This is a genomic window from Magnetospira thiophila (assembly GCF_054657015.1).
In genome coordinates, this window is the sequence record NZ_BAAHXF010000001.1 from 111,287 (window position 1) to 167,685 (window position 56,399).

A 56,399-nucleotide genomic window follows, 5' to 3' on the forward strand; every position below is an offset into this window, starting at 1 on the left:
GCTTGATGTCCTGCTTGAACAAGATGGGGGCGCGGCCGATGTAGACGTTCTTGTTCGGGGCCTTGTAAGGCACCGCCGCGTCCTTGCCGGACGCGATTTCGGGATTGACCTCGGCAAAGGATTTAACCGCCTGTACACGGCCCGTGGCGCGATTGATGTAAACGCAATAAAGATCGTCCACCGTTTCCAACAGGGTTTCCGGTGCGTCTTCGGCGGCGCGAAGATCCGTCGGCAAGACCAACGCACCCGCCCCGGCCATTGCCGCTGCCCCAGCACCCTGCAAAACCTGGCGACGCGTGGTGAATAAATCAAAGATGCTCTTTGGGTTTAGATTGTTATCAGCCATTAATTCCCCCGAAATCACTTAAAAAGCGCTCAACATTGGTACACTTTTTGCGAGGGGGGCGACAAGCGAAAAACGTCATCTCGTGAGCCCCGGAAACCGCTTGGCGGTATAGGTTTCACTTGGAAAGGCCTTGTTGCCAATGTCCAGCATTCGGGGATTACGGTGACAGTGCACTCTTTCCCCAATAAATGCACTGTCACCTTAGCTGGAAGGACGGGTGCTGGACGGCCAGACGGTGCGCGTCTCCGCCGACAGCAAGGGTCTGACCCTGGATGCCGGGGGATAAATTTTTTTGGCTCACAGGCGAAGGACAGGGTAACCCGCAGAGCAAAAATTTAGTGCACTGTCACCGTAACCCCAAGGACAGGGTAACCCGCAGAGCAAAAATTTAGTGCACTGTCACCGTAACCCCCCCTCTGGCATCGGTCACGCCGGGCTTGGTAGCCCCCTCAACCTCGATTGTGGACTTGCCGTTATCAAAGGTCTTGCCTTGGTGCTCCTGGTCAGCCTCAGGCGTCGGCATCCCCGCCTTGGCCCGCGCGCCCAATCCGGCATTGATGCCCGCGTCGATTTGCTTGCGGTCGTCGGGGTGAAAGAATGATGTGCCGCTGGCCGATTGCCCAGAAGCCAAGTCCACCGTGCCCGGGAAAGTGTTCTTGAACCACTGGTCCAGTTTGGGCCGGGCGATGGCGTTGCCGGGGTGGCCGGACTGGAATGAACTGGGCGAGGTCTTGACCTTGAGGGCCTGGGTCGAGGACCAATCCTCCACCGGCACATGGCGCAGGATCTGGTCGGTCCCATGTTGCGGGGTGTCCGGGTGCTTCTGGAAATCGTGCTTGTAGTCTTCTTCGTGCCCCACCGGGGGCGGGCCTTTGGGAGCCGTTTTTTGGGTCAGGGCCTGCCGTTGCTGCTGCTTTTGCTCTTCCAGGCGCTGTTTCTGGCGCATCTCTATGCGCTGATGGGCGGCTTTTTCTTCGGCGGCCTTTTTGTCCTGATGCATCTTCCAGACCGCTTCCGTGTCGGCCTCGGCCTGCTTGAGAAGGTTTTCCTGTTGCGCTCGGTTGCTCGGGGACCCGTCAAGCGGAACGCCCGTGGGACGTGCCGGGGTGTCGAGGACGGGGTCAGAGGCGATGGACGGAATCGGGGCAGAGGACAGGGAGTCCCCGTCGTTGCCGGGGGTGGTGCTGGAGGATGGCAGCACGGTCCAGCAGGGGGAGCGGTCCGTTACGGTATTGGAAAAACAGGGAAACCAGGACCGGGCAAATCCGCTGCACTGTCAGAGCGAAAAGCCCGCTCCGGTGAGGGGGAGCCCGTCCTCGAATACCATTAGGGCCAGCGGTCACCAACCCGGCAAACAGGCCGGATGGATGACTGCAAATTCACTATGCCCAATCCTTTGAAAAATCTTGTAATCAGGTGGGTGTCCAGATGACAGTGCACAAATTAAATTGCGTATTGCGGGTCCGTTTGCCCACTCTTCCGAAATACCTGACCGCAGGGACGCGCGCATTTCGGCAGCGGGGCGGCTTTGGTCACCGTCCGGTTATAGCTTGCGTCCGTCGGTCAAGAGGCCGGTGATGGCGGCGGCGACGGCCATTTCCGACCAACGCCCTCACCCATAAACGCACAGATAGGCCGTATCGACCTCGACTTTGAGCTGGAACTTCTGGTTGGCCTGGACCACGAAAGAGTCGGTCGCGGTGAAGGTCTGCCAGTTTTGCTGTCCGGGCAATTTGACCGTCAAGGCCCCGCTGACGACGGTCATGGTCTCTTTCTCGGAGGTGCCGAATTCGTAGTCGCCGGGGGCCATCACCCCGACGGTGGCAGGCAGGGTGGCGGTCTGAAATCCGATGGATTTGACCGCACCTTCGAAGTATTCGTTGACCTTGAGCATGGGGTTTCGGCTCCTACTTGCGGACATTGCCTTCAACGGTGAAGTGCTCGATCAGCAACTGACGCAGGCCCCAGACTTCGCCGTCCTCGACCACGATGCGGAACAGGTGCTGGCGGTCGAAACGCTGCACCAATTGCATGATCTGTTCGGCCTCGCGCAGCAGCTTGGAGATGGCCTGACGGACCTGGGTGTTGGTCTTGCTGAGGTTTTTCATCTGTTCGAGGGTTTCCGGGTGGGCCTCGAGCTGCGCCTTGAGGGCGCGGAAAAACACGTTCTTGTCGCCGGTGGCGTAGGCATTGACCATCTCGCCGATGAATTCCCGCACCTCGCGCTTGGAATAGCCCGCGTCCTCGCGCAGGATGCGCACCAGATTGGTGGTGGTCACGCTGAGGTCCGACAGGGCGACGTTGAACAGATTGACCAGCATGGCCAGATCGGCCATTTCGTCGCGTTCCTCGTCCACCGCGCCCCCTCCGGCAACGGCGACCGGCGCGGGCATGTTCTTGAGGGTGGTGGTCAGCGCAGTCAAGCCGGAAGACTGGTTTTCCAGTGCCGCCGCCATGTCCTGAGCCAGACTCTTGTGGGCGTTCAGGTCGGCGATCAGGAATTCGCGGCTCTGCCGGGTTTCCTCAGTGATCTGGGTGACCCCGGCCCCGATGGTCTCGACGATGGAAGACTGCTTGGACATCAGGTTGCCGACGGTGGAAATCTGACGCCCGATATCCAGCAGATAGTTCAGCGACAGCACCGCCACCAGGGGCAGCACGGCAATGAAAAAGATGAACCCCAGTTCGCTGGGCAGCATGGAGAACAGGTTGCCCCAGCCGACCCAATAGGAAATATAGAACAGACAGAGCAGGAACCAGACCCCGGCCCCGACCAGCCCAATCCGCCCAAAGACCGAGTTCAGCCGCAGATCGTCGGAGGCGCTCTCCTCGGATAACGCATCATGGACTCTCGATGTTTGATCCACCATTGTCTCTACCCCCTCGGTTCCGCCGGTAATCGAAAACGTGGACGTGGCGAACGTCTATATCCCATACGGCAAGTCATTACGCAGTTTCCGGGTTCTATCTTAATAAACCCTGAAATTCCAGGATGTTCTATCTATAGCAGGTCGATCCAATCATCATCGTCTTGCGGCTTGTCCTTGGCCTTTGACGCGCGGCGCGGCTTGGCCGGGCGCTTGGGTTTCGGATAGGACCCCCAAAACAGATCGGCCAACTTGGCCAAGGGGTGTCGGCCGTCGTCGCTCATGCCCCAGCGCCAGCGGTTGTGAATGGGTTTGTCCTCGGTAAACGGGCGATGACTGCGACTGGTCTTGCTCTTTGCTGCGGGTGCAGATGTGTCGTCTTCGTCGTCACGCAGGAAATCCCAGTCGTCGTCGTCAACTGTCTTGGGGCGGGAAACGACCACATCCGGTTCCGGCTCCGATTTGGGCTCTGATTTGGGCTCTGATTTGGGTTCCGGTTGAGAGGGGGCGTCATCTCCCAGCAGGACGTCCAGAATGTCGTCGTCAGCCGGGGCCTTGGGCGGAGCAATCACCACCTCGGGTTCCGGTTGCGGCTCCGATTGCGGTTCGGCCTCGATCACAGACTCCGGTTCCGGCGCGGGTTCCGGTTCGGGTTCCGGTTCGGTCTTGGCCTCCGGCTCCGGCTCCGGCTCCAGCAGGGGCTCGGGAACAGGTTCCGGCGCCACATGGGCCTTGTCCACCGCATCGACTTTGTGCAGCAGTTCGGCATTGCCCGGGGCGAGCACCCGGCGCGCCGATTGGGCCCAGGCCTCGAACAGTTCCCGGTCAACGGCCGTCTGATCGTCCTCGGCGGGCGGCGGAGGGTTCTGTTTCGCCGCCGCCTGTTCGAGAATCCGGCCCCAGGCCTGTTCCCTTGGTGGCTTCGTCGGATCGGGCTGTGGAGTCTCTGGAGTTGGCGGATCAGAGGGGGCCAAGTCGTCAGCCGGATGGTCGAACGGGGCCAGACCCTCCGGCGGCCCGGATACATCCTCGCGCGCTTGTTCGAGGGCGGCGGTGGACTGGGCCGGATCGGGGGCGAAATCCGGGTTCATCGGCACATTCCAGCCGAAGGCCGGCAGGTTGTCATCGGGATGCAGGGGGGCGTCCGCTTTTTTGGCCAACGCATCGCGGGTCGCCGTTTCGGCGCGTTCGATCAAGTCGCTCAGTTTCTGCACCGATTCTTGCAGCAGATCGAGCACAGGCGGTGCACTGCCCAGTTTCCCAGATTTAAGTGTCAGGACAAGATATTGGGCACTTTCCGCCATCTTGGCGATGTCCTCGTAGCCGAAGGCCTTGGCTCCACCCTTGAGCACATGCAAAGAGCGCTCGGCCCGGGCCAGGGCAGCTTCCTCCAGGTCGGCGGGGCCGCCAATATGCTCTATGGAGCCGTTCAGGTCGGCCACCGCGCCAGCGGCCTCGGCCAGAAAGGTCTGACGGTATTGTGTGAAGAAAGTCACCGGCGGGTGTTCCTCAAAAAAAGTCCAAAGTCTTCCCAAGTCCGCGATAATAACCGATAATCGCTTCCAGCGCTCAGATTTAGGTGCGCCGCGAAGGACATGAGCATGACCAATTCAAGCAGCTATACCATTGTCGTCGGCAACGAGAAAGGGGGCTCGGGCAAGACCACCACCGCCATGCATCTGGTGGTCGCCCTGTTGCGCATGGGATTTCGGGTGGCGAGCTTCGATCTCGACCGCCGCCAGCGCAGCTTCACCCGCTACATGTCGAACCGCAAACGATTGGTCGACACCCGGGGCGTCGCCCTGCCGATGCCTGACCATTGGGACCCGCGTCACCTCAACACGATGGCCAAGGACGGCCCACGCCCGGAAGAAATGGTCGCCTCCCTCTTGTGGCAGGCCCAGCGCAGCCATGATTTCGTGGTCATTGACTGTCCGGGCAACGATACCCTGCTGGCCCGCCAGGCTCATACGGCGGCCGATATCTTAATCACGCCGGTCAACGACAGCCTGCTTGATCTGGACCTGTTGGCCGAAATCGACGGCGAAGACCTCAAGGTGGCGCGCCCCGGAGTCTATGCCCGCATGGTGTGGCATCAACGGAAAATGCGCCTGGAACGCGACCGCAAGGGGCTGGACTGGATCGTCCTGCGCAACCGCTTGGGCAATTTCGCCGATCATAACAAGCAACTGATGGCCACGGCGCTGGCCGACCTGTCGGTCAATCTGGGATTTCGGCTCGGCGACGGCTTCAAGGAGCGGGTGGTTTATCGCCAATTGTTCCTGGTCGGGCTGACGGTGCTGGACCTGGGCGATCCGGCGTTCTCGGTCAAACAGACGGCCTCCTACGCGGCGGCGCGCGAGGAATTGCGGACGCTGATGCGATTCTTGTGGCTGCCGATTCTGAGTGACCGCTTCGACAAAATCTGATTTCCTCCCCAAAAAATGGTAAAATAGAGCCGTCCAATGGGAGGGCTCGATTGTGGATAATGGGGTCCAGCAACCTCTGCCGCCCTGGCATGGGATGACCGTGGGGCAGGTCCAGCAGGCTCTCGACTGTGGCTCCGAGGGTCTGAGCAAAGGGCAGGCCCGGGAGCGTCTGGATCGTTATGGACCCAATCGGCTGCCGGAGGCCCGGTCGGTCGGACCGCTGGTGCGGTTTCTGCGTCAGTTCCACAATCTGTTGATCTATGTACTGCTGGTCGCCGCCGTTCTGACGGCGTTGCTGGAACACTGGATCGACAGCGGCGTCATTGTTGCCGTGGTGCTGATCAACGTGATCATCGGTTTTTTGCAGGAGGGCAAAGCCGAGGACGCGCTGAACGCCATCCGCAAGATGCTCTCGCTCCATGCCATGGTGCTGCGCGACGGGCGTCGAACGACGATCAATGCTGAGGATCTTGTGCCCGGCGATCTGGTGCTGTTGCAGTCCGGCGACAAGGTTCCCGCCGACCTGCGCCTGATCCGGGTGCGCGAGTTGCGCATTCAGGAGGCCGTGCTAACCGGGGAATCGGTGGCGGTGGCCAAGACCGCCGCGCCGCGCCCGGTGGAAACGGTGCTCGCCGACCGTGGATGCATGGCCTATTCCGGCACCCTGGTGAGCAGCGGCCAGGGGGCGGGACTGGTCATCGCCACCGGCAGTACCACGGAAATCGGACGCATCAGCGCCCTGGTCGCCCTGGTGGAGCAGTTGACCACCCCCTTGCTGCGTCAGATGGCGCAATTCGGGCGTTGGCTGACCACCGGCATTCTGGTGCTCACGGCGCTGACTTGCGCTTTTGGAGTCTGGGTGCGCGGCTATTCGGTGGTGCAGATGTTCCTGGCCGGGGTGGGCTTGGCGGTGGCCGCCATCCCCGAGGGTTTGCCCGCCATCATGACCATCACGCTGGCCATCGGGGTGCAGCGCATGGCACGGCGCAACGCCATCATCCGACGTCTGCCCGCCGTCGAGACCCTGGGCGCGGTGACGACGATTTGTTCCGATAAAACAGGGACATTGACCTGCAACGAGATGACCGTGCGCAGCATCGTCACCGCCGCTGCCCGCTTCGAGACCTCCGGGGTCGGCTACGATCCGCATGGGGGTTTCCTGCGCGACGGCAAGGAGGTCCTGGCGCCGGTGGATTTCATCCTGCTCCAGGCCGCCGAGGCTGCCAGTCTGTGCAATGACGCCGCCCTGGAATCCCGGGACGGAGAATGGGGGGTCAATGGCGATCCCATGGAGGGGGCGCTGCTGGTGGCCGGGATCAAGGCCGGTCTGGACCCCGGGGAACTGGAACGGCGCTATCCGCGAACCGACCTGATCCCGTTCGAGTCCGAGCACCGTTTCATGGCCACCCTGCATCACAGCCATGCGGGGGAGGCCTTCATTTTCGTCAAAGGCGCGCCGGAGCGCGTGCTCGGGATGTGCATCGCCCAACGGACCCCGGACGGAGATCAACCTTTGGATTCCGACTACTGGCACCACATGACGGAAACCCTGGCCGACGGGGGCCAGCGGGTGCTGGCGGTGGCGGTCAAGGGCACGCAACACCATCGCATGGAACTGGATTTTGCCGATGTGGACGGGGACTTGGTGATGCTGGCCCTGTTTGGGATGATTGATCCGCCACGCGAGGAGGCGGTGCGGGCCGTCGCCACCTGCCGGGCGGCGGGAATCGGTGTCAAGATGATCACCGGCGACCATGCCACCACCGCCCGCGCCATCGCCCGCCAGCTCCATTTGCAGCATGCGGATGACGCCCTGACGGGGTTGGATATTGAGGCCCTCGACGACGCGGCGCTGACCGACCGGCTGGCGACCATTGATGTCTTCGCCCGGGTCAGCCCGGAACACAAGCTGCGGCTGGTCAGTCTGTTGCAGGCCGAGGGGCATGTGGTGGCGATGACCGGCGACGGGGTCAACGACGCCCCGGCCCTGAAGCGGGCCGATGTGGGGGTCGCCATGGGACAGGACGGCACCGAGGCGGCCAAGGATGCGGCCGAGATGGTCTTGGCGGACGACAATTTCGCCTCCATTTCCCATGCGGTGGAAGAAGGCCGCACGGTGGACGACAACATCAAGAAATCCATCCTGTTCATTCTGCCGACCAACGGCGGCGAGGCGCTGACCATCATCGCCGCCGTGTTGTTCGGCTTTTCCGATCTGCCGTTGACGCCGGTGCAGATTCTGTGGGTCAACATGATCACCGCCGTCACCCTGGCCCTGGCCCTGGCCTTCGAGCCGACGGAAAAGCATGTCATGCGCCGTCCGCCCCGGAAACCGGACGCCCCCATTCTGACGCCCGGATTCCTGTGGCGCATCGCCTATGTGTCGCTGATCCTGGTGAGCGGCGTGTTCGGGCTGTACCTTTGGGAAACGGCGCAGGGGGCCAGTCTGGCCGAAGCCCGCACGGTGGCGGTCAATTGCCTGATTTTGTTTGAAATTTTCTACCTGTTCAACGCCCGATATATTTACGCGCCGGTGCTGAATCGCGCGGGACTGTTGGGCAACCGCGTTGCCCTGGTGGCGGTGGCCCTGTTGCTGCTGGTCCAGATGGGCTTCACTTATCTGGAATTCATGCAGACCCTGTTCGGGGTCACCGGGATCGGACTGGAATCCTGGGGGCGCATTGTCGTGGTTTCGTCGTCGGTGTTGTTCCTGGTGGAACTGGAAAAGGCCTGGATTCGCCACAGACAGGCGCGAAAATCCTCCCACGGCATGCCATGATTTTCGTTCTGATTTGAAATTACCTGAAAAAATTTATGGGTTTTCAGGGAGTTGTTCTCGCCGTTGGCGAAAACAGGCGACAAATGTCAAATTCGATAAAATAAAGCCTTGGCTATCCCACTTGAAATCCATAGGATGTGCCCGCAAATGCGAATGATACTTAATTGGGGGCAATATGGTCGAGGACTGCAAGGACTGTGCTGACGCGAAAAGTCAGAAAACGCTGGCCGATCTCAAGGTCGGCGAAAAGGCGACCATCATCTGCGTAGCTGGCGACGATTCCCTGAAACGGCGCCTGTCGTCCATGGGGGTGGTCAAGGGCACGGCCATCGCGCTCGACCGCAAGGCCCCGATGGGAGATCCCCGGGCCTATGAACTGATGGGCTATCGGTTGAGCCTGCGGCAGACGGAAGCCCGGCAGATCGTCATCGAGGGCTAGGCAGACGGCAGGATGTCGGCTGGTAAAATTTATTCATTTTAGAGGTTATGATGAATCTTCAAGAACGTAGGGTCACGGTTGCCCTGGTCGGCAATCCCAATTGCGGCAAGACGTCGCTGTCCAACAAGCTGACGGGGGCGCGGGATTCGGTGGGCAACTATCCGCGCGTGACGGTGGCCAAGAAAATGCGGGCCATTGAGCATCGGGGATGGACGCTGGAGTTCGTCGATCTGCCGGGGGTTTATTCCCTGACCTCCCAGTCGCCCGAGGAACGTATCGCCCGCGACTATATCCAGGACGCCCGTCCAGACATCGTGGTCAACGTGCTCGACGCCGGCAACCTGCAACGCAGCCTGTTCCTGACCACCCAGTTGATCGAGATGGGCGCGCCTCGGGTCTATTGCCTGAACATGGCCGACGAGATGCGGGCCAAGGGTCTCACCCTCAAGCTGGATGATTTCGGGGCCATGCTCGGCGGTCCGGTGGTGGAGACGGTGGCCAAGACCGGCGAAGGCCGCGAGGCGCTGCTCGACGCGGTGGTGAAGGTGGCCGAGGGTCTGCCCTCCGAACATCCGCTGCGGGTGCCCTATGACAGTCATTTGGAAGAAGCCATCACCCGGGCCGAGGCGCAAATCCTCGAATTGCATCCGGGGGCGCTGGAGCATGTGCAGAGCCGCTGGCTGGCCATCAAGTTGCTGGAAGGCGATGACGAAGTGCTGCGCCGCGAGGGCGAGCATCAGGATCTGATTGATCTGGTGACCTCCGACCGCGAGGTGCTGGTGAAAACCCATGGCGAAAGCGTCGAGGCGATGTTCGCCACCGCCCGTTATGGATTCATCCACGGTCTGTTGATGGAAGTGGGCGGCGAGTCCGACAGCATCGCTCGTCGCATGGATATGACCCGCTTCATTGATTCCCTGACCCTGCACCCGGTGCTTGGCCTGCCCATTTTCCTGGGGTTCCTGTGGCTGATGTTTGAGACCACCTTCACCCTCGGGGCCTATCCCATGGACTGGATCGATTCCGGGGTCGGGGTAATTTCCGAGTTCGTGGACGGACTCATCCCGCCGGGCATGGTGCATGATCTGATGGTCGATGGCGTCATCGCCGGGATGGGCGGCACCATCATCTTCCTGCCCAACATCGTCATCTTGTTCTTCTTCATGGCCATTTTCAGCGAGACCGGCTACCTGTCCCGCTCGGCCTTCCTGTTGGACCGGGTGATGCACAGCTTCGGTCTGCACGGCAAGGCGTTCATCCCGCTGGTCATGGGCTTTGGCTGCAACGTGCCGGCGATCATGGCCACCCGGACCATCGAGAGCGACCGTTCGCGGATGATCGCCATTCTGGTCAATCCCTATATCACCTGTTCGGCCCGCCTGCCGGTGTTCGTGCTGTTCGCCGGGGCCTTTTTCGCTGAAAGCGCCGGGACGGTGGTGTTCGGGATGTACATGCTGTCCATCGCCATGGCGGTGCTGGCGGCAGTGCTGCTGGACAAGTTCGTGTTCAAGGGCGAGTCCGAACCCTTCGTCATGGAATTGCCGCCCTACCGCATGCCGACCGCCGCCGCCGTGATGCATCACATGGGCGAGAAGGCCATCGGCTTTCTCAAGAAGGTGACCGGGGTGATCCTGGTCGGTTCCACCATCATCTGGTTCCTTCAGGCCTACCCGCAGAATGTCCAGTATTCCGAGGACTATGAATCGCAGATCGCGGCCCTCGAAGCGCAGCCGGAAAGCGAGGCCCGCGATGCACAACTGTCCATCCTGTCGAGCAAGCAGTCCGGTGAGAAATTGCAGAAGAGCTACCTGGGGATCATCGCCGGTGGCGTCGCCCCCGCCGTGTCGCCCATCGGCTTCACCTGGATGGATACGGTGGCCATCCTGACCGGCTTCGTGGCCAAGGAAGTGGTGGTTGCGTCCTATGCGGTCATGTACGCCCAGGGCGAGGACGCCAATGAGGAATCGACCGGTCTGCGACAGGCCATTGCAGGCTCCATGTCACCGCTCGTGGCTTTTGCTTTCATGGTCTTCATTCTGCTCTACGCGCCCTGTCTGGCCACCATCGCGGTGATCAAGCGCGAGGCCGGGGGCTGGAAATGGGCTGGATTTTCGGTGGCCTTTTCCCTGGTGTTGGCCTATACGATGGCTTTTGGCATCGTGACCGTCGGCGGTATGGTCATATGACGAAGGGAATCCGATGATTGAAGCCCTGATCCTGATCATGGCCGTTTCCATAGGGCTCTTGGTCTATTATGTGATCTACAAAGGAGCGGCCCGGCTGTTCGGGTCGGGCTGTTCTGGATGTGCCAAGGCCGATGCCTGTAGCAAGATCAAGGTGGTCGAGCAGCTGAATCGAAAATGCTGACACAGACCATGCCGTGAGCTGCCGGAGCAGGGAAAGTCGTGCCCAGAAATCGAGACGAGTATCAGCGCCGTCGATTGTTTGATCTGTTCGGCAGTAAGAAGCAGCAGGCCTTCGAGGAATTCGAACTGTTGGCGGAGGATTTGCCGCCGCCCCCCCGTCGTCGTCCCTCGATGGGGCGTGACGAGCGGGAAAGGCTTGATCCCGGCGAACCCCGGGATTTGCCGCCGCCGCAGACGCATCCCGATCCGCTGGAGCGCCCGCGCCGGGAACGGGAACCGCGTCGCGAGGAGTCTCCCGAGGCGCGCGCCAAGTCGAAAGGTCGTCCGGCCAACGAGGAAAGCTCGGGGCGACGGTCGGAAATGCTCCGCTGGCTGCGCCACGAGGAGGAAAGCACCCATATCCTCAATCAGGTGGAACGGGTCATGCGGGCCCTGGAGCGGCACGACAGCCGCCGCCGCAAAGTATTCCTGAAGATGATTGCCGCCTGGGTCGTGGCCTATGCCCTGACCATCGGGGAGGTACCCTGGTTCCTGCGCGAGGGATGGACAATGGCTTCCCACTTGGTGGTGCAATGGAATGAGTTCTTCACCATGCCGTCTCCCGCTTCGCCGCCGCTGGTCGAGCCCATGCAATCTGCGCCGCTGTCCGTCGCCCCACCGCCGGAGACCCCGCCATTGCCCCCGCAGGCCCCGTCTCCATCGGGACAGTGAGGTCTACCCGGTCGGGTCCCAGCGGGGATTTTTTTCCAGCAGTTCGGTGGCCTGTTCGGCGGTGGTCGGACGGGAGAAGAAATAGCCCTGCCCGAAGTCCACGTCGAGTTGACGCAGCAGATTCAGATGCTCCGCTGTTTCGACACCTTCGGCCACGGTCTGGAGCTTGAGGTTGCGGGCCAGAACGACGATGGTGCGCACGATTTCCATGTTTTCTTCGGTATCGCTCATGGTCATGACGAAGGACTGATCGACCTTCAACACGTCGATGGGGAACCGGTGCAGGTGGCCAAGGCTGGAATAGCCGGTGCCGAAGTCATCCACATGCAGCCGCACGCCGAGAGTCTTGATCTCGACCAGCTTGTGGGTAACCTCCAACGGATTCTCCATCATCACCCCTTCGGTGATTTCCAGATTCAGGTACTGACCTTCCAATCCGCTGCGGGAGAGGATGTCGGCCACGTCCCCGAGCAGGCTTTCGTCGTTGAACTGCTTGGGCGAGACGTTGACGCTGATGGTCAGGTCCAGGTCTGGAAAACGGTCGCGCCAGGCCTTCATCTGGTGGCAGGCCACATCCAGAACCTCGCGCCCGATGGGGACGATGAGTCCGGTGTCCTCGGCGATGGGCACGAAGTCGGCCGGGGAGATGAATCCGCGCTCCGGATGGTTCCAGCGCAGCAGCGCCTCGAACTTGGTGATCCGCCCGCTGGTCAGGGAAATCACCGGCTGATAGTTGAGAGTGAATTCATGGCGTTCCAGGGCTCGGCGCAGGTCGCTCTCCAACTCCAACTGGGTGACGGCCCGCACGTGCATGCCCTTTTCGAACACCACGTAACGTCCACGGCCCTGGGTCTTGGCCTGATACATGGCAATATCGGCATCGCGCACCACCTCGCCCGGGCGTTCATAGCCGATGCCGCTGGGGGCGATGCCGATGCTGGCGCTGGAGACGATCTCCCGACCGGCCAGCTTGAACGGAACCGCCAGGGCATCGTTGATCCGCTGTGCTACATGCTCGCCGTAATAGGGATCGTCCAGTTCCTCCAGCAGGATGGCGAACTCGTCGCCGCCCAGACGGGCGATGGTGTCGACGGTGCGGGTGCTCTCCTTCAGCCGGTGGGCAATCTCGATCAGCAACTGATCGCCGTAGGAATGTCCCAGGCTGTCGTTGACCACCTTGAAGCGGTCGAAGTCCAGATACAGGACGGCGAAAATATTATCCTCGTGGCGCTTGGCCCGGGCGATGGCCTGTTCCAGGCGATCGACGAACAAGGTGCGGTTGGGCAGGCCGGTCAGGGCGTCATGCAGGGCATCCTTGATCAGTCGTTTCTCGACCAGCTTGCGCTCGGTGATATCGGTCAGACTGCCGACAATGCGGGTGGCGCGTCCCTCGTTGTTGCGCACGGCGATGCCCCGGGCCAACATCCAGCGAAAGCTGCCGTCATGGTGTCTCAGTCGGTGTTCAGAGATGAAAAGCGGCGTTTTATCGTGCAAGTGGGTGTCCAGGGCCTGATGGAACAGAGGCAGGTCGTCATGATGCAGGCGATCCAGCCATTCCTCGGGGCGTGAACTGATTTCTGTGTCCTGAAAACCGAGCATGTTTTTCCAGCGTGGGGAATAGAACAGCTCATCCTCGAACAGGTCCCAGTCCCACAGGCCGTCGTTGGAGCCGCGCATGGCGAGATCGAAGCGTTCCCGCTCGTGGGCCATTTTCAGGTCGGCATTCAGATGGGCACGGGCCTGGCCGAGAATGGCGGCGCAGGAGTCTATGAATGCAGCCTCGTCGGATGTGCAGGCATGGGGTGACGAGAAATGGGCGCTCAGGAGTCCGAAGACTCCGTCGTCCAGCGGAATCGGGGCGACGATGCAGGCGCGAATTCCAATCTCTTCGAACAGGCGCGGCAGGCCATGGCTGGGATCGGTCCTGAAGTCCTCCACCGCCACGGTGCGGCCGCCGAGCAGCGCCTCCCGGGCCAGGGAGTCGTCCTGGGCCAGCATGGCGGCGTGGCCCAGATCCGCTTCCGGCCAGCCCGCCCCATGTTGCAACAATAACGTCCGCCCGTCCTTCAGCAGTTCGAAAACAGCCGTCCGCTCAGCCCCCAGGAACTCCCGGAGCAGCCGGGTGGTTTCCTTCTCGATGGTCTGGATTCCCGACCCGGCGAGGGCCAGGCGGGAGAGACGATTCAGAATCTGAAGCCGTTTCAGATCCAGCCCCTCTTCCTGCCGCCCGGGTGGGTGCGGCAGGGACTTGGATATGGTTTTCGATTGCTCTGACATGAGCGGCTCTGGGACTCCTGGAAATCACAAATCACGAGGGGTGACGAAACGTATCAGCGTTCCGGTAGCCGCCGCAATGTCCGACCATGTGGCCCCCGGGGTCTCGAATTTGATCATGGCCAGGGCCGCGGTGGGGTATTTGGCCTGCATCGCGGCCCTATCGGCGGGTGGTCCGTCGGCAACCAGCGCGCGGGCCGTGGTCTCCATGGTGGGATTGTGGCCAATGACCATGACTGAATCGAAGTCGTCCGACAGCCGACGCAGACGGGTCACGAGCGCCGGAGAATCGTAGCCATACAGATCCTGCTCGACCCAAACCGGAATCGTCCAATTCCAGGTCGATTGCAACTGTTCGAGGGTTTCCCGGGCCCGGCAGGCGGCGGAGCACAGCACCAGATCCGGCTGCAACTCCTCGCGAGCCAGGAAACCGGCCATGGCCAGGGCTGCCCGACGCCCACGGGAGGACAGAGGACGGTCGAAATCCCGGGCCATCGGATTGTCCCAGGACGATTTGGCGTGGCGCAGAAGATAAAGAGTTTTCATTTGGGCAAAGTGAAGGTTGGTGGATGGCGCGCGAGGGGATATCTTACCCGCTACGTGCCCCTTCGTCTTGTAAGAAAAAAGGCTGCGCTCATGAACAACTCGACTCAAGCCGCCCCCGCAAATGTTCCCGCCGTTGCGCCGTCCATGCACAACTCTCCGGAGCGCTTCATCAATCGGGAATTGTCGTGGCTGGCTTTCAACGCACGGGTGATGGAGGAAGCGCATAACCGGCGACACCCCTTGCTGGAGCGGGTGCGCTTCCTGTCCATTTCCGCCTCCAACCTGGATGAGTTCTACATGGTGCGCGTGGCCGGCCTGCGCGGTCAGGTGCATGCCGGCATCAAGACTCCGTCCGACGATGGCATGATGCCCACCGAACAGCTTGCGGCAATCCATCAAAATGTGGCGCGGTTGCAGGCCGATCAGCAGGAATGCTGGCTGCAATTGAAAAAGGATCTGGCCGAGGAAAAAATCTTTGTCCTTGGGCAAAAGGATATCAAGGCAGCCGACATGAAATGGCTGGATCAGCATTTCATGGATCATATCTTTCCGGTGCTGACGCCGCTGGCCATTGATCCGGCCCATCCGTTTCCGTTCATCCCCAATCTGGGATTTTCCCTGGTGCTGATGCTCAAGCGTCGCCATTCCGAGGAAGCCCTGCGCGCCCTGATTCCGGTGCCGCATCTGGTGGAGCGTTTTGTCCGCTTGCCCGGTGCCGAGATCCGCTTCATCGCCTTGGAGGATGTCATCGGGCTGTTTCTCGACCGGCTGTTCCCGGATTGCACTGTGCTCAAGGGCGCGGCGTTCCGGATCATCCGGGACAGCGAAATGGAAATCGACGAAGAGGCCGAGGATCTGGTCCGAACCTTCGAAACGGCGCTCAAGCGTCGCCGTCGCGGGTCGGTCATCCGTCTTGGGCTGAACGCCGATATTCCCGACGACCTGCGGGATCTGGTGGTGCGCGAACTGGGCTCGGACGACAAGGAGATCTTTTATCTGGATGGCATTCTGGGGCTGGTGGACATCAAGCAGTTGATTGTGGATGAGCGCCCGGACCTGCAATTCAAGCCCTATGTGGCCCGCTTCCCGGAGCGAGTGCGGGAGATGGGAGGCGACATTTTCGCCGCCATCTGCAAGAAGGACATCGTTGTCCATCATCCCTACGAGAGCTTCGACGTGGTGGTGCAGTTCGTGCTTCAGGCGGCCCGCGATCCCAAGGTGGTGGCGATCAAGCAGACCCTGTATCGGACCAGCAACAATTCACCGATCATCGCGGCCCTCATCGAGGCCGCCGAGGCGGGCAAGTCGGTCACCGCCATGGTCGAATTGAAGGCCCGGTTCGACGAAGAGGCTAACATCCGCTGGGCCCGCGACCTGGAACGGGCCGGGGCGCAGGTGGTCTATGGCTTCATGGACAAGAAAACCCACGCCAAGGTGAATCTGGTGGTGCGCCGGGAAGACGGCGGCTTGCGCTCCTATGTGCATTTCGGTACCGGCAATTACCACCCGATTACCGCCAAAATCTATACGGACCTGTCCTTTTTCACCTGCGATCCGGTGCTGTGCCAGGACGCCGCCAAGATCTTCAATTTCATGACCGGCTACACCATCCCCGATCATATGGGCAAACTCTGTTATGCTCCTGTGAACCTGCGCGATACCCTGATGGAGCACATTGATCGGGAAATCGTGGCGGCCAAGGCGGGCCAGCCTTCGGGGATCTGGTTGAAGGTCAATTCGGTGGTCGATGCGGCGCTCATCGACAAGCTCTACGAAGCCTCCCAGGCTGGGGTGCATATTGATATGGTCGTGCGCGGTATCTGCTGTCTGCGCCCGGGCGTGCCGGGCCTGTCGGATAATATTCGCGTCAAGAGCATCGTCGGGCGGTTCCTGGAGCACTCGCGGATTATCTGTTTCGCCAATGGTCAGGCTTTGCCATCGCGACAGGCCAAGATCTTCATTTCGTCGGCCGACTGGATGCCGCGCAATCTCAATCGTCGGGTCGAAACCCTGGTGCCAATCGAGAATGCGACGGTGCACCAACAGATCCTCGATCAGATCATGATCGCCAATCTGAAGGATGACGAGCAGAGCTGGGTCTTGAGCAGCGACGGCAGCTTCACCCGCCTGACTCCGCGTAAGAAGGGCTTCAACACCCACAAGTATTTCATGACCAACCCCAGCCTGTCCGGACGGGGCCGTACCTTGAAAAAGGAACGGGCACGCATTCCCGTGTTAAGCCTGACAGAGGATGAGAGCGAATCGTGACTGAAACGACCACCCCGTCGGCGCTGGCCGTCGCCGAAACACCGGCCCGCAAGGAATCTTTGCGCGCCACGACCAAACCACTGGGCCAGATTCCTAAGGACCTGCCACAGGGTCGGGTGGCTGTGGTCGATATTGGTTCCAACTCCGTGCGTCTGGTGGTTTTTCATGGTCGTACCCGCACACCGATCCAGATTTTCAACGAGCGGGCCTTGTGCGGCCTCGGGCGGGGGTTGCGGACCACCGGACGGCTCGACCCGGAAGGGGTGGAACTGGCCTTTGATACCCTCAACCGCTTCACCCTGTTGACCCAGGCCATGGAAGTGGAGGAAGTCGACCTGCTGGCCACGGCGGCAGTGCGCGATTCGGCGGACGGCGGGGATTTTGTCAACGAGATCAAGCGCCGCTTCAATTTCGACGTGGAGGTACTGTCCGGCGAGGAAGAAGCCAAACTGGCGGCGCTGGGGGTGATTTCCGACTGGCCCGATGCCAGCGGCCTGATGGGCGACGTGGGCGGCGGCAGTCTCGATCTGGTGGCCCTGGACGGCGGCAATTACGGGGCGCATGGCACCCTGCCGCTGGGGTCCATCTATCTCTCGGAAGCCTGTGGCGGCGACCTGTCGGCGGCCAAGGGGATCATCGACAGCCAACTGGACAGCCTGCCTTGGCTGACCGATGCCAGGGACAAGACCTTTTATCCGGTCGGCGGGTCCTGGCGCGCCCTGGCGCGGGCAATGATCATGCATATGGATTATCCGCTGCATATCGTCGACAACTTTACCCTGCCGCTCAAGGGAGCCCTGCGTCTGTGTAAGAAGATCGGCCGCATGACTCCTCTGCAATTGGAGGCCTTCAGTTCCGTGTCGAGCCGTCGCCGCACGGCCCTCCCCCTGTCGGCCCTGCTGCTGCGCCGGGTGCTAAAAAGAGTGCAGCCTGCCAAGGTGGTGTTCTCCGCCCATGGCATGCGGGAAGGCTATTATTTCAGCCGCCTGCCCGATGATATCCGTAAACTTGACCCGCTGATTCGCGCCTGTGTCTCGGTGGTGCAGCGGGACGCCCGCTATGGCGGCGACGGCTGCGAACTGATCACCTGGACGGCCCCCCTGTTTTCCGACGAAACGTTCGAGCAGCAGCGGCTGCGGGTGGCGGCCAGCCATCTGGCCGATATTGCTTGGCGCGAACATCCAGATTATCGGGCCGAACAGGCCTTTCACCGGGTCCTCAAACTGCCGGTCGCCGGGCTCTCCCACTGTGACCGGGTGCGTCTGGCGATGATCATTTTCCACCGTTACAACGGCGATGAGAAAATGCCCTTTTCCTCAAGCGTTCAATCGCTGATGGGAGAAGAGGACGGTCGCCATGCCAAACAGGTCGGGCTGGCCCTGCGCCTGGGCATGACGCTCACCGGCAGCGTGCCGGGACTGTTGCTGCGCACCAGTCTGGAGTTCACCGGCCAGACACTGATTCTGCGGGTGCCGCAGGACGACCATGTGTTCCTCAGCGAGGCCATCGGTCAGCGGCTGCAAAGTCTGGCCAAGGTCATGAAGGTGACTGGGTGGCTGGTGACCGGGGATGCCGCACCGCCCAGTTAAGGCGGGATCGTTCAGACCTCAACCACGCGGGCCTTGCCGTCCTTGACGGCCAGCGCCAGTTCGCCGCGCCGCAAGCGCAGGGCATCGGCGCCGAACATATCCAGACGCCAGCCTTCCAGGGTCTTGACCTTGGCCTTTTCACCGAACGCGGCGATCTGTTCCACGTCATCGGCGGAGGCGAGCAGTTTCTGCGCCACGTCATGTTCCTGACAGCGCAATTTCAACAGCACCTTGAGCAGTTCAGAGACTGGGGCGGCGCTTTTGGGCAGGGCTTCCCGGGACGGTTCATCCGGCCAGTCTTCTTTCGGCAGCGCCAGACCGGTCTGGACCGCCTCCAGCACCGCCTTGCCGACGGTGCCCTTGGCCATCCCCTCGCTCAAGCCGCGCACGCGGGCCAGGCTCTCGATGGTATCGGGGAGATTATGGGCGATTTCGAGCATGGCTTCGTCGCGCAACATGCGGCTGCGCGGGATGTCCCGGGCCTGGGCCGCCTCTTCCCGCCAAGCCGCCAGTTCGCGCAACACCGCCAGGGTGCGCGGCTTGGCCCCGCGCCCCTTGATGCGCCGATACATGGTGCGCGGGTCGGGGTCGTAGGTGGCGGGGCTGCTCAGGACTTCCATTTCCTCTTCGAGCCACGGGGCGCGGCCATTCTGGCGCAGCTTGTCGCGCAGTTTCTCGAATACCGGGCGCAGATGAATCACGTCATCCAAGGCATAGACGATTTGTTTTTCGGTCAGCGGCCGCCGTGACCAGTCGGTGAAGCGCGACGATTTGTCGATCTTCGCCTTGGCCAGTTTGGTCACCAGATTTTCATAGGACACCGAATCCCCGAAGCCGCAGACCATGGCCGCCACCTGGGTATCGAAAATGGGATGCGGCACCCGTCCGGTGAGATTGTAGAAAATCTCCAGATCCTGGCGCGCCGCATGGAAAACCTTGATTACCGCTTCGTTGGCCATCAAATCGAACAGCGGCGTCAGGTCAATGCCCTCGGCCAACGGATCGACGGCCTTGCATTCGTCCTTGCCCCCCAACTGGACCAGACAAAGTTGCGGCCAGTAGGTCTTTTCGCGCAGGAACTCGGTATCCACCGTGACATAGGGCTCCCGCGCCAGTTTGGCGCAGAAATCGGCGAGGGTCTGACTGTCGCAAATCACGGGCATGGGGAGGTCATACACCAATTTCCCGGCAGAGCCCACCAAATTCCAATGAAATTGATAAAAATATTCGCTTAAATGAAAGTATATAAAAATATATTCAATTTTACTTAAACATAAATGATTTAGATATAAATGAAATATGCATCAATATTCATGTAGTGCAAATGTCAGACAAATGCAAAACCATTGCCGAGGATACACCGATGCAGCAAACAACATTTTGGCCCGCGCCGAGTTGCATGCGTCAATGGCCCGGCGGCTGGTGGGTCAGAGCCTGCGCCCAACGGGGTGTTCCCTGCTCCCCCGGTTGCTCCTGCGCCCTGTGGTGCCGGGGCCGATCTTAGAGCGGGATGAAGCCGGAGTGAATCGAAAGGGGATTCCCAAAGTCTCGCAATTCTGATTCAACATACTGGCTGGAAAAGGAGGCCAGTATGGATGACGAAACCCTATTCGAACGATCTCCGCGAGCGTGTGGTCGCCGCCGTTGAGGAAGGCGGCCTCTCTCGGCACCAAGCTGCGGCGCGGTTTGCCGTTGGTGTCAGTTCGGTCATCCGCTGGGTGACCCGTTTCCGCGAGACGGGCAGTGTTGCGCCCGACAAGATGGGAGGGAACCGGCCGAAGACAATCCGAGGAGAACACCGTGATTGGCTTATCCAGCGGTGCAAGGAGAAGGACTTCACGTTGCGTGGGTTGGTGGCGGAACTGGCCGAGCGCAAGGTGATGGTCGACTACCGCAGCGTCTGGGAATTCGTGCATGCCGAAAAACTGAGTTTCAAAAAAAAGCGTCCTTCCCAGGGAACAGGATCGGCCCGACGTGGCGCGTAAGCGTGAACAGTGGAAGGCGTATCAGGACCGGGTGGCCATTGATCGCCTAGTCTTCATCGACGAAACCTGGACCAAGACCAACATGGCGCCGCTCCGGGGATGGGCGCCGGTCGGCCAAAGGCTCGACGCCAAGGTGCCGTATGGCCACTGGAAAACCATGACCTTCCTCGCCGCGCTCCGCCACGACCGCATTGAGGCGCCCTGGGTTCTCGACGGGCCGATCAATGGCGAACGCTTCCGGGTCTATGTCGAGAAGGTGCTCATCCCCACCCTCAAGCCCGGCGATATCGTGGTCATGGACAATCTCGGCAGCCACAAGGGCGAAGCTATCCGCCGCCTCATCCGAGGCGCGGGTGCCAAGCTGTTCTTCCTGCCGAAATACTCCCCCGACCTGAACCCCATCGAGCAGGTCTTTGCCAAACTCAAGCATCTGCTGCGCAAGGAGGCCGCGCGCACCGTCGATGCGCTCTGCGAGGCCATCGGAAGGCTACTCGATGCCTTCCCGCCGCAGGAATGCGCCAACCTCGTCAGAAACGCCGGATATGGACCAACCTAAATTCATCCCGCTCTAATGTATCCGCGATGCCTTACTTCTGCATCACGATCCAAGCCGCCATTGAGGTGGCGGCCAAGCGCGCAGCGCGCCCGGCGAGGGGCTCAAGTGATGCAGGTTTTCTGCATCACGATCCAAGCCGCTCTTGCGGTGGCGGGGACATATGGACCACCCGCTGCGGGAAGGGGATTTCGATTCCGGCATCGGTAAGCTTGGCGAGAATGGCAAAGCGGATATCCGAAGCGGTGGTAACCCGCAATTCCACATTGCGCAGAAAGGCGCGCAATTCGAACATCAGGGCGCTGTCGCCGAAATCCTTGAAAACCACCATGGGCAGGGGATAGGTCAGGACGTTGGCTTGTTCCTTGGCGCTTTCCAGGAGGATTTCCTTGACCTTCTGGACGTCGCTGCCATAGGCGACACCGATCAGGATGTCCACCCGTCCGAGCAGGTTCTTGTGCGTCCAGTTGAGCACCGAAGAGGAAATCAGGTCGGCGTTGGGGATGATCACGCTGGCCCGCTGGAACGTGGTGATCTCGGTGGAGCGGACATTGACTTTCTTGACCGTGCCCTCGTGCTCCCCAATGACCACCCAGTCGCCGGGCTTGATGGGCCGTTCGGCGAGCAGAATCAGGCCGGAGACGAAATTATTGACGATGGTTTGCAGTCCGAAGCCGATGCCGACCGATAGCGCACCGGCGATCAGCGCCAGATTGGTCAGGTCGATGCCCATGGCCGAAATGGCGGCCAGCGCGGCAATCAGGACCCCCAGATAACCGATGCCGCTTTTCAGGGCGTCGGAAATGCCCTTGTCCTGGGTCAGGCTGGGCAGCAGATGCTGGGTCACCGATTTCTGAATGACTCGGGTGATCAGAATGATGGTGGTGAACAACATGATGCCGAGCAGCAGATCGGCCAGCGAAAAGGTATAGGAGCCGACGCGGAAGCCGTTGAACAGGCTGCTCGCCAAATCCATCATCTGTGCCGGGCGCAGGCCCCAGACCGGCAACAGTAAGGTCAGCCCGAACACGATCAACCCCATGTCAGAGGCCAGGAACAGCAGCGCCTTGAGCCGCTTCGCGCCGAGTTGGGTGATGGCCAGGGCATCGCGCAGGCCTTTCCCCAGGCGGCCCTCCCCTTCCAGCAACAGGGTCACCGCTTCGCGCAACATGGTACGCAGGAACCACAGCAGGCTGATGATGATGGTGCTGAGAACCAGCAATCGCATCATGTAGTTGGCCAACTGTCCATAACCAACCAAAGCCAGGATCGGAGTCAGCAGCAGGGCGAGCGACAGCAGGGAGCGCAGACGGGTGCGTAGCGGACCGGCGCTGGCTTCGGCGTCCGGGTCGGCGTCCGTCGGACTCTCGATGGCTTTCCCCCAGATCCGTCGGGACAGGGTGGCGATCAGGGCCGGGGCCAGAATGAGGGTGGTCAGGGTGGCGAAGACCGCCTGAAACGACTCCGAGGGCGTGGTCCAGGAGAGGGCGCGATATAGGGCATCCGGGAACAGGAACAGCACCAGCGACAGCTTGGCCCGGTTCACCAGGAGGCGGGCCGCCGCATCTGGCAAGGCCATCAGGCGCCATTGCAGGGCTTCCGGAGCCAGCGCCGCATCGAGCAGCGAGGCGGAGAGCAAAAAGATGATGATTCCGCGGACCACACTGCCCACGGCACTGGCTAGGGCATCCTCCACCAGCCCGCCCTCGACCACCAGAACCCCGATGGCGGCGAGAAAAACCACGGGAATGAGGCCGCCGGTCAGACCTTCGCTCAGGGCGGCCAACAGGCGGCGCGAGGCACTGGGTTCGGCCAGCGACGGGTCGCGCCCGAAGCGACGAGTCAGCCAACGCCGCAGCGGCCACCCCACCAGGGTCGCCAAAAAGGCATAGAGCAGAACTTGCAGCGCCCGGCTGCGCTTTTTGTTGTCCCGTTGCAGTTCGGCCCACCAGTCCCGCGGGGCGTCGAGGAAGGTCGCCACGAACAGTCCGGCGAATTCCTGGCCCGCCGTGACCCAAACCTCCCAGTGAACGGGGGTCGGACCGCGTTGGAGCAGCGTATCGCGCAGTTCCGCGCGTTCGGTCCGTGAGAGATCGAGCAGAATCTGTTCGCCCTGAGCGATGATCAGTGCGGACTGCTTGCTTTCCGTTTCATAACGGCTGAGTTCGGCGGTCAGGTCGGCCCGACGCTTGGCGATCACGGGCTCTTCCGGTGCCGCATCGGCCTCCGGTTTGGGGCCCAGCTGGTCGAGCAATTGCTGGACCTGTTTGGCCCGCTCCAGGGAGACCTCGCGCCGGGCGACGGCCAGAGTGATCAGGGTCCGAATGCGCTTGCGTTCCAGGCTGGTCCCCTCGTCGCGTGGGACTTTCCGCTCGATCTGGTCAGCCAGAGTCTCCAGTTCCTTGGCCCAGGCCCGCACTTCGGTGCCGTTCGTCTGGGAGTCCTGCGCCCGGGCCAGGGAGCCGAAGGACAGGCAAAGCAGCAACAGGATCAACACAAAACGGGGCATGGTCTCGACTATTCCAGAGAAAGGCCTCTTGAACCGGCAGTCTAGTACGATCTAGGGCACGGGAACATAGGCTTTCAAACGGCTCAGGATCGACGGATTTTCCCGCGCGTAGGCGGTCATTTCCCGCGCCCGTTCGGCAAGGTGGGCGTCGATGTTGGAGGGTGTCAGGGATCTGCCGAATGATTCCGTGGCCACAGGCGCGGGGCATTGATCCCGCAACAGGCTGTCGAGCATCTTGTCACCCAGTTCCTTGCGGTAATGGGCCGGTTCCCAGAACCACTTGAGGCTCTCGCCCCGTGCCGCGATCCCGGCCACGGGCTCGCTGGAATAGGCGTCGATGGCGCTGAAATCCCACAGGGGAAGCCCGCCTTCGTCAGCGGCGAGGGCGACCAGACGGCGCTTCCATTGTTCGAACAGCGGCCACAGGTCGAAAGCGGAAATGGCGGCCAGATATTCGGCGTGATAGGGATTGATGAACAGGGTGACCTGGATTTGCTGCTCCCGCGCCTGTCGCAGCAGGCGGCGCAACGCCTCGAAGTCCGAGGACCAGGTGCGGCCCCGGGGATAAAGCGACCAGGAACGGGCGGTCAGCCGCTCGGCGACTTCACGGTTCTTTTGCGCGAACAGAACGCTCACCCCCTCGCTGTCAACGATGGGACGGTAGATCTGTTCGGCCGGGTTGAAGCCCAGCTCGGTGCGGGTCTCCACAAAGGGTTGCCTCTGTTGCGCCAGAGTGGCGATGGCATGGCCCAGAGCGTCGAGGGACAGGGCGGCCATGGCATAATCCTTCAGCCGCCGCCACTTAAATTCCGGTACGGTCCGACCCAGGGCATCGACCGCCAGCGGATCGGGTTCCCGTGACGGAATCGGCCACTGTTCGGGGTCCGACGGCGTTTGTGGATCGACCAGAAAATCAATGAAATCCAGGCCGACCAGCATCTGCCGGACCGGGCCGGAGGCCAGGCCATGCTGCCCATAGCGGACCTGGGCATAAACCGAAGTGCCGGGCAGAGCCATGTTGTAGACCGGGCGCGCCGCCTGCGACCAGCAGCGATGAGTCGGATCAAGCCCCATTTCAGGCCGGGAATTGCCGACGATCAGGCTGGCCGGTCGGACACGTTCCACCTGATAGACCTTCGACAGCCGTCCCCGGTTTCCGGCGAAGGGCTTGGCCAGATTGATCCCCTCGATGCGCGGGGTACCGAAGATACCGTACGGATCAATGAGTAATATGAAGCTCACGGCCAGAACCATGAAAGCCAGGCCGCCGAGCGAGAGGGTTCTGATATAGCGTTTGAAGGTCATGGCGTCAGAACTGGAAATACAGGAATTCGGAAACACTGGACAGGGCCAGAATGCCGCACCCGGCCAGCAGGGCGATCCCCAACGCCCAGCGCCACGAAGGCCGCCAAGCCAGGGACAGCATCCAGTGGCCCAGAGGCTGGATGGCGTCCTCCTGGGGTCTCGGATAGAAATTCACCGTCGGACGATAGCGGCGCATCAACTGGCTGGTATTGGGGGCGACCAGGGCCAGGGCCAACAGACTGACCACCCAGAGATAGGTGAAACCGAAATCGCGCCCCTGGCCGAGGAAGGTGCCGACCCCCAGGTCGCGCAGCGCCTGTTGCAGTGGCGCACTCAATTGAACGAACAAAGCGTTGGGCAGAGCCACGCCGTTGAGCCCGACCATGGCCCGCAGCATGGCGATGGCGGCATCGAAACTCTCGGCCCGGAAGAACACCCAGCCCACCACCACGGCCAGGAAGGTCAGCCCCCAGGCAAACACCCGCCAAGCGGCAAAACGGCGCAGGTCGCCCAGCTTCAACTGACGGCACAACAGGTGCCAGCCGTGATTGATCATCAAATAGATGCCATGCAAGCCCCCCCAGATGACAAAGGTCCATCCCGCCCCATGCCACAGTCCACCCAGCACCATGGTCGCCAGCAGGTTGCCGTAGCGGCGGGCGGGGCCGTGGCGGTTGCCGCCGAGGCGGATATACAGATAATCGCGCAGAAACCGCGACAGGGTCATATGCCAGCGCCGCCAGAAGGCGACGATGCTCCCGGCCTTGTAGGGCGAGAAGAAATTGAGCGGCAGACGGATGCCGAACAAACGAGCCGAGCCGATAGCCATGTCCGTATATCCAGAAAAATCGAAATACAGTTGCAGGGTATAGGCCAGCGCCCCGCCCCAGGCGGTGAACAGGGAAAGCTCGCCGCCGGTCTGGGCCACATTAAAGACCGGCGTCGCATAGGCGGCGACCCCGTCAGCCAAGACCGCTTTCTTGAACAATCCGATAAAAAAGATGGTGGCCCCGATGGCGATGTTCTTGGCCCGTGGCGTCAATACCTCATCACGCATGAATTGCGGCATCATCTCCGAATGATGGACGATCGGCCCGGCGATGAGTTGCGGGAAAAAGGTCACGAACAGGGCGTAGTGAAAAAAGCTGTATTCCTCGACCAGCCCTTCGTGCACATCGACCAGATAGGCGATCTGTTGAAAGGTGAAAAAGGAAATGGCCAGCGGCAGGACAATCGGGGCCAGATTCAAGGAGCTATCGAACAGGGCGTTGACATTATCGACGAAGAAATTGGCGTATTTGTAATAGCCCAGGAGCCCCAGATTGCAAGCGATGCCGCCCATCAGCAACAGGCGGCGCGACAGGGAACGGGGGTCGGGCAGCTGGCCGATGGCGCGCCCGACCGCGAAATTGAAGCCCATGGAAAACAGCATCAGCCCCAGATACAGGGGATTCCACCAGCCATAATAAAACAGCGACGCCAGGACCAGCCAGACAATGGCCCATTCGCGCCCGAACCGGCGGCTGATGGCAAAAAACCCGATCAGCACCAGGGGCAGGAAAAACACCAGATATTCGTAGGAATTGAAAAGCATGTTATGAGGGTCATAATAATTTAAAATAAATTCAATGATTGTGTTGGCATACACAGTCTAGAAGCCCCGCCGATAAAAGGCCAGGATCGACAGGTGACGCTTTGTATAAATAAAAAGGGCCACCCCTGGGCGGCCCTCGTTCAGCATGGCGGCGGATGGGATCAGGCCGAGGCGACGCCCTTGTCGGCCATCATGGCCTTCAGTTCGCCGTTGGCATGCATCTCGCGCACGATATCGCAGCCGCCGACGAATTCACCCTTGATGTAAAGCTGCGGAATGGTCGGCCAGCTGGCGAATTCCTTGATGCCCTCGCGCAGTCGCGGGTCTTCGAGCACATTGATGCCCTTGAACTTGACGCCGGTCTCGCTGAGAACCTGGACTACGGCGGCGGAAAAGCCGCATTGGGGAAACATGGGGGTGCCCTTCATGTAGAGCACCACATCGTTTTCTTCCAGGTCCTGGCGGATCTGCTTGAATACGGGCTTGTCGTCGGTCATGGCAAAAAAATCCTTCATGCAAAAAAAAATAACAAGGCAACCCGCCGCAACGGGCGGCAACTGGATGTCATATGGTCCCGGGGGTCGGCCCTGTCAACGGCCCACGGAACAGGATCAGTCCGGGGCCGAGGTGGACAGTTGCAGAGCGTGCAACTCGCCGTCCGCGCCGTCCATCTTGCCTTTCAGCGCCCCATAGACCATCTGGTGTTGTTGCACCCGTGACTTGCCGCGAAAGGCCTCCGAGACCACCGTCGCCGACAAATGGTTTTTATCCCCGACCAGATCGGAAACCGTGACCTGGGACCCCGGCAGGCCCTCCTCGATCAATTGCTTGAGTTGGCTCAGTTCCATGGCCATATTGGTAACTCCTTGACTTAAATAATAAAACTAATCACACCGCCATATAGCTGGGCATCCAGTCCTCGTGCAGGCGACGCAGTTCTTCCAGCGATATGGTGCCGCTTCCGGCAATCTCAAGGCTGTCGCCGCCGGTCTTGCCGACGGTGCGGGCCGGAACGTTGGCCTGAAAGGCGCGGGTCATGACCTCGTCCTTGTCGTCGGTGGCGATGAGGTAGCGGCCCTGGTCCTCGCCGAAGAACCAGCCATGCAACGGCTTGGCCCCGGGCGGGCTTTCAAGCAGGCAGCCGACGTTGCCAGCCAGGGCCATTTCCGCCGCCGCGACGGCCAGCCCGCCGTCGGACAGGTCATGGCAGCCACTGACCAGACCGCATTCGATGAGTCCGCGCACCAGATCCCCGTGCATCCGCTCGCGTTTGAGATCCACCGGCGGCGGGGCCCCTTCCTCGCGGCCCTCGATCTCGCGCAGATACAAGGACGCGCCCAGATGGCCCCTGGTCTCACCGATCAGGATCAGGGTCAGATCGTCATCGGGGAACGTGGCCTCGACGCGCAGGCCGATTTTCGGCAGCAGGCCGACCGCGCCGATGGTCGGTGTCGGCAGGATGGGTGCCCCCTGAGTCTCGTTGTACAAAGAGACATTGCCCGACACGACCGGAAAATCGAGCGCCGAACAGGCCTCGCCCATGCCGCGGATGCAGCCCACCAGTTGACCCATGATTTCCGGCTTTTCCGGGTTGCCGAAATTGAGGTTGTCGGTGACCGCCAGCGGCTTGGCCCCGACGGCGGTCAGATTGCGCCAGGCCTCGGCCACCGCCTGTTTGCCGCCTTCGTAGGGATGGGCGACGCAATAGCGCGGGGTCACATCGCTGGTCAGGGCCAGGCCCTTGCGGGTGCCGTGGATGCGCACCACCGCCGCGTCCCCGCCGGGGCGGCCCACCGTGTCACCCATCACCATGTGATCGTACTGCTCCCAGATCCAGCGCTTGGAGGCCTGATCGGGACAGCTCATGAGGGTCTTCAGGGCCTCGATGGGATCGACCACGGCCACGTCGGCGGGATCAATCTGGGACCGCGAGGGATTCTCCACCCAGGGCCGGTCATATTCCGGCGAGGCCAGGGCCAGCGGGTCGATGGGCAAATCGGCGACGATTTCGCCGTGATGGCGGATCACCATGCGCCCCGTATCGGTGATGGTGCCGACGATGGCGAAATCCAGTTCCCATTTCTCGAAGATTTTGCGCGCGATGTCTTCCTTGCCCGGTTGCAGCACCATCAGCATCCGTTCCTGGCTTTCCGACAGCAGCATCTCATAGGGGGTCATGCCCTCTTCGCGCTGCGGCACCCTGTCCAGATTCATGTCGATGCCGACGCCGCCCTTGGAGGCCATCTCGAAGGACGACGAGGTCAGCCCCGCCGCGCCCATGTCCTGAATGGCGACGATGGCGTCGGTCTGCATCAATTCCAGACAGGCTTCCACCAGCAGCTTCTCGGTAAACGGATCGCCGACCTGTACCGTCGGCCGCTTTTCCTCGGAATCCGCATTGAATTCGGTGGAGGCCATGGTCGCGCCGTGGATGCCGTCGCGTCCGGTCTTGGAGCCTACATAGACCACCGGATTGCCGATCCCGGCAGCGGCGGAATAGAAGATCTTGTCCGTATCCACCAGCCCGGCAGTGAAGGCGTTGACCAGGATGTTACCGTTGTAGCTGGGATGGAATTCGCATTCGCCGCCCACCGTCGGCACGCCGATGCAGTTGCCGTAGCCGCCGATCCCGGCCACCACGCCGGACAGCAGGTGCCGGGTCTTGGGATGGTCCGGCGATCCGAAGCGCAGGGCGTTGAGATTGGCGATGGGCCGCGCCCCCATGGTAAACACGTCGCGCAGGATGCCGCCGACCCCGGTCGCCGCCCCCTGATAGGGCTCGATATAAGAGGGGTGGTTGTGGCTCTCCATTTTGAAGATCACCGCCTGCCCGTCGCCGATATCGACGATGCCCGCATTCTCACCGGGACCGCAGATCACCCGCTCGGGGTCCTCGGTGGATTCTGTGGGCAGAGTCTTCAGCCACAGCTTGGAGGACTTGTAGGAGCAATGCTCCGACCACATGACGGAAAACACCCCCAGTTCCGTATGGTTCGGTTCCCGCCCCAGAATCTCCAGGATCTTTTCGTATTCCTCAGGCGTGATGCCATGTTCGGCGATCAGTTCAGGGGTCATCTCGGTCACGGCGGGGCTCCTGGAAAAGGGGGCGCGGCAGGGCAGGGAAAACAGTGCGCCCTTGATAGCAAGGTTCATCGGTTTGCGAAAGAGACCATGGCGCCGGTGACCAGAACGAAATGCCGAATTGTTATCGCAGGGGGCGGGGTGTGGGTGTCGGCGTGGGGGGGTGTTTGGGTGTGGCGGTGCATGCCGCGTAGTTAATGGCGTGTTATCGTAACCGTAACCTGCAGTAGTTCAGACCTGATCTGACACTCACCAGTATGGCTCATCACGAAGCCGCTGGGGGCGTCTATGCGATTATCGTAATCTCATTTTGGTTTACGCGCCATTTTGCCCGCCTCTCTCATCAGTCTTCTTGTCTGTTTCTTCCGCATGGTCGAACAAACTCGGCATGTCCGGCTCCCGAAGGGAGACTTCCTCCAGAATTTCTTGGAGTTCCTGCTCGATCAGCGGTTTAGCGATTTCGCGGCCGTTGAACGTCAATACTTTCAACACGCGAACGTTCGAGGGCTTGGACGGACTGGTCGGAAAAGCCCATTGAACGCGCATGTTGTCGCCGATGTCCGCTTCTATGTCCTTTACCTTGACGTGGTGCCAAAAGGCCTCGTCCTCAATCGAAAAGGCAATGTCTTTATACTTGTCGGTTTTTCCCTGCCATTTTCGTCCGTCTCTCAGCCAGTTCGGTGAATTGGCGAGGACGTCCACGATCTCAACGGTCCACGAATGCGGAGGTTCCGGGTCAGTGATTTCCTCGTCAGGGAGTTGTTCGATAAACTTTGGGAAATCTGCTCGTTTAAGGCCAAAATGTTCGGATCGATCAAAACCAAGCGCCTTTACCTCTCGGTTATCCACGCAGGCCTGATAGACCCGGTTCTTGGCGGAGTATGCCTTTCTGAATTTCCGCTTGGTGAAGCCGATCTTTTCGAGCTGATCAGCGTGCGTCTCCAAAAAGCGAATAATGAGCTCGGCCAGAATAGCCGCCTCAAGTTCCATACTCTTCGTCTGCGCCGCAACGTCGTCTTTCGGTAAGGCCGTGAGGAACCCCATCACATCCGGCGGCGGCCCATCATCGCGGGAACCGATTTTCCGCGTCAACCGACCAAGCTGGTCCGCCCAATGGGCCGGTTCATGACCGGTAAGCCCTTTGATGTACGCTTTCCCAATGTCAGTCGAAAGAAAGACCCATACAGGACCTCCCACGACGACGACAAGCTCCAATAACTCGATCAGACCGCCGGGTTCTGGCGTAATAACCCGAAGCTCAAACTTTCCCTTTCCGTCGAACAGTTCCTCATTGAAATTTTCGACAATGGATAGGGTCGCATTCGCCGTATCGACAAACTGCTTCAGCGGAAGGCTGTGCTGATCTACATCGAAATGATAAACAATCGAGCGATCATGTGGGTTACGATAAGAGTGCATTTTTTGAACCATGCTTTGACACCCTCATACTTCGTCAAGCTCAGCATGAGGGTGGGTTACGGTGACTGTGCATTAATTAAATTAGGGGTTACGTTGACAGCGCATTAATTAAATTAGGTGATTCCCGCCTCGATAAATATCTCGTCCAGGCCCTCGTGCTTGGCGGTTTCCTTATCCAAAACATACTGTCACCCTAACCCAGGATATATCATCATCCGGTGGTTGCTGCAATAAATTTACTTCAACCATATCGCCACATCCATGCTACAGTGGAGCACACGGACGAGAATGATCCCTGCCTCCTCAGTCCGATAGACGATCAGGTGATTTTCGTAGGGAAAAAGTCAGTTCGTTCAACCGCCAGGTACGGTTGGGCGGCGAGGACGTTGAATCGCTGCTCTATGCCTGACAGATCGGCGCGCCGCTGGGCCGCCCCCCATCCCTTACAGCTTGCGCACGTCGGTCAGGTGGCCGGTGACAGCCGCCGCGACGGCCATTTCGGGGCTCACCAGATGGGTCCGTCCGCCGCGGCCTTGGCGGCCTTCGAAATTGCGGTTCGAGGTGGAGGCGCAGCGTTCGCCGGGCTCCAACTGGTCGCCGTTCATGGCCAGGCACATGGAGCAACCGGGTTCGCGCCACTCGAAGCCCGCTTCGATAAAGATATCGTCCAGGCCCTCGTGCTCGGCGGTTTCCTTGACGATGCCGGAACCGGGTACCACAAAGGCCTGCACCCCCGCCGCCACATGGCGGCCCTTGGCGATGCTTGCCGCGGCGCGCAGATCCTCGATCCGCCCATTGGTGCAGGAACCGATGAACACCTTGTCGATGGGAATATCGGTCAGCGCCATGCCGGGCTTGAGGTCCATATAGGCCAACGAGCGGGCGATGCCCTTGGCCTTCCCCGCGTCACGGGCCGAGGCCGGATCGGGCACCCGGCCCGAAATGGGCAGCGCATCCTCGGGGCTGGTGCCCCAGGTCACAAAGGGCTCCAGGGTCGCGGCGTCCATATGCACTTCCGCGTCATAGGTCGCGCCCGGGTCGCTGGGCAGGGTCTTCCAGTAGGAGACCGCCTGTTCCCAGGCCCCGGCCTTGGGGGCCATGGGGCGGCCCATGAGGTAGTTGTAGGTGGTCTCGTCGGGGGCGATCAGACCGGCCCGCGCGCCGCCCTCGATGGTCATGTTGCAGACCGTCATGCGGCCTTCCATGGACATCTCGCGGATCGCCTGCCCTGCATATTCGATCACATAGCCGGTGCCGCCCGCGGTGCCGATCTTGCCAATGACGGCCAGCACCAGATCCTTCGGGGTGACCCCGGGGGGCAACGCACCGTCAATCTGCACCAACATGTTCTTGGCCGGTTTCTGCAACAGGGTCTGGGTGGCCAGCACATGCTCCACCTCGGAGGTGCCGATGCCGAAGGCCAAGGCCCCGAACGCGCCATGGGTGGCGGTGTGGGAATCGCCACAGACGATGGTCGTCCCGGGCAGGGTAAAGCCCTGTTCCGGCCCGACGATATGAACGATGCCCTGGCGGATATCGTCCATCGCGTAATAGGGCACGCCGAAATCGCGGGTGTTGGATTCCAGGGCTTCCACCTGGATGCGCGATTCGTCGTTGGCGATGCCCCGGGAACGGTCGGTGGTCGGCACGTTGTGATCGGCCACGGCCAGGGTCAGATCCGGTCGCCGCACCTTGCGCCCTGCCGTGCGCAGCCCCTCGAACGCCTGCGGGCTGGTCACTTCATGGACCAGATGGCGGTCGATATAGAGCAGGCAGGTGCCGTCGTCCTGGACATCCACCAGATGGTTGTCCCAGATCTTGTCAAACAGCGTGCGCGGCTGTGCGGCCATGGCTTGGCTCCCGTGGCTGGACTCTCCTGAAAGGCCGAAGAGACTTACGCTTCGGTGGCGGTTTCAGCAGCAGCCGAGCCCTTGCGTTGCCAGTCCTTGCGCTCGGTGATGCGGGCCGCCTTGCCGGTCCGGCCCCGCAGGTAATAGAGCTTGGCCCGGCGCACGGCACCGCGGCGCACCACCTCGATCCCCTCGACGGTTGGCGAGTAGATCGGGAACACCCGCTCCACACCCTCGCCGTAGGACAGCTTACGCACCGTGAAACTGGAGCTCAGGCCCTTGTTTGCGCGGCCGATACACACGCCTTCGAAGGCCTGGATTCGGGAGCGTTCGCCCTCGACCACCCGCACGTTGACCCGCAGGGTGTCGCCCGGCTGGAATTCCGGAATCGGCTTGTCCGACAGCTTGGCTATTTGCTCTTGTTCGAGCTTGCTAATGATATCCATCGTTCTGTTCCTCGTTCATCTGTCCCGCGTCGCGACGTACCGTTCCCACAGATCGGGCCGCCGCTCCTTGGTCGTTTGTTCCGCCTGAGCGAGACGCCAGGCCCTTACCTTTTCATGGTGCCCGGAAAGCAGGACTTCCGGCACCTCCCGCCCCTGCCACTGCCGGGGTCGGGTATAGTGGGGATATTCGAGCAATCCCCGTTCGAAACTTTCCTCGTCGCCCGACTGGGCGCTGCCCATGACCCCCGGCAACAGCCGGACACAGGCATCCATCAGGGCCAGGGCCGCCGGTTCGCCACCGGACAGCACATAGTCCCCGAGGCTGATCTCCTCCACGTCGCGGGCCTGAAGCACCCGCTCATCGACGCCCTCGTAGCGTCCGCAGAGCAAAATCACGCCGGGGCCACCGGCCAATTCCACCACCCGCGCCTGGGTCAACGGTGCCCCGCGCGGGCTTAAATAAATCACCGGCCAATCCGCCGCGCCAGCCTGGGCCGCCTCGATTGCCGCATCGACCACATCGGGCCGCATCACCATCCCCGGGCCGCCGCCACAGGGCGTGTCGTCCACGGAGGCGTGTTTATCGCGCGCAAAGGCCCGAATGTCCAGCGTTTCCAAAGCCCAGGAACGCATTTCCAGGGCCTTTCCCGCCAACGAGACCCCCAACGGGCCGGGAAACATCTCCGGGAACAGGGTCAAGACCCTGCTGGTCCAGATTCGTTCCGCTCCCTCAGTCATCCGAGGCCTCGTCCTCTTCGTCCCGTTGCGGCGTCTCCAGCAACCCCGGCGGCGGGTCGATCACCAACCGTCCGGCCGCCACATCCACCGTCGGCACCACCGCCTTGGTGAACGGCACCATGATCGGCTTACCATCGGTCCCGGTGATTTCAAGAATCTCACCGGCCCCGAAATCGTAGACCCCCTGCACTTTACCCAACAGGCTTCCGTCCAGCAGATCGGCCTGTAGTCCCACCAAGTCCGAGTAATAGAACTCGTCCTCGCCGGGCGGCGGCAGGGCGTCCCGAGACAGATAGAGCCGCGTTCCCTTCAGGGCGTCGGACTGATTGCGGTCCGTTACCCCGTCAATCCGCGCCAGTACCTGCCCCTTGTGCAGCCCGGTCAGCGTCAGGACAAACGTCCGCGACCCGTCAGCACTGAACAGCGGCCCGTGGGCGACCAGGGTTTCAGGATCATCGGCCAGACACTTGATCCGCACCTCGCCCTTGAGCCCCCGCGCCCCGGTCACCACGCCCAGGCACAACATGCCGGGCACTTCTTCGTTGCGGGGCGCGACCATGGACAGCTGACCGACCGATTACTCGGCGGCGCTTTCCTCGGCCGGCGCTTCTTCAACCGGTGCCGGAGCGGCGGCGGCCTCGGCGGCGGCGGCAGCGGCAGCGGCGGCCTTTTCTTCCTTCTCGCGCTGACGTTCCTGGGCCTTGGTCTTCGGCAGATGCTTTATGGACTGCTCACGGAAGCCCGGCTTCTCGCCCAGACCCATCTTGGCCATCAGATGCAAGACCCGCTCGGTCGGCTGCGCCCCGTTGCTGACCCAATACTGGATGCGCTCGCCGTTGAGCAGAATGCGGTCCGGGTGGTCCTTGGCGACCATCGGGTTATAGGTGCCGACCTTCTCGATGAAGCGGCCATCCCGCGGGCTGCGGGCATCGGCAACGACCACACGATAGAACGGGCGCTTCTTCGCCCCGCCCCGGGACAAACGGATTTTCAAAGCCATGGTTGGATTTTCCTTTTGTTGTTCAATTCATTACAAATTCATCGTCCGGGCTGGAACGGCAGCTTTCCGCCCATGCCCGGCATGCCGCCACGCAGCAGCCCTTTTTTGCCGAGCTTGCCCATTTTCTTCATCATACCGCTCATCTGCTGGAACTGCTTGAGCAGCCGGTTGACGTCCTGTACCGACAAGCCGCAACCGGCGGCGATGCGACGGCGGCGCGAGGCATTGAGCAGTTTCGGATTCTGTCGTTCCTGGGGCGTCATGGAGAGAATGATCGCCTGCTGACGGGCGACCATTTTGTCATCCACATTGGCATCGGCGATTTGCTGTTTCATCTTGCCGATGCCCGGTAACATGCCCAGCAGTCCCTCAATGTTGCCCATTTTGCGGATCTGGCCCAGTTGCTGCGCCATGTCCTCCAGGGTGAACTGGCCCTTGAGCGCCTTCTTCGCGGCTTTTTCCGCCTCTTGCTGGTCGATGGTCTCGGCGGCCCTTTCGACCAACCCGACAATATCGCCCATGCCGAGAATGCGCCCGGCCACCCGGTCAGCCTGGAAGGTCTCCAGGTCTTCGAGCTTTTCACCGACACCCATCAGTTTGATCGGACAGCCGGTCACCTGACGCATGGACAGCGCCGCGCCGCCGCGGGCATCGCCATCGACGCGGGTCAGCACAATACCGGTGACGCCGATTTTTTCATTGAATTCCTTGGCCACATGAACGGCGTCCTGGCCGGTCATGGCGTCGGTGACCAACAGGGTCTCCGTCGGATGAGTGGCGTCGCGGACCTTGGCGACTTCGTCCATCAGCAATTCGTCGATATGCAACCGACCGGCGGTATCCAGCACCACCACGTCATAACCTTCTTTACGGCCCACGTTCATGGCCCGTTTGGCGATGGCTACCGGCTGCTCGCCGAACACCACCGGCAGGCAGGCCACGCCGGTCTGCTCACCCAGAATGGCCAATTGCTGCTGCGCCGCCGGGCGGTAGATATCCAAGGAGGCCATCAGGACCTTCTTGCGCTCGCGACGGGTCAATTGCAGGGCCAGCTTGGCGCTGGTGGTGGTCTTGCCCGACCCCTGAAGGCCGACCATCAGGATCGCCACCGGCGGAGACGCCTGGAGATTGATCCCCTGATCCATCTGCCCCGGTCCGCCGCCCAGCATTTCCGCCAGACAGTCGTTGACGATCTTGATGACCATCTGACCCGGGGTCACCGAACGCAGAACTTCCTGGCCGATGGCCCGCTGCTGCACCGAGGCCACGAAATCCTTGACCACCGGCAACGCCACGTCGGCTTCGAGCAGCGCCACGCGCACTTCGCGCATGGCCTCGGAAACGTCGGCCTCGTTAAGGGCTCCGCGTTTCTTCAAACGCTCAAAGACATCGCCCAGACGGTCGGACAGGCTTTCGAACATGGGTTCGGATCACTTCCACAAAACATTCATCGCAAACACCAACGGCGCCAGTGCGCGAAACTCGCGGATTGGCGGCGCCCCGTGAGGCGAAGGGTCACAGATTCCCTCGGATGTGGGGGCGGACTTTATGGATTGCGCGCCGCCCTGTCAAGACATCCTCTGCAACACGCTCCGACACCAACTAATGGTTTATTCAAATCATAATTGAGCTTATCATATGGTTTCAAGACAAGGGGGATACCCACGATGACGTCCGAATTTGGCGACACCACCCACGCGGGCCCGCATCCCATTGATCGGTCGGTGGGACAGCGCCTCAAGGAACGCCGCATGGAACTGCGCATCAGCCGCAAGGCCTTGGCCCGTGACGTGGGAGTCTCGCCGCAACAGATCGCCAAGTACGAACAGGGATTCACCCGCGTTTCCGCCAGTGTTCTGTACAGCCTGAGCAAGGCCCTATCCCTGCCGGTGGCCGACTTCTTCAGCGACGTGACTCCGGAGCTTATCGACCTTCCGCCAAGAACGACGGCGGAAATGGATCGCGAACTGAAGGCGTTTTTGCTGGTTTACATGCAAATCGCGGACCCCCGGGTCCGGCGCAGCCTTTTGGATGTGATCCGCTCCATGGGCATCATGAATAGTTGACCATTAAGGCTGAGGAACCCCACAGAAAGAAAATAATGGGTAGCATTTTTGGATCTTGAGTGTGATAGTATGCGAAATGGGATGAGCGAGGAGCGGTGCCCCATTGAGCATCCGGAATCTTAGAATTAAGGGAAATAGGAAGTAGCATGGAAAAGAGGCGTACCAAGGGTTCCGCAGACCCGATCGACAAGTATGTCGGCACGCGCGTGCGGGCGCGCAGGATGGGTTTGCGTCTCAGTCAGACCAAGTTGGGCGAAGCCATCGGCGTGACGTTCCAGCAGGTTCAGAAATACGAAAACGGTACCAATCGGATCGGGTCGAGCAATCTGTTCAAGATTGCCCGTGTCCTGGATGTGGGCGTCAGCCACTTTTTCGAGGGCATTCCGGATGCCACCCTGGTCAACAGCGGCGTTCCCGTGCCGGGCATGTCGGACCAGCCCCAGGCGACCTTTGATCATGACCCGATGAATTCACGCGAGGCCATCGAATTGATGCACAACTACTACCGCATCACCGATGAGGAAGTCCGCAAGCGCCTCTATCAGTTCATGAAATCCCTGGCCAACAGTTATTCCCACGACGCGGACTGAGCCCTTTCAATGACGTTTCCAAACGGGCCGCACGCCAACCGGGTGCGGCCCGTTTGCATGGCGCTGGACAGCGGCGGGACGCGCACCCTATATAAGGCCCCATGACTGGACGCGCTTTCATCAAAATGCATGGCCTGGGCAACGATTTCGTCATTTTCGATGCCCAACGGGACCCCTTGTCCCTGAGCCCGGAAGCGGTGCGCCTGATCGCGGATCGTCATCTGGGGGTCGGCTGCGATCAAGTGGTGGTCATGGAGCCCCCCACGGATCGGACTTCCGATGTGTTCATGCGCCTCTACAATGCCGATGGCGGTCAGGTGGAAGCCTGTGGCAATGCCGCGCGCTGCGTCGCCGCTTTGGCCATGCGCGAGTTCGGCGGGGATCGGATCATTATCGCCACCATCGCCGGTCAACTGGAAGCCCATGACGCAGGCGACGGCTTGATCACCGTCGACATGGGTCTGGCCCGCCTGGACTGGACGCAGATCCCGCTGGCCGAACAACGCGAGACCCTGCACCTGAATCTCGACATCGGTCCCCTGAACGACCCTGTGGCGGTCAGCATGGGCAATCCCCATGCGGTGTTTTTCGTCGCCGACGCGGAATCCGTCGATTTGCCGACTTTTGGCCCGCAAGTGGAAAACCATCCGCTGTTTCCCCTGCGCACCAATGTGGAAGCGGTCCAGGTCCTGGGCCCGGAACGACTGCGTATGCGGGTCTGGGAACGCGGTGTCGGGATCACCCAGGCTTGCGGCACCGGGGCCTGCGCCAGTCTGGTCGCCGCCCATCGGCGCGGACTAGTCGGACGTCGGGCCGAGGTCGAGCTGGATGGCGGCCTGCTGGACATCGAATGGCGCGACGACGGCCGGGTCTTGATGACCGGCCCGGTGGCGGCCAGCTTTTCCGGCCACCTGCATCCGGACCTGCTGAACGGAACCGCCTGAGCATGGCCGCGCCCCCGCACATCGTCACTCTGGGCTGCCGGCTCAACAGCTTCGAGTCCGAGGTCATGCGCCAGCATGCGGCACAGGCCGCCGACGGGCGCGACTGGGTGATCGTCAATACCTGCGCCGTCACCGGCGAGGCGGAACGGCAGGCCCGGCAGAATATCCGACGTCTGCGCCGCGAACGACCGGACGCCCGGATCATCGTCACCGGTTGCGCCGCCCAATTGCATCCCGAGGCCTTCGCCGCCATGCCCGAGGTGGATCGGGTGCTGGGCAATCGGGAGAAGCTCGACCCGGCGGCCTATGCGGACGCCGCCGACGACCTGCTGGTGGCCGACATCATGACCGACCAGGACTCGCCGTTTCCGGCGCTGACAGGCTTTGCCGACCGGACCCGCGCCTTCGTCCAAATCCAGCAAGGCTGCGACCATCGCTGTACCTTCTGCATCGTCCCCTTCACCCGGGGACCGGGCCGCAGTCTGACTCCGGACGAAGTGGTCACCCGAATCCGCCAGTTGGTCGAGGCCGGTCACCGGGAAGTGGTGCTGACCGGGGTCGATATCGCTTCCTACGAACCGGGGCTGGGAGGGCTTTGCGCGTGGATTCTGCAACAGGTGCCTGATCTGCCCCGTTTGCGACTTTCCACCGTCGATCCGGCGGTGATGGACACCGAGCTGTTCCGTGTCCTGGCCGAGGAGCCGCGCCTGATGCCGCATCTGCACCTCAGCCTGCAATCGGGCGACGATTTGATTCTCAAGCGCATGAAGCGACGCCATGACGTGGCGAGTGCGCTCGAATTCGCCCGCAGCCTGCGCCGGGCGCGCCCGGAGATTGTCCTCGGGGCCGACCTCATCGCCGGGTTCCCGACCGAAGACGAAGCCAGTGCGGCGCGCACCGAAGACACGGTCCGCCAGATGGATCTGGTGGGATTGCATGTGTTTCCCTATTCCCCCCGCCCCGGCACCCCGGCGGCCCGCATGCCGCAGGTCCCCGTGGCCCTGCGCAAGCAACGGGCGGCGCGGTTGCGCGACATCAGCGAGGCGCGCCACCTGCGCCATCTGGCCGACAAGGCGGGACGCCGGGAAAGGGTACTGGTCGAGGACGGGCGACAGGCTCGCTGTGCCGACTTCACGGCTCTCGAACTGACCGCCGACGCCCGGCCGGGCGACCTGCTGGAGGTGCAGTTGCGCTTCCAGGACCCTCAGCTTTTCGGAGACCGGACATGAGCTACAAGCACCTCGTCGACCATGTGGCGGAACCCACCGAAGACGACCGCAAGAGCGGCTGGCTGGGCAAACTCAAAAATGGCCTCAGCCGCTCGTCGAGCAAGCTGGTGGGCGGCATTACCGATCTGGTCACCAAGCGACTGCTCGACGACGAGGCGCTCAACGATCTGGAAGACCTGCTGGTGCTCACCGACATGGGCATGCCCGCCGCCACCCGGGCGGTGGAAGCGGTCTCCGCCACCCGCTTCGGCAAGGAGTCCTCGTCGGAGGAAATCCGCGAGCAATTGGCAAGCGAACTGACCAAGAGTCTGGAACCGGTGGCCCGACCGTTGGAAATCGACCCCGCCCTGCGCCCCCATGTGGTGCTGGTCTGCGGCGTCAACGGCAGCGGCAAGACCACCACCATCGGCAAGCTGGCCAAGCAGGACGTGGACCGGGGCCGCCGGGTGCTGTTGGCGGCCGGGGACACCTTCCGCGCCGCCGCCGTCGAACAGCTCAAGGTCTGGGGCGAGCGTTGCGGCTGTCCGGTGATCGCCCGCGACATCGGGGCCGACGCCGCCGGACTGGCCTTCGATGCCCTGGAGCGGGCGCGGGCCGAGAACGCCGATGTGCTCTATATCGACACCGCCGGACGGCTGCAAAACAAACAGGGTCTGATGGACGAATTGAAAAAGATCATTCGCGTCCTGCGCAAGGTCGATGCCACGGCGCCCCATACCTGCCTGTTGGTGCTCGATGCCACGGTCGGTCAGAACGCCCTGTCGCAGGTCGAGACCTTCAAGAACATGGTCGAGGTCAACGGTCTGGCCCTGACCAAGCTGGACGGCACCGCCAAGGGCGGTGTGATGATCGCCCTGGCCGACAGATTCGGCCTGCCGGTGCATGCGGTCGGCGTCGGCGAAGGAGTCGAAGACCTGCGCCCCTTCGAGGCCCGGGCCTTTGCCCGCAACCTGTTGGGGCTCGATGCCTGATTCCCCTCCAACCTTTGCCCCCATCCAAATCCGCTTGTGTCCCCCCCCCATTGAGGCGCAATGTACGGGCGTGGCGTTGAGCGCTTTTCGGCGACAACGGCTCGTGTCTCACAAAGGAATTGATCCATGAAACAGATTGTGTTGAGTACCCTGATTGCGGCCGCCGCATGGGCCGTTCTCGCCGCACCGGCACAGGCCGACGAGGAATCCGACCTCGCCAAAATGACCAACCGCTATCAACTGCTTTCCGGCACCGTGAACGACAAGCCGGGAACCCTGATGGTGGATAGCGCGTCTGGCCGGACCTGGGTCCTGGAGACCGATGACGCGGTCGGCGGTCTGTCCTGGCGGCGCATCCCGGTCAAGATGTTCGCAGTGACCCCGCAGGGCTATCTGGCCCGCCCCAATCCGGTGAACCCGAAGAAAGGCCCGGCTCCCGCGGCCAAGTGAGGCCGCCCTAACCCGGGAGGGCGGGCATCCTAAAGGTGCTGTTCCACCCAGGCCAGCAGGTGGCTGAGGGTGACGGCACCGGCAATGCGCGCCACTTCCTGGCCGTTCTTGAACAGCACCAGGGTGGGCAGCCCCCGGATGCCGTGGCGTCCGGCCAGGGCCTGTTCCTCGTCGGTATCGACGCGGGCCAGCCGGACCCGTGGCTCCAGGTGGTCGGCGGCTTCCAGGAAGATGGGTTCCATGCGGATACAGGGCGCGCACCAGTCGGCGTAAAAATCCACCAGCACCGGCAATTCACAGACCCCCAGATGGGACTCGAAGGTCTCGCCGGTCAGCGGGATCGGCTTGCCGGGAAACAACGGCGCGGCGCAGGCGGCACAGACATTGCCACGGGTCGGTTTGTGGGTGAGGACCGTCGCCTCGCCGCAGCTGGGGCAGATGATCCGGTGGGACTCGCTCATGGTCACCTCTGGTAAAATTCCGTGTGCTCCATTATAGGTGTCATGGAAGAGTCCCGGTAGGGGCCAAATCTATGGACGTAGGGAAGGCATGATGACCGGTCCTTCGGTGGGCGGCAGGTTTGATGTCCTGCGCGGCGATCTCTATGGCGGGATAACGGCGGCGGTGGTCGCCCTGCCATTGGCCCTGGCGTTTGGCGTGACGTCCGGGGCCGGTCCCATGGCCGGGCTCTACGGGGCCATTCTGGTCGGTTTTTTCGCCGCCCTGTTCGGCGGCACGCCGACCCAGGTTTCCGGCCCCACCGGGCCGATGACCGTGGTCATGGCGGTGGTCATCATCCAGTACCAGCATGACCCGGCCCAGGCCTTTACGGTGGTGATGATGGGCGGGGCGTTGCAGATCCTGTTCGGGTTTCTGCGCCTGGGCAGTTACATCTCGCTGGTGCCGTTTCCGGTGGTTTCGGGATTCATGAGCGGCATCGGCTGTATCATCATCATCCTGCAAATCGCCCCGTTGCTTGGCCTGACCAATCCTGACGGCGGCACCATTCCCGCCCTGCTGTTTCTGCCCCATGCCCTGAGCCACCTGAACGTCGGCGCAACCCTGATCGGCATTGGCGCCCTGGGCACCATGTTCCTTACCCCGCCCGGACTAAAACGCTGGCTCCCAGCCCCGTTGATCGCCCTGATTCTGGGTACCCTCGTGGTGGCCTGGGTGCTACCCGATGTGCCGGTTCTCGGCAACATTCCGACCGGTCTGCCGGAAATCCACCTCCCCGCCTTTTCCTGGGATGTGCTATCTGACATGCTGGGCTCGGCGTTGATCCTGGCCCTGCTTGGTTCTATTGATAGCCTGTTAACCTCGTTGATTGCCGACGATGTGACCCGGACCCGGCACAACTCCAATCGTGAACTGATCGGCCAAGGGATCGGTAATCTGCTGTCCGGGTTCGTCGGTGGCCTACCCGGAGCCGGAGCGACCATGCGCACCATGGTCAATATCCGTGCGGGAGGAACGACCAGGACCTCAGGCATGATCCATTCCCTGGTCTTATTGGCCGTCGTGCTGGGATTGGGGCCGCTGGCGGCGCATATTCCGCACGCCGTCCTGGCCGGAATTTTGATCAAGGTCGGCATTGAGATCATTGATTGGGACTATCTGCGTCGTCTGCGCCGCGCCCCGGGGGCGGGCACGGTGCTGATGCTGTTGGTGTTGTTTCTCACCGTTTTCGTCGATCTGATCATGGCCGTTTCGGCGGGCATGGTCGCCGCCTCCCTGCTGTTCGTCAAGCGCATGTCCGACATGCAGTTGGCGACCGTCAAAACGGCCGGCGGCAAGGGCTTCGGGGCGGTGCCCATGAGTCCCGCCGAACAGACCATTCTCGACCGCCATGCCGAGGCGATCCTGTGGATGCATATGACCGGGCCGGTCAGTTTCGGGGCCGCCAAGGGGCTGACTGAGCGGCTGTTTCTCGAACCGAACGTGAAGGTCTTGATTCTCGACCTGTCCGACGTCACGTTTGTGGATACCAGTGCCGCCATGGCCTTCGAAGATGTGATCCTGGGGGCCACGTCGCAGGGTCGAGCGGTGTTCGTGGCCGGGGCGCGGGCCCCGGTGGGCGAGGTCCTGGACCGCCTGCATGTGCTGGCGACCGTGCCCGCCAACCGTTGCGTGCCGACCCGCGAGAAGGCGCTGATCCGCGCCGCCCAGTGGCTTGAACGCCAAATCAACGTGACATAGGAGGACTGTTCATGGCCGGATGCGCCGGACCCTATACCCGGGTGTTTTTCGAGGAAAAGGACGCGGCCCGTTGTCAAAAACTGGCCGACAGCCTGCCCGGGCACGGCCTGACGGCGACCGACAGCCGCCTGCCGCCGGGCGATGCCGGGCTCGATGATCTGGCCTGCGACATCTTTTTCAGCGATCCCGAGACCCCGGGGGAGGTCTGGGTGCTGCGGGTCGCCAAGTTTCTCGGCCCGCGCAAGCTGCTTGGTTGGACGAATGTCTACGAAGTCACCCTGCAACGAAAACCGATTGGTGCCGACGACAGCGACCCCTGGCAGGGGCACCTCTACGCGACCCGCCTCGACAACCTGTTCAAGCGGCTGTGGGAGGCTTATCCCGACATCAAGCGGGGGAACCCGGTGGCCGATCTGGTGGCCAAGGAGGACTCCCACATGATGCGCATCACCCTGTGCAACGAATGACCCCGGCTCAGTTGGGACGGTCCTCCGGTGCCGGTCTGCTGAACGCCAGTTCACCGATGGCATCGAGAATGGCCTTCCACTGGGCACTGCCCTCGAAATCCCGAGCATCAAGCAATTCGTTGGCCCGCAGTTGGGCCAGTTGCCGGGCCTGACGGGGGCCTTGCTCGTCGATCAATTGGGCCGCCGTGCGGTAGGCCTCGCCAGAAAGCATGGTCATGGTTTCAAGTCCTTCCCCTGATGTTCCCTCCTGGTCGGCGGCGGAGTGGCAGGCCCGCATTCTGTATCAGGATTCGTTACTGCTTGTCCTCGACAAACCGGCCGGACTGCCGGTGCACGGTGGCCCTGGAGCCACCGACTGTCTGGAAAACTATCTGGGGTTTCTGCGCTTCGGTTACAAGGAAACCCCGGCCCCGGCCCACCGTTTGGACCAGGACACCAGCGGCTGCCTGATCCTCGGACGCAACCAGCGGGCCTTGCGCAAACTGGGACGGCTGTTCACTCAAGGTCATATTGGCAAGACCTATTGGGCCGTGGTCGCCGGTCGCCCACCCGCCGATTCAGGCATTATTGATCAACCGATCAAGAAAATATCCAGCCCGCAAAAAGGCTGGCGCATGGTGCCTGCGAAGGACGGTCAAAAAGCGCGCACCAGCTACCGGCTGCGCGGCTCCTCCCCCGATGGTTTGAGTTGGCTGGAACTGACCCCGCACAATGGCCGCACCCACCAGGTCCGCGTCCATTGCGCCCTGCTCGGTTGTCCGATCCTCGGCGATCCGCAGTATGGCAAGGGGGATGGCCAGAGGCTCCACCTGCTGGCCCGTCAGGTGGAAATCCCGCTCTACGAAGACCGCCCGCCAATCATTGTCCAGGCCGCCGCGCCGCCACATATGCGTCCGGCGCTCGATCGGATGGGGTAGAAATTCAGCCTTCGGACGGCTTTGCGTCCTTTTTGTCCTTCTCGGTCGGGATGAAGGTGCCCGCCTGATGCATCTCAACGACGCCACGGCGGATTTCGCGGGTCTTGGCGAAGTGTTTATAGAGCACATCGCCCTCACCCCAGCGGATGGCCCGTTGCAGCGCCGTCAGATCCTCGGTGAAGCGTTGCAGCATTTCCAGCACCGCCTCCTTGTTGTTGAGGAAAATATCGCGCCACATCACCGGATCTGAGGCGGCAATCCGGGTGAAATCGCGGAAACCACCGGCCGAGAACTTGATCACCTCTTTCTTGACGTCCTCTTCCAGCGCGCAGGCGGTGCCGACGATGGTATAGGCGATCAAATGCGGCAGATGGGAGGTAATGCCGAGCACCTTGTCGTGATGCTCCGGGCCCATGATCTCCAGCCGCATGCCCACCGCTTCCCACAGCCTGCGCACCAAATCGACCGCCTCCGGGTCGGTGCCCGGAGCCGGGGTGAGGATGCACCAGCGGTCCTGGAACAGTTCGGCGAAACCGGCTTCCGGTCCCGAATGTTCGGTGCCCGCCACCGGATGGCCGGGCACCAGATGGCAGCCCTCGGGCAGATAGGGGCCCACATCGCGGATCACCGACATCTTGGTCGAGCCCACATCGCTGACGATGGCTCCGGGCATCAACGCCGGGCCGATAGCCTGGGCGACTGATTCCTGAGCCCCGATGGGGGTGCAGATCATCACCAGATTGGCCCCCTTCACCGCTTCCGCCGGGTCGAGAATGTAACTGTCGCCCAGTTCGAGCTCCCGAGCTTTGTCCAGGGTTTCCGGGCGGCGGGTGCTGACGACCACATGGCGGGCCAGCCCGTCGCGGCGAATGGCGCGGGCCAGGGACGACCCGATCAGGCCAATGCCGATGAAGGCGACACGGTCGAACAGCACCTCGGACATGGTCTGCTCACTCCCCTTGCATGAATTCGCGCAACGCGGCGGCCAGGATCTCGTTTTCCTCACCGCTGCCAATGGTGATGCGCAGGCTTTCCGGCAGACCATATCCGGCCATGCGGCGCACGATCAACCCCTGGGTGCGCAGAAAGTCATCGGCCCGGGTGGCCTGTTCGCCATCCCGGAAGCGGGCCAGAATGAAGTTGCCGACGCTGGCCGGCACATCAATTCCCAGGTCGCGCAGGGCGGCACTCAACCAGTCCAGCCAGTAGTCGTTATGCTCCTTGGATAGATCGAGGAACGCCGGGTCCTCCACCGCTGCCCGCCCGGCGGCCAACGCCGCTGCATTAACATTGAACGGCCCACGCACCCGGTTGATTACATCAATCACTGCCGCCGGGCCGTAGGCCCAGCCCAGACGCAGGGCGGGCAGGCCATAAGCCTTGGAGAAGGTGCGGGTCATCACCGTATTGTCGGTATTCTGAGCCAGTTCGAGGCCCGGCGAATAATCGTTGGCCCCCACATATTCCGCATAGGCGGCGTCGATGACCAACAGGATGTCGTCGCGCAGTCCGGCGCGGAGACGCTGCAATTCAGCACTCGGCAGATAAGTGCCGGTGGGATTGTTGGGATTGGCCAGGAACAGGATACGGGTCTTGTCGGTGACCGCCGCCAACAGCTTGTCCACGTCGGCCCGCAGGTCGGTTTCCGGCGCCTTCACCGGCGTCGCCCCCGCGCCCTTGGCATAGATCGGGTACATCAAGAAGCCGTGTTCGGTATGGAGCACCTCGTCGCCCGGCCCGGCATAGGCATGGCACAGCAGGCCAATCAATTCGTCCGACCCGGAGCCGCAGACAATGCGCGCCGGATCGAGGCCATAACGCTTGCCCAAAGCGGCCCGCAGATCCCCGGCGCTGCCGTCCGGATAACGGTGCAGGTTGGCCGCCGCAGCCTCGAAGGCGGCGCGAGCCTGGGGGCTGCACCCCAGCGGATTTTCGTTGGACGCCAACTTGATGATACGCGCCACGCCGTCGAGCTTCGACTCTCCCCCCACATAGGGAGCGATGTCCAGCACACCGGGTTGCGGGGTCGGGTTACTCATGATCGGACCTCTTCAATGGATCGGATGTGGGTTACAGGTCGGCCAGTTCCCCATGGGCCAGCGGAACGGCATAACCGCCCAGGGCGACCACCCGCTTCACGGCGGTGCCGAGGAAAGCGGCGGCGGTTTGAATGCGATTGTCGTCCGGTTCGGCGAAATCGTCCACTTCCACCAGATGCAGCCACACCCGGGGCTTCTGGGTATCGTACCAAAGGGTGCTAAAGGTGGCTGCCAGACCAACGCGATTGAGCGCGGCATCAATGCTGGCGCGGTTGAATTCGGCCTCGGCATCGAACACGAACAAGGACCGGTCGCGCCCGGAGCTTTCATGGCTCAGATTGGCGATCACCACCGCCTCGGCTTCCTCGTTCATCATGCCGCTGGGGGCACCGGCCCAGGGCAGGCGGCTGACCACCCGCGGCGCGCCTTCGGCCTCATTGACCAGGAACCGCCACCAGGGATTGGAATCGCGCAGCACCGGCACCGGCAGCACGCCGACGGAGGCATCGCCCTTGGTCACCGCTTCGACCACCCGGCGGGCCGATTCAAAGCCGGTGATCGGGGTCCGCGCACCGAACTGATCGCGGGCCAGTACCCGACAACCGCCGCCTTCGCAGACGGCGACCGAGAACGGGCCTTGCTGGCGCACCGAGGAGCCCATGATCTCTTTCCAGATCTGCACCAGATCCGCTTTTGGCATGGCACCGCTATGGCGGGCGGTCAGGCGGCGCAGAATGGCGGCCTCGCGGGAGGGACGCAGGGCCAGACCGTCATGTCCCTTGCGGTCCCCGACCTGACGGCCCAGTTCAACCCGGCGCATCAACAAATCATGGATCTTGTCGTCGATACGGTCGATTTCGACCCGCAGATCGGCCAGAATTTCGGTGTTATTGCTCATCGGCCCAGTCTTTCCTCGGAGCCCCTACAGATATCCCTTCGACCGCATGAAAGCAAAGAAAACATTGACACATCCGGGGGGCGACCCTAAGTCAACTTTCCTATGGGAGATCCATTGGAATGAACCTCAAGACGGCTGACCCTTACGGCTCCGGTGACTTTCCGGGCAAACGCGTGCGCCTTGGCGATGACCGTCCGTTGCCGTTGGACTGCGGCACCGAACTGACGGCCTTTACCGTGGCCTATCAGACCTATGGCACCCTCAACGACGATAAGTCCAACGCGGTGCTGGTTTGCCACGCCCTGACCGGCGACCAGTTCGCCGCCGAGACCCATCCGCTGACCGGCAAGCCGGGCTGGTGGGAAACCCTGATCGGCGCGGGCAAGCCCCTCGATACGGACCGCTATTTCGTCATCTGCTCGAACATCCTGGGCGGCTGCATGGGCTCCACCGGACCGCGCGAAATCAATCCGGCGACCGGTCAGCCCTGGGGCCTGGGCTTCCCGGTCATCACCATCGCCGACATGGTGCGCGCCCAGGTGCGGCTGATCGACCATCTGGGAATCGACCGGCTGTTCATGGTCATTGGCGGCTCCATGGGCGGCATGCAGGTGCTGGAATGGGCGGCGGGCTATCCCGACCGACTGTTCTCCGCCGTCCCCATCGCCACCGCCGCCCTGCATTCGGCCCAGAACATTTCTTTCCACGAAGTCGGGCGGCAAGCCATCATGGCCGACCCGGACTGGTGCCAGGGCCGCTACGAAATCGAAGGCAAGGTGCCGCACCGGGGCCTGTCGGTGGCCCGCATGGCGGCCCATATTACCTATCTGTCCGAGGCCGCCCTGACCCGCAAGTTTGGTCGTCGCCTACAGGACCGGCAGTCGGTGACCTTTGGCTTCGACGCCGATTTCCAGGTGGAAAGCTACCTGCGTCATCAGGGCTCCACCTTCGTCGATCGCTTCGATGCCAACAGCTATCTCTATATTACCCGGGCGATGGATTATTTCGATCTGGCGGAACGCCACGGCGGCATTCTCGGCGATGCCTTCCGCAACACGCCGGTGCGCTTTTGCGTGCTCTCCTTCACCAGCGACTGGCTCTATCCGACGGTGGAAAACCGGCGCATCGTCCATGCCCTCAACGCCGCCGCCGCCAATGTGAGTTTCGCTGAAATCGACAGCGACAAGGGCCACGATGCCTTTTTGCTGGAAGAGCCGGAGTTTCACCGGGTACTGGCCGGGTTCATCGAAGGATCGGCGGAACGTCTGAGTCTGGAAAAACGTCCATGAGCGGTCTCAAGCCCACCGATATCCGGGTCGATCTGCAACTGATCGCCGACATGATTCCGGCTGGATCACGGGTCCTCGACATCGGCTGCGAAGACGGCACCCTGCTCGACTACCTGACCCAGTTCAAACAGGTGGACGGGCGCGGCATCGAACTGTCCAACGAGGGGGTGCGGGCCTCGGTGGCCGCCGGGCTGTCGGTCATCCAGGGCGACGCGGACACCGACCTGGAGGCCTATCCGGACAAGGCGTTCGACTATGTGATCCTCAGCCAGACCTTGCAGGCCACCCGCCGCCCGGACCATGTGCTGTCGCATCTGGTGCGCATTGGCACCCATGCCATCGTTTCGGTGCCCAACTTCGGCCATTGGCGTATCCGCTGGACCCTGTTCGCCGAGGGCCGCATGCCGGTGTCCGAGAATCTGCCCTATGAATGGTACGACACGCCGAACATCCACCTGTGCACCCTCAAGGACATCATCCGGCTGTGCAACAAGCTCGGCATTACCATCGAGCGTTCCATTTCGGTCAATGCCAGCGGCGTTCCGCAACGCATCGGCAGCAGCCTCGCCGCCGCCAACCTGTTCGGCGAACAGGGCGTGTTCCTGTTGCGCAAGCTGTAACGCTTCAAGCGCCGGATATCCTTGCATCGCGAGGCCGGGAACCCTATATGGCGGGCGCAGTTTCAACGAGCTTCAGAGCCAGATCATGACCCTTATCGAGCGGAGCGGACGGTTTGTCGAAAGCAGCCCGGTCCAGAGCTTCATTTCCGTTCTTATCGTCCTCAATGCCATTACCCTGGGCCTACAGACGGTTCCCTCGATCATCGAGTCCCATGGCGCGGTCCTGGATCTTTTCGACCAGCTTGTTCTGATCGTGTTCGTGCTGGAAATCGGCGGCAAACTGGCCTGGCGTCGCCTCGACTTCTTCCGCAGTGGATGGAATATTTTCGATTTCGCCATCGTCGGCATTGCCCTGATGCCCGCTTCCGGCGAGTTGAGTGTACTGCGGGCCTTGCGGATTCTGCGCACCTTGCGATTGATGAGCGTGGTTCCGGCCATGCGGCGGGTGATCGGGGCCTTGTTCACCGCCATTCCCGGAATCGCTTCGGTGGGCGCGATCATCCTGCTGCTGTTTTATGTGTCGGCGGTATTGACCACCAACTTCTTCGCCGGGACCTTCCCCGAGTGGTTCGGCTCCATCGGCGCATCCATGTACACCCTGTTCCAGGTGATGACCCTGGAAAGCTGGTCCATGGGCATCGTGCGACCGGTGATGGAACAGCACCCCTGGGCCTGGGTCTTTTTCGTCCCCTTCATTCTGATCACCAGCTTCGCCATTCTCAACCTGTTCATCGGCATCATCGTCGATGCCATGCAGTCGCAGCATGCGCTGGAAGATGGCGCCACCTCCCACGAAGATGCCCTGAAACTGCAAGCGGATCTGGTCGACGTGAAGGATCAACTCAGCCAGATCAAGGCATTGCTGGAACGCCGATCCTAAAGCCTTGCGATGTCGCGGACCGGCCAGGAGGCACCCTTTATTTCTTGCCTCCGGTCGGTTCTTCCTCCGGCTCCGGGAGCGGCTGTTGCAGCGGGGCCAGCCAGCCGTCCAGGGATGCCCAGTCCACATGGGGAATCATCACCAATCCGGCAGGTCCGGCGGACAGGGTACGGTCGGCGATGGTGATCGGCACCGACAGGGCCGGGGGACCACTTTTTTGCGGCTTGGCGAAAGCGGCCAGAATGATCCGCGCCATGGTCGCCTCGCGACTGCGGATGACTCCGGCGGTTTTAAGGTTTTCAAGCAGTTCTCCGAACCCCACCACCTTGGCCATGGCATTGCCCTTGGGATCGAGATTCTGATCCAGAGCAATGGTTCCCTGACCCATCATCCGGGTATTTCCCTGGGTCAGATGCACACGTTCCAGGCTGAGGGTGCCGCCCTTGTCGCGCCAATCCACCAGGGCCGGTGTCAAGGGCCCGCCGGGCAGTTCCCCCATCAATGCCAATTCCAGATATAGCTCCTCGATCGGATCGAGAAACCCGGAAGCATCCAGGTTCCGCCCCTCGGCGCGCAGACGGAAACTCGGCGATTCGTCGCCCGGCGACAATCGTTCGGCTTCCAGGTCCAGCCTGCCGAATGTGGCCAGAGACGGCCCGCCGGGCGGCCCGGCCAGTAGATCCTGCACCTGAATCGCCAGCCGATCCGGCCAGTCCCCGTCGAACAGATCGAAGGTGGCTCGCAGTTGCGCCGCGCTCACCAGCAACGGCTGGGGACCGATGGCCTCCCCGCTCAGACGATGGCTGCCATCCAGGTCCAGGGTCACCGTCTGCGGAGCCCAGGGCGCGCCCAACAGGCGGACCTGTTCCGACGACCAGTTCCAGGTTCCGTTGGCGGCGCGTGCTACCGGCTTGTCGAGCCTGACCGTGAAGCGTCCCGGAAACCCGGACAGGGTCAATTGGTCGTAGGAGGCCGTCATGCCGTTGGCCCGTTGCAGAGCGATCCAGTCGACGGCCTGATCCCGGATCAGACCGCCGATCAAGAACCAGTAGCCGGTATAGGCCGCCGCGACGACCAGCGTCACAAGGACGGCCAGCGCCAAATGGGTGGCCATGCGCAAGGTCCGTGACGGCTTGTAGGTCAGGGCCGGATGCGGTTCCCGCATCGCCCGGGGGGGCGGCTCGAAGGTCAGGGACTTGCGGGACAATTGGGACCCCCGCGAGGGCGGACGTTTGGGCATCGTCAATCCTGGTCAAAAACGCGATTGCCTTCTATATAGACCGGATGGCGGCCGGAGGCGAGTGCCGCTGCTCCGTGGTTTGGATTCCCCCCGATGTCGACTTCCGTTTCCTCCCCCGATGAGTCCCCCTGGCTGAAGGCCATGCCGGGGATCTTCGTGCTGCTATGGAGCACCGGATTCATCGGGGCCAAGTACGGTCTGCCCTATGCCGAACCGCTGACTTTCCTTTTCCTGCGCTTTTTTCTTCTGGTGGTGATCCTCGGGCTCGCGGCGCTGCTGCTGCGTGCTCCCTGGCCTGCCACATGGCGCGAGACCGGTCATATTGCCATGGCTGGCATTCTGGTCCATGGGGGTTATCTGGGCGGGGTCTTTTCCGCGATCCATCAAGGGCTTCCGGCGGCTCTGGTCGCCCTGATCGTCGGCTTGCAACCGTTACTCACGGCCCTGGGTGCGCAGCTGTTTCTCGGCGAACGGGTGCGCCCGCAGCAATGGGTGGGACTGGGGCTCGGATTGTTCGGGGTCATCCTGGTGCTGGCCGAGAAGCTCGATCTGGGGGGGCTGAATGGGCGCGGGGTCGCCCTGGCCGTCTTCGCCTTGTTCGGCATCACCATCGGCACCTTGTACCAGAAACGCCATTGCACCGGCATGGACATGCGGACCGGATTGGCCCTTCAATTCGGGGCCGCTGCGGTGCCTATGGGATTGTTGGCGCTGGCTTTGGAAAGCCGGGTCGTTCAATGGACGCCAACCTTCATGCTGACCATGGCCTGGTTGGTCGGGGTACTGTCCATCGGCACCATGGCATTGTTGTGGATCATGGTGCGCCGGGGGGCGGTGTCTAAAGTGGCCGGGCTTTTCTATCTGGTGCCGCCGGTGACCGCCCTGCTGGCCTGGGCGCTGTTCGGCGAGGCCCTGGGGCCCGTGGCGCTGATTGGCATGGCCGTCACCGCGCTGGGTGTGGCGCTGGCCCTGAAGGGGGGGAAATGACCGTCTGGGTGTTTGGTTATGGGTCGTTGATGTGGAATCCCGGGTTTCCGTTCGTGGCGCGCCACCCGGCCCTGGTGCGCGGCTATCACCGGGCGCTGTGCGTCTATTCCCATCACCATCGAGGCACCACGGAACAGCCGGGACTGGTGCTCGGTCTGGACCGGGGCGGTGCCTGTCGCGGCATCGCCTTCGGAGTGGCCGAAGAGCAATGGCCGAATGTTCGGGCCTACCTGGACGCCCGGGAAATGCCCGACGTGGCTGGCGTGACTGAAGCGCATGGCTCGATTTATGAACCGCGCTGGCTGCCGCTGAGTCTCGAAGAGACCAAAGTCCGTGCCCTGGGCTATGTGGTGCGCCGGGGGCATCCGCAATATGCGGGACGGCTTTCCCTCGCGGAGTCGTCCCGGTTGGTGCGCCAGGGGGCGGGTCTTAGCGGCACCTCACGGGATTATCTGGCGCAAACTGTGGCCCATCTGGATGAACTGGGCATTCCCGATGGTCCGCTGCACCAACTGTTGCGTCGGCTTTGAGGCTGCGGCATGATCGGCCCCGTATCTGGGGCGAGGGGTATTGGGGCATGGAACAACTGATCGAACGGGCACAGAGTGCCAATCACAAATTCCATGGCGTTTCCGACATGGTCGGGAATTTCATGGTCGATATGTTCCATGCCGTCGCCCTGTTCGGCATCGGCGCGGCGGTGATCTGGTCGGCCTTGCAGGAATTTATCGCCCTGTTCGACAAGCCCCATGCCACCATCGAGGACATTCTGCTGCTGTTCATATATCTGGAACTGGGAGCCATGGTGGGGATCTATTTCCGCACCAAGCACATGCCGGTTCGCTTCCTGGTCTATGTGGCCATTACCGCCCTGACCCGGATGATGATCGGCTATATCGGCATGCATCACATTCCCGACTGGGGCATTCTGATCATTTCCGGGGCTATTTTGGTACTGGCCTTTGCCGTGCTGGTATTGCGCTACGGCTCGCACAAATATCCCTCCCAGGCCTCGATTACGGACAGCAAGGCCACCGACGCCCCCGGCGAAGGGCGCACCGGGGTGGCGGAAGTCTAGGCGCGGTTTTTTGGCTGGCGTCCGGACCTGAAGGCCTTTAAATGAGAGCCAGCCATTCTGTCCTCCCATTCAATATTGAGCCCCCATGACCCGCCTTATCCTTTCGGTTATACTGCTGTCCGCCTCCATTTTATTTTATCGCGGACGCGGCGATTTCATCGCCAATTTGCCCTTTGATCTGTCGTTCGACGCGGAGATGATGACAAACCTCGGCCAGACGCTGATCTGGCTGGCCACCGCCTTTGTGACCAGCAGCAGCCTCGCCCTGCTCATCTCCCGCTGGACCCGTCAACACGGTAAGGATGGATTGCCCCGCCTTTATGGCACGCTGCTATCCTTGTTCATTTGGGGCTTTGCCCTCATCGGGATCGTGACCGTGGTGCTGGGCAGCGACATGAGCGATCTGGTCACCGCCTCCTCGGTGCTGGTCGCGGTGCTTGGCTTTTCCTTGCGCGGCATGATTTCCGATCTGTTCTACGGGCTGGCCATGGCCATGGAAAAACCGTTCGAGTCCGGGGACTGGGTGCAGGTGGCCGATCTGACCATCGGTCAGGTGGTCGACATGAACTGGCGTTCGACCCGGTTGCTGACCCGCGACGATGTGAGCGTGGTCATCCCACATGGCATTCTGGCCACCTCTCAGTTCCGCAATCTCAACCGCCCGCATTCCTATTGGCGCGACAGCCTGCGCATTCATCTGGGCTATGACATCACCTCTCATCAGGGGGAGCGGCTGTTGCTTTCCGCCGTCGAGCAGGTCCCGGCCTCGGCCAACATTCCGGAAAAAGCCGAAGCCCGGATCGTCGATTTCGACGAACGGGGGGTGATCTGGGAACTGCGCTTCTGGGTCTCCGACTACGCCGCCAAATCCTCGACCAATTACGCAGTGCGGCGGGCCTTGCTGCGCAATCTGCATTTCGCCGGGATTGCGGTGCCGCGCGAACGCTCCGAGATTTTTATCGAACAGCTCTCCCGGCGCATCGACCAGGAAACCGACCATATCGAACGCTGGCTGACCCGGGTCGACCTGTTCGCCACCCTGCCCCGCGAAAGTCAGGACGCCTTGATGGAAAAAACCGAGCGGCGGCTTTACCTGCACGGCGAGCCGGTGGTGCGGCAGGGGGAGGACGGCAGTTCCATGTTCATCCTGAACGAAGGGCTGCTGCATGTGCTGATCGCCGACGAGGAGGGCACGCAGCAGCGGGTCGGCATGCTCCGGCCGGGCGATTTTTTCGGCGAAATGTCGCTGTTGACCGGTGCCCCCCGGGCGGCCACCGTGGTCCCCGCCGTGGATTCCTTCGTGCACGAGATCACCAAGCAGGACATCGACCCCTTCGTGCAGGCGCACCCGCAGATCCTGGAGCATATGAGCCATCAGGTCACGGAGCGCCAATTGGCCAACAGCAAGGCCCTGGAATCCGCCACCAGCACCCAGATTGAGGAACATCGCACGGGTGTCCTCAAGCGGATCCGTCAGTTCTTCCAGGTCGGATAATCGCAAGTCGGGATGATCGACTCTGTTTGCGCAGCCATTTGGTCAAGGGTCCATAGAGCACCGTCGCCGCACGTGCGCCCACCGCCATGCCGATATGTCCCGCCGCCACGGTCCGCCCCTCGGCTCCGGGGATGGCCGCCGCCAGAGCCTGAGCCGAGTCCGGTGGGACAATACGATCACGGGCCGGAATCAGGGCCAGGGTCGGCACCCGGACCAGAGCCGGATCGACAGTCCGACCATCAATCTTCCAGCCGCCCCGTGCCGGTTCGTTGTCCCGATACCAGCCGCGCAGACAGGTCAGGGCGACCTGCTCCACCAACGGCACCCCGTCATTGAGCCAATCTTCCAGGGCCACGAAACGTTGCGTTTTGAGATGATCGGGATTCATCCGGGCAAAGGCCTGAAACTTGGCGGTGATCTGCCAGGGGTCGATGCCGGCGAACATGGCCTGCAGGGCATCGACGGGCAATTCCCCGGCCGCCCGGACCAGGGTTTCGATCTGCGGCATCAAGGCCGTCATCAGGCGGCGTTGGGCCTCCAGTCCCCGGGTGAAATCCCAAGGTGTCGCCAACAGGGCCAGGGCCGTCACGTCTTGCGGGCGATGCTGGGCCAGCGGCAGCGCCAACAGGCCGCCCATGCAATAGCCGAGCAGCGCCACCGGTCCCGCCGCTTGGTGCCGGGCTTCATCGAGAAAGCGGTTGAGGCTCCCGGCAATATAGTCGTCCAGGCCGAACCCCCGCTCCGCCTCGCCGGGCGCTCCCCAATCGACCAGCAACGGACGCAGGCCCCGTTGGGCCATGTCTCTTAGCAGACTGCGCCCCTCAATCAGATCGAGAATGTAGCTCCGGTTGACCAGCGACGGCACCACCAGCACGGTCGGCCCGTCGCCGCCGGTGCCATAATCCAACAACCGCGCTGCACCAATCTGCATCAACGACGGCGGCTC

At 61.9% G+C, this 56,399-nt stretch carries 53 protein-coding genes (2 of these 53 running past the window's edge); 25 read left to right on the forward strand and 28 right to left on the reverse strand.

The window, feature by feature from the left end:
• The 5 genes from ACYQ1P_RS00565 to ACYQ1P_RS00585 all read right to left on the reverse strand — a co-directional run.
• Positions 1-259 carry the beginning of a hypothetical protein gene (locus ACYQ1P_RS00565; RefSeq protein WP_460018435.1) on the reverse strand. It extends 437 nt beyond the left edge of the window, so 259 of the gene's 696 nt are visible here — the first part of the coding sequence; its start codon is at positions 257-259; the stop codon falls past the left edge of the window.
• Between the two features lie 475 nt (positions 260-734).
• The gene (locus tag ACYQ1P_RS00570; RefSeq protein ID WP_460018436.1) at positions 735-1,547 is read right to left on the reverse strand and encodes a hypothetical protein; all 813 of its coding nucleotides are present in this window, start codon (positions 1,545-1,547) and stop codon (positions 735-737) included.
• A gap of 411 nt (positions 1,548-1,958) precedes the next feature.
• Entirely contained in the window at positions 1,959-2,240 is a 282-nt protein-coding gene (ppnP, locus tag ACYQ1P_RS00575; RefSeq protein WP_460018437.1) for a pyrimidine/purine nucleoside phosphorylase, read from the reverse strand.
• Between the two features lie 13 nt (positions 2,241-2,253).
• The gene (locus tag ACYQ1P_RS00580; protein ID WP_460018438.1) at positions 2,254-3,216 is read right to left on the reverse strand and encodes a hypothetical protein; all 963 of its coding nucleotides are present in this window, start codon (positions 3,214-3,216) and stop codon (positions 2,254-2,256) included.
• A 131-nt stretch (positions 3,217-3,347) separates the two neighbouring features.
• The gene (locus ACYQ1P_RS00585; RefSeq protein WP_460018439.1) at positions 3,348-4,709 is read right to left on the reverse strand and encodes an Hpt domain-containing protein; all 1,362 of its coding nucleotides are present in this window, start codon (positions 4,707-4,709) and stop codon (positions 3,348-3,350) included.
• A 105-nt stretch (positions 4,710-4,814) separates the two neighbouring features.
• Here ACYQ1P_RS00585 and ACYQ1P_RS00590 point away from each other — a divergent pair, with 105 nt between their 5' ends.
• The 6 genes from ACYQ1P_RS00590 (at position 4,815) to ACYQ1P_RS00615 (ending at position 11,937) form a co-directional block, all read left to right on the forward strand.
• Positions 4,815-5,642, forward strand: a complete 828-nt coding sequence (locus ACYQ1P_RS00590) for a division plane positioning ATPase MipZ (RefSeq protein WP_460018440.1) — start codon at positions 4,815-4,817, stop codon at positions 5,640-5,642.
• 52 nt (positions 5,643-5,694) lie between these two features.
• Positions 5,695-8,421, forward strand: a complete 2,727-nt coding sequence (locus ACYQ1P_RS00595; RefSeq protein ID WP_460018441.1) for a cation-transporting P-type ATPase — start codon at positions 5,695-5,697, stop codon at positions 8,419-8,421.
• 175 nt (positions 8,422-8,596) lie between these two features.
• Positions 8,597-8,860, forward strand: coding sequence for a FeoA family protein (locus ACYQ1P_RS00600; RefSeq protein WP_460018442.1), 264 nt, complete (start codon positions 8,597-8,599; stop codon positions 8,858-8,860).
• 50 nt (positions 8,861-8,910) lie between these two features.
• A complete protein-coding gene (gene feoB, locus ACYQ1P_RS00605; RefSeq protein ID WP_460018443.1) occupies positions 8,911-11,046 on the forward strand; it encodes a ferrous iron transport protein B in 2,136 nt (711 codons plus the stop codon).
• Positions 11,047-11,059: 13 nt separating this feature from the next.
• Positions 11,060-11,227 (forward strand): hypothetical protein, encoded by a 168-nt coding sequence (locus ACYQ1P_RS00610; RefSeq protein ID WP_460018444.1) that lies wholly within the window; start codon positions 11,060-11,062, stop codon positions 11,225-11,227.
• Between the two features lie 38 nt (positions 11,228-11,265).
• Complete coding sequence (locus ACYQ1P_RS00615; RefSeq protein WP_460018445.1) at positions 11,266-11,937, forward strand: hypothetical protein; 672 nt, start codon at positions 11,266-11,268, stop codon at positions 11,935-11,937.
• Between the two features lie 3 nt (positions 11,938-11,940).
• Here ACYQ1P_RS00615 and ACYQ1P_RS00620 read toward each other — a convergent pair whose 3' ends face one another.
• Both ACYQ1P_RS00620 and ACYQ1P_RS00625 read right to left on the reverse strand, forming a co-directional pair.
• Positions 11,941-14,214 carry a putative bifunctional diguanylate cyclase/phosphodiesterase gene (locus ACYQ1P_RS00620; RefSeq protein WP_460018446.1) on the reverse strand — a complete coding sequence of 758 codons (2,274 nt, stop codon included), beginning with the start codon at positions 14,212-14,214 and terminating at the stop codon, positions 11,941-11,943.
• Positions 14,215-14,238: 24 nt separating this feature from the next.
• Positions 14,239-14,757 carry a SixA phosphatase family protein gene (locus tag ACYQ1P_RS00625; RefSeq protein WP_460018447.1) on the reverse strand — a complete coding sequence of 173 codons (519 nt, stop codon included), beginning with the start codon at positions 14,755-14,757 and terminating at the stop codon, positions 14,239-14,241.
• 90 nt (positions 14,758-14,847) lie between these two features.
• Between ACYQ1P_RS00625 and ACYQ1P_RS00630 the strand changes: the two genes are divergently transcribed.
• Together ACYQ1P_RS00630 and ACYQ1P_RS00635 are read left to right on the forward strand one after the other, a co-directional pair.
• Positions 14,848-17,025, forward strand: a complete 2,178-nt coding sequence (locus ACYQ1P_RS00630; RefSeq protein WP_460018448.1) for an RNA degradosome polyphosphate kinase — start codon at positions 14,848-14,850, stop codon at positions 17,023-17,025.
• Positions 17,022-18,614 (forward strand): Ppx/GppA phosphatase family protein, encoded by a 1,593-nt coding sequence (locus ACYQ1P_RS00635; RefSeq protein ID WP_460018449.1) that lies wholly within the window; start codon positions 17,022-17,024, stop codon positions 18,612-18,614. Before ACYQ1P_RS00630 ends, ACYQ1P_RS00635 begins: the two co-directional genes overlap by 4 nt.
• Positions 18,615-18,625: 11 nt before the next feature.
• On the opposite strand, the gene rnd is transcribed toward ACYQ1P_RS00635, so the two are convergent.
• Entirely contained in the window at positions 18,626-19,777 is a 1,152-nt protein-coding gene (gene rnd / locus ACYQ1P_RS00640) for a ribonuclease D (RefSeq protein ID WP_460018450.1), read from the reverse strand.
• A 432-nt stretch (positions 19,778-20,209) separates the two neighbouring features.
• Between rnd and ACYQ1P_RS00645 the strand changes: the two genes are divergently transcribed.
• Positions 20,210-21,155 (forward strand): IS630 family transposase gene (locus ACYQ1P_RS00645; RefSeq protein WP_460018340.1). Its coding sequence is split into 2 segments (ribosomal slippage): positions 20,210-20,548 and positions 20,550-21,155, totalling 945 coding nucleotides; the frame shifts between segments, so codons are not numbered across the junction.
• A 124-nt stretch (positions 21,156-21,279) separates the two neighbouring features.
• Here ACYQ1P_RS00645 and ACYQ1P_RS00650 read toward each other — a convergent pair.
• From ACYQ1P_RS00650 to ffh, 13 genes are all read right to left on the reverse strand, one after another.
• Positions 21,280-23,661: a mechanosensitive ion channel family protein gene (locus tag ACYQ1P_RS00650; protein WP_460018451.1), complete on the reverse strand. Its 2,382-nt coding sequence runs from the start codon at positions 23,659-23,661 to the stop codon at positions 21,280-21,282.
• 51 nt (positions 23,662-23,712) lie between these two features.
• Positions 23,713-24,966: a hypothetical protein gene (locus ACYQ1P_RS00655; protein ID WP_460018452.1), complete on the reverse strand. Its 1,254-nt coding sequence runs from the start codon at positions 24,964-24,966 to the stop codon at positions 23,713-23,715.
• Positions 24,967-24,970: 4 nt separating this feature from the next.
• On the reverse strand, positions 24,971-26,560 hold the full coding sequence (locus tag ACYQ1P_RS00660; protein WP_460018453.1) for an MBOAT family O-acyltransferase: 1,590 nt from the start codon (positions 26,558-26,560) through the stop codon (positions 24,971-24,973).
• A gap of 161 nt (positions 26,561-26,721) precedes the next feature.
• Positions 26,722-27,057, reverse strand: coding sequence for a Grx4 family monothiol glutaredoxin (gene grxD / locus ACYQ1P_RS00665; RefSeq protein WP_460018454.1), 336 nt, complete (start codon positions 27,055-27,057; stop codon positions 26,722-26,724).
• A 114-nt stretch (positions 27,058-27,171) separates the two neighbouring features.
• Complete coding sequence (locus ACYQ1P_RS00670; protein ID WP_460018455.1) at positions 27,172-27,414, reverse strand: BolA family protein; 243 nt, start codon at positions 27,412-27,414, stop codon at positions 27,172-27,174.
• A gap of 34 nt (positions 27,415-27,448) precedes the next feature.
• Positions 27,449-29,635, reverse strand: coding sequence for a phosphoribosylformylglycinamidine synthase subunit PurL (gene purL, locus ACYQ1P_RS00675; RefSeq protein ID WP_460020111.1), 2,187 nt, complete (start codon positions 29,633-29,635; stop codon positions 27,449-27,451).
• A 321-nt stretch (positions 29,636-29,956) separates the two neighbouring features.
• Positions 29,957-31,072 carry a hypothetical protein gene (locus tag ACYQ1P_RS00680; protein ID WP_460018456.1) on the reverse strand — a complete coding sequence of 372 codons (1,116 nt, stop codon included), beginning with the start codon at positions 31,070-31,072 and terminating at the stop codon, positions 29,957-29,959.
• Positions 31,073-31,503: 431 nt separating this feature from the next.
• Positions 31,504-32,910, reverse strand: coding sequence for a 3-isopropylmalate dehydratase large subunit (gene leuC, locus ACYQ1P_RS00685; protein WP_460018457.1), 1,407 nt, complete (start codon positions 32,908-32,910; stop codon positions 31,504-31,506).
• 44 nt (positions 32,911-32,954) lie between these two features.
• Complete coding sequence (rplS, locus tag ACYQ1P_RS00690; RefSeq protein WP_460018458.1) at positions 32,955-33,356, reverse strand: 50S ribosomal protein L19; 402 nt, start codon at positions 33,354-33,356, stop codon at positions 32,955-32,957.
• 15 nt (positions 33,357-33,371) lie between these two features.
• On the reverse strand, positions 33,372-34,094 hold the full coding sequence (gene trmD, locus ACYQ1P_RS00695; RefSeq protein ID WP_460018459.1) for a tRNA (guanosine(37)-N1)-methyltransferase TrmD: 723 nt from the start codon (positions 34,092-34,094) through the stop codon (positions 33,372-33,374).
• A complete protein-coding gene (rimM, locus tag ACYQ1P_RS00700) occupies positions 34,087-34,653 on the reverse strand; it encodes a ribosome maturation factor RimM (RefSeq protein WP_460018460.1) in 567 nt (188 codons plus the stop codon). The genes trmD and rimM overlap by 8 nt, the downstream gene beginning before the upstream one ends.
• A gap of 18 nt (positions 34,654-34,671) precedes the next feature.
• On the reverse strand, positions 34,672-35,094 hold the full coding sequence (gene rpsP / locus ACYQ1P_RS00705; RefSeq protein WP_460018461.1) for a 30S ribosomal protein S16: 423 nt from the start codon (positions 35,092-35,094) through the stop codon (positions 34,672-34,674).
• Between the two features lie 38 nt (positions 35,095-35,132).
• Entirely contained in the window at positions 35,133-36,515 is a 1,383-nt protein-coding gene (gene ffh / locus ACYQ1P_RS00710; protein WP_460018462.1) for a signal recognition particle protein, read from the reverse strand.
• A 246-nt stretch (positions 36,516-36,761) separates the two neighbouring features.
• Here ffh and ACYQ1P_RS00715 point away from each other — a divergent pair, with 246 nt between their 5' ends.
• From ACYQ1P_RS00715 to ACYQ1P_RS00740, 6 genes are all read left to right on the forward strand, one after another.
• The gene (locus ACYQ1P_RS00715) at positions 36,762-37,160 is read left to right on the forward strand and encodes a helix-turn-helix domain-containing protein (RefSeq protein ID WP_460018463.1); all 399 of its coding nucleotides are present in this window, start codon (positions 36,762-36,764) and stop codon (positions 37,158-37,160) included.
• A gap of 146 nt (positions 37,161-37,306) precedes the next feature.
• Positions 37,307-37,750 (forward strand): helix-turn-helix domain-containing protein, encoded by a 444-nt coding sequence (locus ACYQ1P_RS00720; protein ID WP_460018464.1) that lies wholly within the window; start codon positions 37,307-37,309, stop codon positions 37,748-37,750.
• Positions 37,751-37,851: 101 nt separating this feature from the next.
• The gene (dapF, locus tag ACYQ1P_RS00725) at positions 37,852-38,694 is read left to right on the forward strand and encodes a diaminopimelate epimerase (RefSeq protein WP_460018465.1); all 843 of its coding nucleotides are present in this window, start codon (positions 37,852-37,854) and stop codon (positions 38,692-38,694) included.
• Between the two features lie 2 nt (positions 38,695-38,696).
• Positions 38,697-39,923, forward strand: coding sequence for a tRNA (N(6)-L-threonylcarbamoyladenosine(37)-C(2))-methylthiotransferase MtaB (gene mtaB / locus ACYQ1P_RS00730; RefSeq protein WP_460018466.1), 1,227 nt, complete (start codon positions 38,697-38,699; stop codon positions 39,921-39,923).
• A complete protein-coding gene (gene ftsY / locus ACYQ1P_RS00735) occupies positions 39,920-40,894 on the forward strand; it encodes a signal recognition particle-docking protein FtsY (RefSeq protein WP_460018467.1) in 975 nt (324 codons plus the stop codon). Before mtaB ends, ftsY begins: the two co-directional genes overlap by 4 nt.
• A 126-nt stretch (positions 40,895-41,020) precedes the next feature.
• Complete coding sequence (locus tag ACYQ1P_RS00740) at positions 41,021-41,344, forward strand: hypothetical protein (RefSeq protein WP_460018468.1); 324 nt, start codon at positions 41,021-41,023, stop codon at positions 41,342-41,344.
• A gap of 29 nt (positions 41,345-41,373) precedes the next feature.
• Here the strand turns inward: ACYQ1P_RS00740 and ACYQ1P_RS00745 are convergent, their stop codons facing one another.
• A complete protein-coding gene (locus ACYQ1P_RS00745) occupies positions 41,374-41,805 on the reverse strand; it encodes a thioredoxin family protein (RefSeq protein ID WP_460018469.1) in 432 nt (143 codons plus the stop codon).
• A gap of 88 nt (positions 41,806-41,893) precedes the next feature.
• On the opposite strand from ACYQ1P_RS00745, the gene ACYQ1P_RS00750 reads away from it, so the two are divergent.
• Together ACYQ1P_RS00750 and ACYQ1P_RS00755 are read left to right on the forward strand one after the other, a co-directional pair.
• A complete protein-coding gene (locus ACYQ1P_RS00750) occupies positions 41,894-43,543 on the forward strand; it encodes a SulP family inorganic anion transporter (protein WP_460018470.1) in 1,650 nt (549 codons plus the stop codon).
• 11 nt (positions 43,544-43,554) lie between these two features.
• Positions 43,555-44,010, forward strand: coding sequence for a hypothetical protein (locus ACYQ1P_RS00755; RefSeq protein WP_460018471.1), 456 nt, complete (start codon positions 43,555-43,557; stop codon positions 44,008-44,010).
• Positions 44,011-44,017: 7 nt separating this feature from the next.
• Here ACYQ1P_RS00755 and ACYQ1P_RS00760 read toward each other — a convergent pair whose 3' ends face one another.
• Positions 44,018-44,227: a hypothetical protein gene (locus ACYQ1P_RS00760; protein ID WP_460018472.1), complete on the reverse strand. Its 210-nt coding sequence runs from the start codon at positions 44,225-44,227 to the stop codon at positions 44,018-44,020.
• Here ACYQ1P_RS00760 and ACYQ1P_RS00765 point away from each other — a divergent pair.
• On the forward strand, positions 44,226-44,927 hold the full coding sequence (locus tag ACYQ1P_RS00765; protein WP_460018473.1) for an RluA family pseudouridine synthase: 702 nt from the start codon (positions 44,226-44,228) through the stop codon (positions 44,925-44,927). The genes ACYQ1P_RS00760 and ACYQ1P_RS00765 overlap by 2 nt on opposite strands.
• A 4-nt stretch (positions 44,928-44,931) precedes the next feature.
• Here the strand turns inward: ACYQ1P_RS00765 and ACYQ1P_RS00770 are convergent, their stop codons facing one another.
• From ACYQ1P_RS00770 to ACYQ1P_RS00780, 3 genes are read right to left on the reverse strand one after another with little or no spacing between them, the layout of a single operon-like run.
• Entirely contained in the window at positions 44,932-45,870 is a 939-nt protein-coding gene (locus ACYQ1P_RS00770) for a prephenate/arogenate dehydrogenase family protein (RefSeq protein ID WP_460018474.1), read from the reverse strand.
• A 7-nt stretch (positions 45,871-45,877) separates the two neighbouring features.
• Positions 45,878-46,966 (reverse strand): histidinol-phosphate transaminase, encoded by a 1,089-nt coding sequence (hisC, locus tag ACYQ1P_RS00775; RefSeq protein WP_460018475.1) that lies wholly within the window; start codon positions 46,964-46,966, stop codon positions 45,878-45,880.
• A gap of 31 nt (positions 46,967-46,997) precedes the next feature.
• The gene (locus ACYQ1P_RS00780; RefSeq protein WP_460018476.1) at positions 46,998-47,864 is read right to left on the reverse strand and encodes a chorismate mutase; all 867 of its coding nucleotides are present in this window, start codon (positions 47,862-47,864) and stop codon (positions 46,998-47,000) included.
• A gap of 119 nt (positions 47,865-47,983) precedes the next feature.
• Here ACYQ1P_RS00780 and metX point away from each other — a divergent pair, with 119 nt between their 5' ends.
• From metX to ACYQ1P_RS00795, 3 genes are all read left to right on the forward strand, one after another.
• A complete protein-coding gene (metX, locus tag ACYQ1P_RS00785; RefSeq protein ID WP_460018477.1) occupies positions 47,984-49,153 on the forward strand; it encodes a homoserine O-acetyltransferase MetX in 1,170 nt (389 codons plus the stop codon).
• Positions 49,150-49,773 (forward strand): methionine biosynthesis protein MetW, encoded by a 624-nt coding sequence (gene metW / locus ACYQ1P_RS00790; protein ID WP_460018478.1) that lies wholly within the window; start codon positions 49,150-49,152, stop codon positions 49,771-49,773. The genes metX and metW overlap by 4 nt, the downstream gene beginning before the upstream one ends.
• An 85-nt stretch (positions 49,774-49,858) precedes the next feature.
• Positions 49,859-50,653 carry an ion transporter gene (locus ACYQ1P_RS00795; RefSeq protein WP_460018479.1) on the forward strand — a complete coding sequence of 265 codons (795 nt, stop codon included), beginning with the start codon at positions 49,859-49,861 and terminating at the stop codon, positions 50,651-50,653.
• Between the two features lie 37 nt (positions 50,654-50,690).
• Here ACYQ1P_RS00795 and ACYQ1P_RS00800 read toward each other — a convergent pair whose 3' ends face one another.
• A complete protein-coding gene (locus ACYQ1P_RS00800; protein WP_460018480.1) occupies positions 50,691-51,893 on the reverse strand; it encodes a DUF2125 domain-containing protein in 1,203 nt (400 codons plus the stop codon).
• A 93-nt stretch (positions 51,894-51,986) separates the two neighbouring features.
• Here ACYQ1P_RS00800 and ACYQ1P_RS00805 point away from each other — a divergent pair, with 93 nt between their 5' ends.
• The 4 genes from ACYQ1P_RS00805 (at position 51,987) to ACYQ1P_RS00820 (ending at position 55,453) form a co-directional block, all read left to right on the forward strand.
• On the forward strand, positions 51,987-52,880 hold the full coding sequence (locus tag ACYQ1P_RS00805) for a DMT family transporter (protein WP_460018481.1): 894 nt from the start codon (positions 51,987-51,989) through the stop codon (positions 52,878-52,880).
• Positions 52,877-53,410: a gamma-glutamylcyclotransferase gene (locus ACYQ1P_RS00810; protein ID WP_460018482.1), complete on the forward strand. Its 534-nt coding sequence runs from the start codon at positions 52,877-52,879 to the stop codon at positions 53,408-53,410. The genes ACYQ1P_RS00805 and ACYQ1P_RS00810 overlap by 4 nt, the downstream gene beginning before the upstream one ends.
• 47 nt (positions 53,411-53,457) lie before the next feature.
• Positions 53,458-53,958, forward strand: coding sequence for a phosphate-starvation-inducible protein PsiE (locus tag ACYQ1P_RS00815; protein ID WP_460018483.1), 501 nt, complete (start codon positions 53,458-53,460; stop codon positions 53,956-53,958).
• An 85-nt stretch (positions 53,959-54,043) separates the two neighbouring features.
• Positions 54,044-55,453 carry a cyclic nucleotide-binding domain-containing protein gene (locus tag ACYQ1P_RS00820; RefSeq protein WP_460018484.1) on the forward strand — a complete coding sequence of 470 codons (1,410 nt, stop codon included), beginning with the start codon at positions 54,044-54,046 and terminating at the stop codon, positions 55,451-55,453.
• Here the strand turns inward: ACYQ1P_RS00820 and ACYQ1P_RS00825 are convergent.
• Positions 55,419-56,399, reverse strand: partial view of an alpha/beta fold hydrolase gene (locus ACYQ1P_RS00825; protein WP_460018485.1) — the 3' portion only. Its footprint extends 309 nt past the window's final position; only the last 981 of its 1,290 coding nucleotides appear in the window; its start codon lies off the right edge, out of view; it ends in the stop codon at positions 55,419-55,421. The two genes, ACYQ1P_RS00820 and ACYQ1P_RS00825, sit on opposite strands and share 35 nt — an antisense overlap.

Excerpts from the sequence above, each read along its gene's own strand:
- ppnP (WP_460018437.1), bottom strand. The coding sequence starts at position 2,240 with ATGCTCAAGGTCAACGAATACTTCGAAGGTGCGGTCAAATCCATCGGA.
- ACYQ1P_RS00580 (WP_460018438.1), bottom strand. The coding sequence starts at position 3,216 with ATGGTGGATCAAACATCGAGAGTCCATGATGCGTTATCCGAGGAGAGC.
- ACYQ1P_RS00590 (WP_460018440.1), top strand. The coding sequence starts at position 4,815 with ATGACCAATTCAAGCAGCTATACCATTGTCGTCGGCAACGAGAAAGGG.
- ACYQ1P_RS00600 (WP_460018442.1), top strand. The coding sequence starts at position 8,597 with ATGGTCGAGGACTGCAAGGACTGTGCTGACGCGAAAAGTCAGAAAACG.
- feoB (WP_460018443.1), top strand. The coding sequence starts at position 8,911 with ATGAATCTTCAAGAACGTAGGGTCACGGTTGCCCTGGTCGGCAATCCC.
- ACYQ1P_RS00610 (WP_460018444.1), top strand. The coding sequence starts at position 11,060 with ATGATTGAAGCCCTGATCCTGATCATGGCCGTTTCCATAGGGCTCTTG.
- ACYQ1P_RS00620 (WP_460018446.1), bottom strand. The coding sequence starts at position 14,214 with ATGTCAGAGCAATCGAAAACCATATCCAAGTCCCTGCCGCACCCACCC.
- ACYQ1P_RS00625 (WP_460018447.1), bottom strand. The coding sequence starts at position 14,757 with ATGAAAACTCTTTATCTTCTGCGCCACGCCAAATCGTCCTGGGACAAT.
- ACYQ1P_RS00630 (WP_460018448.1), top strand. The coding sequence starts at position 14,848 with ATGAACAACTCGACTCAAGCCGCCCCCGCAAATGTTCCCGCCGTTGCG.
- rnd (WP_460018450.1), bottom strand. The coding sequence starts at position 19,777 with ATGCCCGTGATTTGCGACAGTCAGACCCTCGCCGATTTCTGCGCCAAA.
- ACYQ1P_RS00650 (WP_460018451.1), bottom strand. The coding sequence starts at position 23,661 with ATGCCCCGTTTTGTGTTGATCCTGTTGCTGCTTTGCCTGTCCTTCGGC.
- ACYQ1P_RS00655 (WP_460018452.1), bottom strand. The coding sequence starts at position 24,966 with ATGACCTTCAAACGCTATATCAGAACCCTCTCGCTCGGCGGCCTGGCT.
- ACYQ1P_RS00660 (WP_460018453.1), bottom strand. The coding sequence starts at position 26,560 with ATGCTTTTCAATTCCTACGAATATCTGGTGTTTTTCCTGCCCCTGGTG.
- grxD (WP_460018454.1), bottom strand. The coding sequence starts at position 27,057 with ATGACCGACGACAAGCCCGTATTCAAGCAGATCCGCCAGGACCTGGAA.
- ACYQ1P_RS00670 (WP_460018455.1), bottom strand. The coding sequence starts at position 27,414 with ATGGCCATGGAACTGAGCCAACTCAAGCAATTGATCGAGGAGGGCCTG.
- purL (WP_460020111.1), bottom strand. The coding sequence starts at position 29,635 with ATGACCCCTGAACTGATCGCCGAACATGGCATCACGCCTGAGGAATAC.
- ACYQ1P_RS00680 (WP_460018456.1), bottom strand. The coding sequence starts at position 31,072 with ATGGTTCAAAAAATGCACTCTTATCGTAACCCACATGATCGCTCGATT.
- leuC (WP_460018457.1), bottom strand. The coding sequence starts at position 32,910 with ATGGCCGCACAGCCGCGCACGCTGTTTGACAAGATCTGGGACAACCAT.
- rplS (WP_460018458.1), bottom strand. The coding sequence starts at position 33,356 with ATGGATATCATTAGCAAGCTCGAACAAGAGCAAATAGCCAAGCTGTCG.
- trmD (WP_460018459.1), bottom strand. The coding sequence starts at position 34,094 with ATGACTGAGGGAGCGGAACGAATCTGGACCAGCAGGGTCTTGACCCTG.
- rimM (WP_460018460.1), bottom strand. The coding sequence starts at position 34,653 with ATGGTCGCGCCCCGCAACGAAGAAGTGCCCGGCATGTTGTGCCTGGGC.
- rpsP (WP_460018461.1), bottom strand. The coding sequence starts at position 35,094 with ATGGCTTTGAAAATCCGTTTGTCCCGGGGCGGGGCGAAGAAGCGCCCG.
- ffh (WP_460018462.1), bottom strand. The coding sequence starts at position 36,515 with ATGTTCGAAAGCCTGTCCGACCGTCTGGGCGATGTCTTTGAGCGTTTG.
- ACYQ1P_RS00715 (WP_460018463.1), top strand. The coding sequence starts at position 36,762 with ATGACGTCCGAATTTGGCGACACCACCCACGCGGGCCCGCATCCCATT.
- ACYQ1P_RS00720 (WP_460018464.1), top strand. The coding sequence starts at position 37,307 with ATGGAAAAGAGGCGTACCAAGGGTTCCGCAGACCCGATCGACAAGTAT.
- dapF (WP_460018465.1), top strand. The coding sequence starts at position 37,852 with ATGACTGGACGCGCTTTCATCAAAATGCATGGCCTGGGCAACGATTTC.
- mtaB (WP_460018466.1), top strand. The coding sequence starts at position 38,697 with ATGGCCGCGCCCCCGCACATCGTCACTCTGGGCTGCCGGCTCAACAGC.
- ftsY (WP_460018467.1), top strand. The coding sequence starts at position 39,920 with ATGAGCTACAAGCACCTCGTCGACCATGTGGCGGAACCCACCGAAGAC.
- ACYQ1P_RS00740 (WP_460018468.1), top strand. The coding sequence starts at position 41,021 with ATGAAACAGATTGTGTTGAGTACCCTGATTGCGGCCGCCGCATGGGCC.
- ACYQ1P_RS00745 (WP_460018469.1), bottom strand. The coding sequence starts at position 41,805 with ATGAGCGAGTCCCACCGGATCATCTGCCCCAGCTGCGGCGAGGCGACG.
- ACYQ1P_RS00750 (WP_460018470.1), top strand. The coding sequence starts at position 41,894 with ATGATGACCGGTCCTTCGGTGGGCGGCAGGTTTGATGTCCTGCGCGGC.
- ACYQ1P_RS00755 (WP_460018471.1), top strand. The coding sequence starts at position 43,555 with ATGGCCGGATGCGCCGGACCCTATACCCGGGTGTTTTTCGAGGAAAAG.
- ACYQ1P_RS00765 (WP_460018473.1), top strand. The coding sequence starts at position 44,226 with ATGGTTTCAAGTCCTTCCCCTGATGTTCCCTCCTGGTCGGCGGCGGAG.
- ACYQ1P_RS00760 (WP_460018472.1), bottom strand. The coding sequence starts at position 44,227 with ATGACCATGCTTTCTGGCGAGGCCTACCGCACGGCGGCCCAATTGATC.
- ACYQ1P_RS00770 (WP_460018474.1), bottom strand. The coding sequence starts at position 45,870 with ATGTCCGAGGTGCTGTTCGACCGTGTCGCCTTCATCGGCATTGGCCTG.
- hisC (WP_460018475.1), bottom strand. The coding sequence starts at position 46,966 with ATGAGTAACCCGACCCCGCAACCCGGTGTGCTGGACATCGCTCCCTAT.
- ACYQ1P_RS00780 (WP_460018476.1), bottom strand. The coding sequence starts at position 47,864 with ATGAGCAATAACACCGAAATTCTGGCCGATCTGCGGGTCGAAATCGAC.
- metX (WP_460018477.1), top strand. The coding sequence starts at position 47,984 with ATGAACCTCAAGACGGCTGACCCTTACGGCTCCGGTGACTTTCCGGGC.
- metW (WP_460018478.1), top strand. The coding sequence starts at position 49,150 with ATGAGCGGTCTCAAGCCCACCGATATCCGGGTCGATCTGCAACTGATC.
- ACYQ1P_RS00795 (WP_460018479.1), top strand. The coding sequence starts at position 49,859 with ATGACCCTTATCGAGCGGAGCGGACGGTTTGTCGAAAGCAGCCCGGTC.
- ACYQ1P_RS00800 (WP_460018480.1), bottom strand. The coding sequence starts at position 51,893 with ATGCCCAAACGTCCGCCCTCGCGGGGGTCCCAATTGTCCCGCAAGTCC.
- ACYQ1P_RS00805 (WP_460018481.1), top strand. The coding sequence starts at position 51,987 with ATGTCGACTTCCGTTTCCTCCCCCGATGAGTCCCCCTGGCTGAAGGCC.
- ACYQ1P_RS00810 (WP_460018482.1), top strand. The coding sequence starts at position 52,877 with ATGACCGTCTGGGTGTTTGGTTATGGGTCGTTGATGTGGAATCCCGGG.
- ACYQ1P_RS00815 (WP_460018483.1), top strand. The coding sequence starts at position 53,458 with ATGGAACAACTGATCGAACGGGCACAGAGTGCCAATCACAAATTCCAT.
- ACYQ1P_RS00820 (WP_460018484.1), top strand. The coding sequence starts at position 54,044 with ATGACCCGCCTTATCCTTTCGGTTATACTGCTGTCCGCCTCCATTTTA.